Source organism: Arthrobacter sp. BI5 (assembly GCF_056680065.1).
The window spans coordinates 674,061-730,777 of record NZ_CM155264.1 but is presented as its reverse complement, the minus strand read 5'-3'; the positions used below and the strand labels follow the sequence as shown (position 1 = coordinate 730,777).

47 protein-coding genes, 4 tRNA genes, 2 pseudogenes and 1 riboswitch (2 of these 54 cut by a window edge) are annotated in these 56,717 nt (G+C 68.5%); of the genes and pseudogenes, 30 read left to right on the top strand and 23 right to left on the bottom strand.

The genetic code is table 11. From position 1 onward, the window contains the following. Window positions 1–402, bottom strand: partial view of a PadR family transcriptional regulator gene (locus AC1MED_RS03475; RefSeq protein ID WP_479785450.1) — the 5' portion only. 132 nt of this gene lie to the left of the window's left edge; 402 of the gene's 534 nt are visible here — the first part of the coding sequence; the start codon lies at window positions 400–402; its stop codon lies off the left edge, out of view. A gap of 141 nt (window positions 403–543) precedes the next feature. Further along, entirely contained in the window at window positions 544–1,527 is a 984-nt protein-coding gene (locus AC1MED_RS03470) for an NAD(P)H-quinone oxidoreductase (RefSeq protein WP_346960400.1), read from the bottom strand. A gap of 160 nt (window positions 1,528–1,687) precedes the next feature. Here AC1MED_RS03470 and AC1MED_RS03465 point away from each other — a divergent pair. Beyond that, window positions 1,688–1,775 (top strand) — tRNA-Ser (locus tag AC1MED_RS03465). A gap of 308 nt (window positions 1,776–2,083) precedes the next feature. Here AC1MED_RS03465 and AC1MED_RS03460 read toward each other — a convergent pair. After that, window positions 2,084–2,341: a hypothetical protein gene (locus tag AC1MED_RS03460; protein ID WP_346960401.1), complete on the bottom strand. Its 258-nt coding sequence runs from the start codon at window positions 2,339–2,341 to the stop codon at window positions 2,084–2,086. Window positions 2,342–2,571: 230 nt separating this feature from the next. Here AC1MED_RS03460 and AC1MED_RS03455 point away from each other — a divergent pair, with 230 nt between their 5' ends. The 7 genes from AC1MED_RS03455 to AC1MED_RS03425 all read left to right on the top strand — a co-directional run bounded on the left by AC1MED_RS03455 (window position 2,572) and on the right by AC1MED_RS03425 (window position 10,818). Beyond that, the gene (locus tag AC1MED_RS03455; RefSeq protein WP_479785449.1) at window positions 2,572–3,270 is read left to right on the top strand and encodes a TetR/AcrR family transcriptional regulator C-terminal domain-containing protein; all 699 of its coding nucleotides are present in this window, start codon (window positions 2,572–2,574) and stop codon (window positions 3,268–3,270) included. Window positions 3,271–3,292: 22 nt separating this feature from the next. Beyond that, complete coding sequence (locus AC1MED_RS03450; protein WP_479785447.1) at window positions 3,293–3,523, top strand: zinc-ribbon domain-containing protein; 231 nt, start codon at window positions 3,293–3,295, stop codon at window positions 3,521–3,523. A 105-nt stretch (window positions 3,524–3,628) separates the two neighbouring features. Further along, window positions 3,629–4,081 carry a universal stress protein gene (locus tag AC1MED_RS03445; RefSeq protein ID WP_479785445.1) on the top strand — a complete coding sequence of 151 codons (453 nt, stop codon included), beginning with the start codon at window positions 3,629–3,631 and terminating at the stop codon, window positions 4,079–4,081. A gap of 51 nt (window positions 4,082–4,132) precedes the next feature. Then, window positions 4,133–4,570: a helix-turn-helix transcriptional regulator gene (locus AC1MED_RS03440; RefSeq protein WP_346960405.1), complete on the top strand. Its 438-nt coding sequence runs from the start codon at window positions 4,133–4,135 to the stop codon at window positions 4,568–4,570. Between the two features lie 10 nt (window positions 4,571–4,580). Continuing rightward, a complete protein-coding gene (locus AC1MED_RS03435; protein ID WP_346960406.1) occupies window positions 4,581–4,982 on the top strand; it encodes a VOC family protein in 402 nt (133 codons plus the stop codon). Window positions 4,983–5,127: 145 nt separating this feature from the next. Further along, on the top strand, window positions 5,128–5,931 hold the full coding sequence (locus tag AC1MED_RS03430) for a VOC family protein (protein ID WP_479785443.1): 804 nt from the start codon (window positions 5,128–5,130) through the stop codon (window positions 5,929–5,931). Window positions 5,932–6,291: 360 nt separating this feature from the next. After that, window positions 6,292–10,818 carry an ExeM/NucH family extracellular endonuclease gene (locus tag AC1MED_RS03425; RefSeq protein ID WP_479785441.1) on the top strand — a complete coding sequence of 1,509 codons (4,527 nt, stop codon included), beginning with the start codon at window positions 6,292–6,294 and terminating at the stop codon, window positions 10,816–10,818. Between the two features lie 150 nt (window positions 10,819–10,968). On the opposite strand, the gene AC1MED_RS03420 is transcribed toward AC1MED_RS03425, so the two are convergent. Further along, window positions 10,969–12,948 carry an FAD/NAD(P)-binding protein gene (locus AC1MED_RS03420; RefSeq protein WP_479785439.1) on the bottom strand — a complete coding sequence of 660 codons (1,980 nt, stop codon included), beginning with the start codon at window positions 12,946–12,948 and terminating at the stop codon, window positions 10,969–10,971. Between the two features lie 74 nt (window positions 12,949–13,022). On the opposite strand from AC1MED_RS03420, the gene AC1MED_RS03415 reads away from it, so the two are divergent. From AC1MED_RS03415 to AC1MED_RS03405, 3 genes are all read left to right on the top strand, one after another. Beyond that, complete coding sequence (locus AC1MED_RS03415) at window positions 13,023–15,275, top strand: prolyl oligopeptidase family serine peptidase (protein ID WP_479785437.1); 2,253 nt, start codon at window positions 13,023–13,025, stop codon at window positions 15,273–15,275. Window positions 15,276–15,358: 83 nt separating this feature from the next. Continuing rightward, a tRNA-Ser gene (locus tag AC1MED_RS03410) sits at window positions 15,359–15,446 on the top strand. 141 nt (window positions 15,447–15,587) lie between these two features. Next, the gene (locus tag AC1MED_RS03405; protein WP_479785436.1) at window positions 15,588–17,207 is read left to right on the top strand and encodes a phytoene desaturase family protein; all 1,620 of its coding nucleotides are present in this window, start codon (window positions 15,588–15,590) and stop codon (window positions 17,205–17,207) included. A 104-nt stretch (window positions 17,208–17,311) separates the two neighbouring features. Here AC1MED_RS03405 and AC1MED_RS03400 read toward each other — a convergent pair whose 3' ends face one another. After that, on the bottom strand, window positions 17,312–19,501 hold the full coding sequence (locus tag AC1MED_RS03400; RefSeq protein ID WP_479785434.1) for a RecQ family ATP-dependent DNA helicase: 2,190 nt from the start codon (window positions 19,499–19,501) through the stop codon (window positions 17,312–17,314). 125 nt (window positions 19,502–19,626) lie between these two features. Here AC1MED_RS03400 and AC1MED_RS03395 point away from each other — a divergent pair, with 125 nt between their 5' ends. The 4 genes from AC1MED_RS03395 to AC1MED_RS03380 all read left to right on the top strand — a co-directional run bounded on the left by AC1MED_RS03395 (window position 19,627) and on the right by AC1MED_RS03380 (window position 23,368). Beyond that, complete coding sequence (locus AC1MED_RS03395; RefSeq protein ID WP_346960413.1) at window positions 19,627–21,045, top strand: phosphomannomutase/phosphoglucomutase; 1,419 nt, start codon at window positions 19,627–19,629, stop codon at window positions 21,043–21,045. Between the two features lie 5 nt (window positions 21,046–21,050). Continuing rightward, window positions 21,051–21,560, top strand: a complete 510-nt coding sequence (locus tag AC1MED_RS03390) for a hypothetical protein (protein ID WP_479785433.1) — start codon at window positions 21,051–21,053, stop codon at window positions 21,558–21,560. A gap of 14 nt (window positions 21,561–21,574) precedes the next feature. After that, complete coding sequence (locus tag AC1MED_RS03385) at window positions 21,575–22,024, top strand: RrF2 family transcriptional regulator (RefSeq protein ID WP_479785432.1); 450 nt, start codon at window positions 21,575–21,577, stop codon at window positions 22,022–22,024. Window positions 22,025–22,207: 183 nt separating this feature from the next. After that, entirely contained in the window at window positions 22,208–23,368 is a 1,161-nt protein-coding gene (locus AC1MED_RS03380; protein WP_346960416.1) for a globin domain-containing protein, read from the top strand. A gap of 127 nt (window positions 23,369–23,495) precedes the next feature. Here the strand turns inward: AC1MED_RS03380 and AC1MED_RS03375 are convergent, their stop codons facing one another. Both AC1MED_RS03375 and AC1MED_RS03370 read right to left on the bottom strand, forming a co-directional pair. Continuing rightward, window positions 23,496–24,875, bottom strand: a complete 1,380-nt coding sequence (locus AC1MED_RS03375) for an FAD-binding oxidoreductase (protein WP_479785430.1) — start codon at window positions 24,873–24,875, stop codon at window positions 23,496–23,498. Between the two features lie 247 nt (window positions 24,876–25,122). Further along, window positions 25,123–26,955, bottom strand: a complete 1,833-nt coding sequence (locus AC1MED_RS03370; protein ID WP_479785429.1) for a phosphoenolpyruvate carboxykinase (GTP) — start codon at window positions 26,953–26,955, stop codon at window positions 25,123–25,125. 279 nt (window positions 26,956–27,234) lie between these two features. On the opposite strand from AC1MED_RS03370, the gene AC1MED_RS03365 reads away from it, so the two are divergent. Continuing rightward, window positions 27,235–27,308 (top strand) — tRNA-Arg (locus AC1MED_RS03365). A 150-nt stretch (window positions 27,309–27,458) separates the two neighbouring features. Here AC1MED_RS03365 and AC1MED_RS03360 read toward each other — a convergent pair. Beyond that, the gene (locus AC1MED_RS03360; RefSeq protein ID WP_479785428.1) at window positions 27,459–28,190 is read right to left on the bottom strand and encodes a FadR/GntR family transcriptional regulator; all 732 of its coding nucleotides are present in this window, start codon (window positions 28,188–28,190) and stop codon (window positions 27,459–27,461) included. Between the two features lie 113 nt (window positions 28,191–28,303). Between AC1MED_RS03360 and AC1MED_RS03355 the strand changes: the two genes are divergently transcribed. From AC1MED_RS03355 to AC1MED_RS03340, 4 genes are all read left to right on the top strand, one after another. Further along, the gene (locus tag AC1MED_RS03355; protein WP_479785426.1) at window positions 28,304–29,761 is read left to right on the top strand and encodes a dihydrolipoyl dehydrogenase family protein; all 1,458 of its coding nucleotides are present in this window, start codon (window positions 28,304–28,306) and stop codon (window positions 29,759–29,761) included. 196 nt (window positions 29,762–29,957) lie between these two features. Then, complete coding sequence (locus AC1MED_RS03350) at window positions 29,958–30,635, top strand: ABC transporter ATP-binding protein (RefSeq protein ID WP_479785425.1); 678 nt, start codon at window positions 29,958–29,960, stop codon at window positions 30,633–30,635. Then, entirely contained in the window at window positions 30,632–32,677 is a 2,046-nt protein-coding gene (locus tag AC1MED_RS03345; protein WP_479785424.1) for a YhgE/Pip family protein, read from the top strand. Before AC1MED_RS03350 ends, AC1MED_RS03345 begins: the two co-directional genes overlap by 4 nt. After that, entirely contained in the window at window positions 32,674–33,315 is a 642-nt protein-coding gene (locus tag AC1MED_RS03340; protein WP_479785422.1) for a TetR/AcrR family transcriptional regulator, read from the top strand. Before AC1MED_RS03345 ends, AC1MED_RS03340 begins: the two co-directional genes overlap by 4 nt. 781 nt (window positions 33,316–34,096) lie before the next feature. Here the strand turns inward: AC1MED_RS03340 and AC1MED_RS03335 are convergent. The 6 genes and pseudogenes from AC1MED_RS03335 to AC1MED_RS03310 form a co-directional block, all read right to left on the bottom strand. After that, a pseudogene (locus AC1MED_RS03335) lies at window positions 34,097–34,955 on the bottom strand (EamA family transporter); the annotation flags it as partial. Between the two features lie 27 nt (window positions 34,956–34,982). After that, window positions 34,983–35,597: a hypothetical protein gene (locus tag AC1MED_RS03330; RefSeq protein WP_479785421.1), complete on the bottom strand. Its 615-nt coding sequence runs from the start codon at window positions 35,595–35,597 to the stop codon at window positions 34,983–34,985. A gap of 112 nt (window positions 35,598–35,709) precedes the next feature. Continuing rightward, entirely contained in the window at window positions 35,710–36,237 is a 528-nt protein-coding gene (locus AC1MED_RS03325) for a SixA phosphatase family protein (RefSeq protein WP_346960425.1), read from the bottom strand. A gap of 57 nt (window positions 36,238–36,294) precedes the next feature. After that, entirely contained in the window at window positions 36,295–36,498 is a 204-nt protein-coding gene (locus AC1MED_RS03320; protein ID WP_146335814.1) for a dodecin family protein, read from the bottom strand. 316 nt (window positions 36,499–36,814) lie between these two features. After that, the gene (locus AC1MED_RS03315) at window positions 36,815–37,684 is read right to left on the bottom strand and encodes a winged helix-turn-helix domain-containing protein (RefSeq protein WP_479785420.1); all 870 of its coding nucleotides are present in this window, start codon (window positions 37,682–37,684) and stop codon (window positions 36,815–36,817) included. Window positions 37,685–38,235: 551 nt separating this feature from the next. Beyond that, a complete protein-coding gene (locus AC1MED_RS03310) occupies window positions 38,236–39,051 on the bottom strand; it encodes a hypothetical protein (protein WP_479785419.1) in 816 nt (271 codons plus the stop codon). Between the two features lie 263 nt (window positions 39,052–39,314). On the opposite strand from AC1MED_RS03310, the gene AC1MED_RS03305 reads away from it, so the two are divergent. The 5 genes from AC1MED_RS03305 to AC1MED_RS03285 all read left to right on the top strand — a co-directional run bounded on the left by AC1MED_RS03305 (window position 39,315) and on the right by AC1MED_RS03285 (window position 46,528). Beyond that, on the top strand, window positions 39,315–40,055 hold the full coding sequence (locus AC1MED_RS03305) for a response regulator transcription factor (protein WP_346960428.1): 741 nt from the start codon (window positions 39,315–39,317) through the stop codon (window positions 40,053–40,055). A 3-nt stretch (window positions 40,056–40,058) separates the two neighbouring features. Further along, window positions 40,059–41,606 (top strand): HAMP domain-containing sensor histidine kinase, encoded by a 1,548-nt coding sequence (locus AC1MED_RS03300; protein ID WP_479785417.1) that lies wholly within the window; start codon window positions 40,059–40,061, stop codon window positions 41,604–41,606. A 126-nt stretch (window positions 41,607–41,732) separates the two neighbouring features. Beyond that, window positions 41,733–43,253 carry a bifunctional glycosyltransferase family 2/GtrA family protein gene (locus tag AC1MED_RS03295; protein ID WP_479785415.1) on the top strand — a complete coding sequence of 507 codons (1,521 nt, stop codon included), beginning with the start codon at window positions 41,733–41,735 and terminating at the stop codon, window positions 43,251–43,253. Beyond that, a complete protein-coding gene (locus tag AC1MED_RS03290) occupies window positions 43,254–45,296 on the top strand; it encodes a glycosyltransferase family 39 protein (RefSeq protein WP_479785413.1) in 2,043 nt (680 codons plus the stop codon). It abuts the gene before it with no gap. A 298-nt stretch (window positions 45,297–45,594) separates the two neighbouring features. Then, window positions 45,595–45,777: riboswitch (cyclic di-AMP (ydaO/yuaA leader) on the top strand. After that, a complete protein-coding gene (locus AC1MED_RS03285; protein WP_346960432.1) occupies window positions 45,776–46,528 on the top strand; it encodes an aggregation-promoting factor C-terminal-like domain-containing protein in 753 nt (250 codons plus the stop codon). Its footprint overlaps the riboswitch before it by 2 nt. A gap of 115 nt (window positions 46,529–46,643) precedes the next feature. On the opposite strand, the gene AC1MED_RS03280 is transcribed toward AC1MED_RS03285, so the two are convergent. From AC1MED_RS03280 to AC1MED_RS03270, 3 genes are all read right to left on the bottom strand, one after another. Continuing rightward, entirely contained in the window at window positions 46,644–47,021 is a 378-nt protein-coding gene (locus AC1MED_RS03280) for a glyoxalase superfamily protein (RefSeq protein ID WP_346960433.1), read from the bottom strand. Window positions 47,022–47,113: 92 nt separating this feature from the next. Next, on the bottom strand, window positions 47,114–47,749 hold the full coding sequence (gene upp, locus AC1MED_RS03275; RefSeq protein ID WP_346960434.1) for a uracil phosphoribosyltransferase: 636 nt from the start codon (window positions 47,747–47,749) through the stop codon (window positions 47,114–47,116). 12 nt (window positions 47,750–47,761) lie between these two features. Further along, window positions 47,762–48,577 carry a phosphatase PAP2 family protein gene (locus AC1MED_RS03270; RefSeq protein WP_346960444.1) on the bottom strand — a complete coding sequence of 272 codons (816 nt, stop codon included), beginning with the start codon at window positions 48,575–48,577 and terminating at the stop codon, window positions 47,762–47,764. 98 nt (window positions 48,578–48,675) lie between these two features. Here AC1MED_RS03270 and AC1MED_RS03265 point away from each other — a divergent pair, with 98 nt between their 5' ends. After that, window positions 48,676–49,179: a nucleoside deaminase gene (locus AC1MED_RS03265; protein WP_479778579.1), complete on the top strand. Its 504-nt coding sequence runs from the start codon at window positions 48,676–48,678 to the stop codon at window positions 49,177–49,179. A 56-nt stretch (window positions 49,180–49,235) separates the two neighbouring features. Here the strand turns inward: AC1MED_RS03265 and AC1MED_RS03260 are convergent, their stop codons facing one another. From AC1MED_RS03260 to AC1MED_RS03245, 4 genes are all read right to left on the bottom strand, one after another. Beyond that, complete coding sequence (locus AC1MED_RS03260) at window positions 49,236–50,477, bottom strand: DNA glycosylase AlkZ-like family protein (protein WP_479785412.1); 1,242 nt, start codon at window positions 50,475–50,477, stop codon at window positions 49,236–49,238. A 61-nt stretch (window positions 50,478–50,538) separates the two neighbouring features. Continuing rightward, complete coding sequence (locus tag AC1MED_RS03255; protein WP_479785411.1) at window positions 50,539–51,642, bottom strand: glycosyltransferase; 1,104 nt, start codon at window positions 51,640–51,642, stop codon at window positions 50,539–50,541. A 7-nt stretch (window positions 51,643–51,649) separates the two neighbouring features. Further along, window positions 51,650–52,048, bottom strand: a complete 399-nt coding sequence (locus AC1MED_RS03250; RefSeq protein WP_479785409.1) for a 6-pyruvoyl trahydropterin synthase family protein — start codon at window positions 52,046–52,048, stop codon at window positions 51,650–51,652. Between the two features lie 3 nt (window positions 52,049–52,051). Next, window positions 52,052–53,113 (bottom strand): zinc-dependent alcohol dehydrogenase, encoded by a 1,062-nt coding sequence (locus AC1MED_RS03245; protein WP_479785408.1) that lies wholly within the window; start codon window positions 53,111–53,113, stop codon window positions 52,052–52,054. 138 nt (window positions 53,114–53,251) lie between these two features. On the opposite strand from AC1MED_RS03245, the gene AC1MED_RS03240 reads away from it, so the two are divergent. Further along, window positions 53,252–53,341, top strand: a tRNA-Ser gene (locus AC1MED_RS03240). Further along, window positions 53,314–54,027: a hypothetical protein gene (locus AC1MED_RS03235; RefSeq protein ID WP_479785406.1), complete on the top strand. Its 714-nt coding sequence runs from the start codon at window positions 53,314–53,316 to the stop codon at window positions 54,025–54,027. Before AC1MED_RS03240 ends, AC1MED_RS03235 begins: the two co-directional genes overlap by 28 nt. Window positions 54,028–54,092: 65 nt before the next feature. On the opposite strand, the gene AC1MED_RS03230 is transcribed toward AC1MED_RS03235, so the two are convergent. Further along, window positions 54,093–55,430: an ApeA N-terminal domain 1-containing protein gene (locus AC1MED_RS03230; RefSeq protein WP_479785405.1), complete on the bottom strand. Its 1,338-nt coding sequence runs from the start codon at window positions 55,428–55,430 to the stop codon at window positions 54,093–54,095. Between the two features lie 149 nt (window positions 55,431–55,579). On the opposite strand from AC1MED_RS03230, the pseudogene AC1MED_RS03225 reads away from it, so the two are divergent. Then, window positions 55,580–55,723 (top strand): annotated as a pseudogene (locus AC1MED_RS03225) (type II toxin-antitoxin system Phd/YefM family antitoxin); the annotation flags it as partial. Window positions 55,724–55,728: 5 nt separating this feature from the next. On the opposite strand, the gene AC1MED_RS03220 reads toward AC1MED_RS03225, so the two are convergent. Beyond that, on the bottom strand, window positions 55,729–56,367 hold the full coding sequence (locus AC1MED_RS03220) for a hypothetical protein (RefSeq protein WP_479786756.1): 639 nt from the start codon (window positions 56,365–56,367) through the stop codon (window positions 55,729–55,731). A gap of 34 nt (window positions 56,368–56,401) precedes the next feature. Here AC1MED_RS03220 and AC1MED_RS03215 point away from each other — a divergent pair, with 34 nt between their 5' ends. Next, on the top strand, window positions 56,402–56,717 hold the 5' portion of the coding sequence (locus tag AC1MED_RS03215) for a hypothetical protein (protein WP_479785403.1). The gene runs 230 nt beyond the window's last position; 316 of the gene's 546 nt are visible here — the first part of the coding sequence; it begins with the start codon at window positions 56,402–56,404; its stop codon lies beyond the right edge, outside the window.

Here is a 56,717-nt window from a genome sequence, read left to right as displayed (position 1 = left end):
TGCCTCGCGCCGGGCTTTGGTGTACTCCTGCAGCGCCCGGATTGAGACGGCGCGCTGCGCCTGGATGAGGGCGCCGACGTCGACGGCGGGCAGCGTGAGAGCGAGAGCGAGCTTGATGGCGAGTTCGTTGCGCGGCGGGTTGGTGCGGCCGACGGGGGCGCGGAACCAGTCCCGGACCTCGTCCAGCCCCGCCGGGGTGATGCTGTAGATGACATGGCCTTCGCCGTCGGCGCCGTCCTTTTGGACCAGGCCGTCGCGTTCAAGGCGGTCGAGGGTGGTGTAAACCTGCCCGATGTTCAGCGGCCAGGACGCGCCGGTGCGGTCCTCGAACTCGGTCCTGAGCTGGTACCCGTAGCGGGGCCGCTCCTGCAGCAGCGCGAGGAGGCTGTGACGGATAGACATGGTGCCCCCGAGGCTAGCAGGACGACGGTATACACGCGCCCCAAGACGCGTGTATACCGCGTATGGAATTACATTATCGTTATTTGCCGCAGGCAGCGACCCGGCATATGCCACTTCGCGCATGCTTTGCGTCACGTCGGTCTAGGTGACGAGCAGGACCTTGCCGACGTGCTCGCCGGAATCGAAGTAGCGGTGCGCCGCCTGGACCTGGTCAAGCGGGAACGTCTTGGCCACCAGAGGCCGGATCCGCCCGTCGGCCACCAGTGGCCAGACGGCGTCGCGGACCGCGTTCATGATGACCGTCTTTTCCTCCACCGGCCGGGGCCGGAGCGAGGTGGCGATGATGGCAGCGCGCTTCCGGAGCAGCATATTGAGGTCAAGTTCAGCCTTGGTGCCGCCCTGCAAGCCGATGACGACGAGCCGTCCGTAGTCGGCCAGGGCGTCCACGTTCTGCCCGAGATACTTGGCGCCGACAACGTCGAGGATGACATCCGCCCCCTTGCCGCCGTTCTGGGCGCGCAGGCTCTCCGGGAAGCTCTCCTCCGCGTAGTTGATCGCGATGTCCGCGCCCAGGAACGCTTTCGCGGTGCCGACCTTCTCCGCGGTGCCCGCTGTGGTGGCCACGTGCGCGCCGAGGGCCTTGGCCAGCTGGATTGCCATGGTGCCGATACCGCCCGTGGCCCCATGGATCAGCACGGTCTCCCCCGCCTGCAACTGGGCCGTCATCACCAGGTTGGAGTAGACGGTCGCCGCGACCTCCGGCAACGAGGCGGCAGTCACGAGGTCCACGCCGTCGGGAATCCTCAGCACCTGACCGGCGGGCACCGCCACTTTTTCGGCGTAACCGCCACCGGCTAGCAGGGCGACAACCTTGTCCCCCACGGAGAACGGCTTGGTGACACCGGGGCCGAACCCGGCGATCCGTCCGGAAACTTCCAGGCCGGGAATGTCGGAGGCGCCCGGCGGCGGCGGGTAGAACCCCTTGCGCTGCTGGACGTCCGCCCGGTTGAGGCCGGCGGCGACGACGTCGATCAGCACCTCGCCCGGGCCCGGAACGGGCGCGGGGACCTCACGAAGCTCCAGGACCTCCGGACCACCGGGCGCGGAGATGTAGACAGCCTTCATGAAGTACTCCCAATTCCTAACTAATTGCGTGCAGGCAGGGCGCCCGCAGCACAGGGTGCGGGCAGCGCCTGCTTCCAGAGTATGTGGCCAACCCGGCGCCGCAAGCGAGCGCCGCCGCTTTTTTGTGGCTACTGACCGGCTATGAAACACTACTCGTTAGGGAAGGTTGTCCGAGCGGCCGATGGAGCTGGTCTTGAAAACCAGTGTGCGGTAACCCCGTACCAAGAGTTCGAATCTCTTACCTTCCGCGGGTGCGCAACGATTGCGCGGATTTGAGGCCGGTGGCGGCGATCGAAAGATTGCCGCCACCGGCCTCACCTGTTCCGTCGGCGGCTAATGGCCGCGGCAAAGGTCGCGGTGGTCGCCAGGACCCGGGAGAGACCGCAGCGAGTGCAGGTCACAGCCAGAGCCAGTGTTTCGTCGCGGGCATCAAGGACCGCGGCGGAACCTGCGAGGAGGTGCCGGTCACTGTGGCAGTCGGCGCACCAGGGCCGGCGGCCGCGGGGCTGGTGGGCGCTAACCGGCCGGTAGGTGCCCGAACTTGCAGCCATCCGCCTCACACCAGTCCGGGGAAGCTGGAGAGAATGTAGTCCGCCGCGGCGGGGCCCTTCATGCGCAGCGGAGTGCGCCCGGGACGGATCCTTTTCTCCTTCATGGCTGCCCAGAAGGCATCCTCGGGCCGGGGCACGCTCCGGGACAGGAAACACCAGCTGGTATAGACGCCGTAAAGGCAGTCCCGTCCTAGAACGGACCCGGATGCGGCGTCAGTGGTGGTGGCTTCTTGAAGGAACTGGTCGTATTGCGAATCTGCCATGATGGCTCGTTTCCGCTGGGTGCGTGTTAATGCCGCCGAGGGCTACAGCAGCAGCTACTTGAACGCCACGCACGGGCCGCCAAGCGGTTTGGGATCCCGCAGGGCGGGATCCGGAACTTCTCTACACTGTAGACAATAGGCGTAGACTTCATTGTAGGCAAGCTTGCTGACTCACCTCCGGGGACGGCCCCCTAAATCGGGCCGGCCCCGCACAACAGGATCGGAAACCCATGTCCCCCGCAGAGAAGCTGGCGCCCTCCCCGGCCTCCGGCCCGAAGACGCGACTCAGCCGGGAACTGGTGCTGTGCACGGCATTGACGCTGGTTGATTCCGAAGGCCTGGAGGCGCTCACCATGCGCCGGCTCGGCCAGGAACTCGGCCGGGACCCGATGAGCCTGTACCGCTACGCCGAAAACCGCGCCGCCCTGCTGGACGGCGTCTCCGAGCTCGTCCTGAACGAGTTGGCCATCTTCCCCGATGACCCGGACTGGCAGGCGCAACTGCGGCGCATCGCCCACGATCTCCGTGACCTCGCGCTCCGGCACCCCAATGTCGTTCCCCTGCTGGTGACCCGCCCCCTGTCGACACCGCTGGGCCTCCGACCGCTGGGCACCCTGCGTCCGCTGGAACAGATCCTCTCGCTGTTGATCGACGCCGGCTTCGCCCCGTCCGACGCGCTGCACGTTTACCGCGCCTACTACGGCTACTTGTACGGCCACATCCTCAACGAGCTGCAGGAATTCATAGTGGATCCGGAGGAGAACGAAGCACTCTTGCGCCTGGGCCTGCACCGGCTGCCGCCAAAGGACTTCCCCCGCCTCCGGGCCCTCGCGCCGGTCCTCGCCGACTACGACGGTAAAGCCGAACTGGACGAGGGCATCACCATCCTGCTCACGGGCCTCGCCGCCCGGCTCTCGCCGAAGGCCTGACCACCCGCGAAAGGTGCCACCCATGTTTCTACTCTTTGGCCTCAAGACCGTTCTACACGAGTTGCCCGGCCGGCCGGCCACCTGCCAGCGCTGCCGCCAGTTCGTGCAGCACCGCCTGCAGCAACGCGCGACCAAGTTCACGCTGTTCTTCATCCCCGTCTTCACCACGTCCAGGAGCTACCGGATCACCTGTTCGAACTGCGGCCAGACATCTGCGATCAAACCGCGCCAGGCAAAATCCTTGGCCTGGTAACTCCGGCTGGTGGCTTTAAAGGGGGCCCCTCCCGGTTCACCGCCGGCAGTGCCAAGATGGGGTATCCCTGCAGTTCCCGGGACCCATCGATGAAGCGGAGGTCTCATGGCCGGCAACGGGGTATTCAGGATCGTAGTCGGGGTCGATGGCTCGCCGCAGTCCCAAGCCGCCCTGGACTGGGCGGTTGACGAAGCCAAATTACGCGGCGGCCAGGTGCTGGCCCTGGCGGCCTGGAGCTTCCCCTACGTCAGCGACGCCCTTGGCCAGGCCTGGGATTACGGGATCTTCGAGTCGGACGCCCGGATAGTCCTCGAGGCGGAGCTGGCACGCGTCGGCAACCAGGGCGTGGAGATCACCGGACGCCTGGTGCAAGGCAACGCCGCCGCGGCGCTCGTGGACGCCTCACGGGAAGCCGAGCTGATTGCCGTGGGCTCGCGCGGCCACGGTGGATTCGCGGGCATGCTGCTTGGCTCCGTGTCGACCCAGACCGTCCACCATGCCCACTGCCCGGTGCTGGTCTTCCGCGAGCGCGCCGCGGAGCCGGGCCAGCCTTCGTAGGCTGAGCGGACCCCCTGACTATCCCTTCGTCGTCGGCGCTAAACTGGCGGTATGACCCCGCAGGAGCTGGCAAACCTGGCCCACCTGCGCCGGGCGCGGGACCTGATCGACCGCAACTACGCCCGGCCGCTGGACGTGCCCACCATGGCCGCTGGCGCCCTCATGTCCCCGGCGCACTTTTCCCGGCTGTTCAAGGCGGCCTACGGCGAAACACCCTACAACTACCTCATGACCCGGCGGATCGAGCGTGCCATGGCGCTGCTGCGGGCCGGTGCCAGCGTGACCAACGCCTGCATGGACGTCGGCTGTACGTCCCTGGGCTCGTTCAGTTCCCGGTTCACCGAGATCGTCGGCATGCCGCCCAGCGCATACCGGGCCAGGGAGCACCACGCGGTCAAGGCGATGCCGCCGTGCGTGGCACGGCAGCACACGCGGCCTCCGCGAAGGCCGAGCAGGATTGAAGAAGCATCATTTCCGCCGCTCCCCTAGCGTGTGAGTCATGAACATTTCATTGCAGTACGCACAAATCACCGTCAACGACGTCGACGAGTCGCTCGCCTTTTACCGCGATGCGCTTGGCCTGGAGGTGCGCAACGACGTCGGCTCGGACGGCCACCGCTGGGTCACCCTGGGCAGCACTGCCCAGCCCGATCTGGAGATCGTGCTTTCTCCCCCGCACGCCGGCCGTTCCCAGGACGACGGCGACGCACTCCAGCAGTTGCTCACCAAGGGGGTGCTGCCCGTGATCGTGTTCCGCACGGATGACCTCGATGCCACGTTCGAAGCTGTCCGCGCAGCCGGGGCGGAGGTGCTCCAGGAACCCATCGTGCAGCCGTGGGGGCCGCGGGACTGCGCCTTCCGCGACCCCTCCGGCAACATGGTCCGCTTCAACCAGGCCTGAGCGCAGGCGCAGCCGGGGCGTCCCGGGGGCGCACCATTGAAACTGTCTGCCTCCGGGAATAGTCTCTCCTTGCCCGGCCCATCCACCAGCAAGCTGCGGCCACCGGGGAAGCACGCACGGGGGCCGCGCAAGGCAGGAGAACGCTATGCCCACCCCTGACATCACCCCCGGCGCACCGTGCTGGATCGACCTCATGACCTCGGACACGGAGCAAGCCAAGTCCTTTTACGGCGATCTCTTCGGCTGGACCTTCGAAACCGGCGACGAAGTGAAATACGGCGGCTACATCACCGCTGCGAAGAACGGTAAGTCCGTGGCCGGGTTGATGCAGAAGATGGCGGAGCAGGCCGGCTCCCCTGATGTGTGGAGCACGTACCTGCGCGCCGACGACGCCGCCGCAACTGCCGAGGCCGTGAAGGCGCACGGCGGGCAGGTTTACCTGGAACCGATGGACGTGCCCGAACAAGGCAAAATGGCCATGTTCGCCGATGCGACCGGCGCCTCGATCGGAGTGTGGGAGCCGCGCGAAATGCAGGGGTTCGAACTAGCGGCCGAGCCCGGTGCCCCGGCCTGGCACGAACTGCACACCAAGGAGTACGCCGCGGCCGTGAAGTTCTACCAGGATGTGTTCGGCTGGGACACGGATGTTATGAGCGACACCCCGGACTTCCGCTACACCACGCTCGGCGCGGGCGCCGCCGCCAAAGCCGGCATCATGGACGCCTCCGGCTACCTGCCGGCCGAGGTTCCCTCCCACTGGCAGGTCTACTTCGCCGTCCAGGACGCAGACGCCACCGCTGCCAAGGCCGAGGCGCTGGGCGCAACGGTCGTCAACGCCCCCGAGGACACCCCGTTCGGCCGGATCGCCACCCTCAGCGATCCCTCCGGCGCCCTGTTCAAGATCGTGGCGGACACCGCCCGGGAAGGCTCCGGCACGGAAAACGCCTGAGTCCGGGCGCCAAGTAAATCCTTTGGAAAAATTGCTGTAAGAAATACCGGCCAACCGCTTCCCCTGCGGCTACTGGCCGGTATTCTTTTGAGTGCCCGGGCCGGGGGAAGGCCGGGCTGACAAAAATGCTCTACCAACACCGTCGCTGGGGCACCTTGTTGGGGTTCCGTGCCGGCTGTGAGGCGTTCCGCTGGGGGCCGTCTCGCCGAATGCACATGCAATCCATCTTGTGTTCATTCACCCCTGTTTTGCTGTGCCGGGTTCTGCTTGACCAGGAGCAGACCGGCCGGTCCGCGGGCCATTGACCCGGACACACTCCACCCAGCCCTTACCCGGGCACCCTCATGAGAGTTAGAGCGGATGAAAATCACACCTTGGAAAACAGCGCTGGGCACAGCCCTGTCCGCGGGGCTCATCGCAGCGCCGCTGACGGCTCTGCCAGCCGCCGCACTGGAGGTCTCACCGGCGGCCGCCGGAACTTCGCCAGTCGTCATCAACGAGGCCTACCTCAGCGGCGGCAGCGCCGGCGCGGCCTACAAGAACAAGTTCGTCGAGCTGTACAACACCTCGGATGCCCCGGTCACGCTGGACGGCTGGTCCGTCCAGTACCGCTCCGCCACGAGCAGCGTCGCGCCGAGCACCACGGTGCCCCTGTCCGGCACCGTCCCCGCCAAGGGGTATTACCTGCTCAAGGGCGGCAGCAACGGCACTGCCGGACTGGACCTGCCCGCCGCCGACGCCACCGCCACCGGGTTCAACCCGGCCATTGCGGGCGGAACGATCGTCCTGGCCAGGCAGGCAACGGCCCTGAACCCGCTGGCGACCGACTCCGTCGTCGAACCCGCGAACGTCGCCGACCTGCTGGGCTACGGGACCTCCACCACGTTCGAAACCCAGGCGGCAACGGCGCCGTCGGGCACGGGGGACGTCAAGAGCCTGAACCGCAGCAACGGCGTTGACAGCAACAACAACGCCGCGGACTTCGCCCTCAACGCCGCGATCACCCCCAAGGCCGTCAACGGCGAAGCCGCCCCGGTTGAGCCGGCACCGGTCACTCCCCCGGCCGCCAAGAGCATCGCGGAGATCCAGGGCACCGGCACGGCCAGCCCGCTGGCCGGCACTTCCGTCGCCACCCGCGGCAAGGTCACTGCCACCTTCCCGACCGGCGGATTTGCGGGCTTCTACCTGCAGACCCCAGGAACCGGCGGCGACCTGACCCCGGCCAACCACACCGCCTCGGACGCCATCTTCGTCTATGCACCGGCCGCGGTGGCTTCGGTGCAGATCGGCGACTACGTCGAGGTCACGGGCAGTGTTGCCGAGTACTACGGCATGACCCAGCTCAACGCCACGGTGGTCGCCAAGCTGACCGAGGCCGCCCCCGAGATCAAGGCCACCGGCTTCGCCCTCCCGGCCGACGAGGCGTTCCGCGAATCCCTGGAAGCCATGCTGCTGACGCCGCAGGGTCCGGTCACCGTCGCGGACAACTACTCGCTCAACCAGTACGGCGAAATCGGCTTGGCCGGCGGCACCACCCCGCTGGAGCAGCCCACCGCCGTCGCCCCCTATGGCTCCGCCGAGTACACCGCCACCGTCGCGGCCAACGCCGCCCGCGGCATTAAGCTCGACGACGGCGCCAGCACCAACTTCCTCAAGGACGCCGCCAACAAGGCGCTGACCCTGCCGTACCTGACCCCCGCGGATCACGTCCGGGTGGGCGCGCCGGTGACGTTCAAGACCAACGTGGTGCTCAGCTACGCCAACAACTCCTGGAAGTTCCAGCCGCTGACCCAGCTGACCGCCGAAAACGCGGACACGGTCCAGCCGGCCGGCTTCGGCGCCACCCGCGCGGAGGCCCCGACGGCGGTGGGCGGCAACCTGAAGCTTGCCTCCTTCAACGTGCTGAACTACTTCCCCACCACCGGCGACCAGGTCGCCGGCTGCACGTTCTACACGGACCGCGCGGGCAACCCCATCACCGTCAGGGGTGGTTGCGACGTCCGCGGCGCCGCCAACGCCGAGAACTTCAAGCGCCAGCAGGACAAGATCGTGGCCGCCATCTCCAAGTCCGGCGCCGACGTCGTCACCCTGATGGAGGTCGAGAACTCTGCCCAGTTCGGCAAGAACCGGGACGACGCCCTGGCCAAGCTGGTGGACGCCCTGAACATCGCCACGCCCGGTATCTGGGACTACGTCCGCACCCCCGCCAACGCGCCCCCGCTGTCCGACGAGGACATGATCCGCACCGCCTTCATCTACAAAAAGGCCGCGGCCGAACCGGTGGGCGAATCCATCATCCACAACGACACGGTGGCCTTCGCCAGCGCCCGCAAGCCGCTGGCCCAGGTATTCAAGCCCGTGGGCGCCGCCGATGACAAGAAGTTCATCGCGATCGCCAACCACTTCAAGTCCAAGGGCTCCGCAGCGACGCCGGATGACACCGACAAGGGCCAGGGCAATTCGAACCTCGCCCGCACCGCCCAGGCGCAGTCCCTGCTGGCCTTCGCCGACGAGCTGCAGAAATCCAAGGGCACCGACAAGGTCTTCCTGATCGGCGACTTCAACTCCTACGCCAAGGAGGACCCGATCAACGTCCTCACGGCGGCGGGGTACGTCAACCAGGACGACAAGGCCAAGAACGCCGACGGCACCGCCAAGCACTCCTACCTCTACGGCGGCCTGGTGGGCTCGCTGGACCACATCCTCGCCTCACCGGCGGCGAACGCCGTCGTGACCGGCGCGGACATCTGGAACATCAACTCGGTGGAATCCGTGGCGCTGGAATACAGCCGCTACAACAACAACGTCACCGACTACTATGCTCCGGACCAGTTCCGCGCCAGCGACCACGATCCGGTCGTCGTTGGGCTCAACCTGCCCGCAACCCCGGCCAGCGTTGACCTGAACTTCCTGGGCATCAACGACTTCCACGGCCGCATCGATTCCAACACCGTGCTGTTCGCGGGAACCATCGAGAAGCTCCGGGCGGCCGCGGCCCCCGGCGCCACCGCGTTCCTCTCCGCCGGAGACAACATCGGCGCTTCGCTGTTCGCCTCGGCCGTTGCCAAGGACCAGCCGACCATCGATGTGCTGAACGCCCTGGAGCTGCGCACCTCGGCCGTGGGCAACCACGAGTTCGACGGCGGCTGGGCCGACCTGCGCGACCGGGTGGTCGCCGGCGGCAGCAACGCCAAGTTCCCGTACCTGGGCGCCAACGTCTACAAGAAGGGCACCACCGAGCCGGCCTTGCCGGAGTACACCGTGCTGGACATGAACGGGATCAAGGTCGCCGTGATCGGCACCGTGACCCAGGAAGTACCGTCACTGGTCACCCCCGCCGGCATCGCGGACCTCGAATTCGGCGATCCCGTCGAGGCCATCAACCGCGTCGCCGCGAAGCTCAAGGCTGACAAGCTCGCCGACGTGATCATCGTGGAGAACCACGACGGCGCCGGTTCCGGCACGCCTGAAGGCGCCACCCTGGAGCAGGAAATCGCCGCCGGCGGCCCCTTCGCCAAGATGGTCCAGGAAGTCACCCCGGATGTTGCCGCGATCTTCAACGGCCACACCCACAAGCAGTACGCGTGGGACGCACCCGTGCTGGATGCAGCCGGCCAGCCGACGGGCAAGACCCGTCCGATCGTTCAGACCGGCAACTACGGCGAGTTCATCGGGCAGATCCAGCTCACCATCGACACGAACACCATGTCCGTCACCGGCTACAAGGCGGCCAACGTCAAGCGCACCACGGACCCGGCCGCCGACCTGGTCGCTGCCTACCCGCGGGTGGCCGCGGTCAAGGCCATTGTGGACAAAGCGGTCGCCGACGCAGCCGTGATCGGCAACCAGCCGGTCGGCAAGGTCACCGCGGACATCACGACGGCGTTCGGCGGAACCCCCGCCGTGCGTGACGACCGCGCCAGCGAATCCACCCTGGGCAACCTCGTGGCGGACTCCCTGGTCGACGCGCTCAAGGCACCGGAGCTCGGCGCCGCCGAGATCGGCGTCGTCAACCCCGGCGGCCTGCGCAACGAGCTGTACTACGCCCCGGACGGCACCATCACCTACGCCGAGGCCAACGCGGTGCTGCCGTTCGTGAACAACCTCTGGACCACCACGCTCACGGGTGCGCAGTTCAAGACGTTGCTGGAGCAGCAGTGGCAGACCAACCCGGACGGCACGGTCCCCAGCCGCGCCTACCAGCAGCTGGGCGTGTCCAAGAACGTCAACTACACCTACGACGCCGCCCGCGCCGCGGGCGACCGGATCACCGCGATCCGGGTCAACGGTGCGCTGATCGACCCGGCGAAGTCCTACCGGATCGGCACGTTCAGCTTCCTGGCCACCGGTGGCGACAACTTCCGCATCTTCAAATCCGGGACCGGCACCAAGGACTCCGGGCTGGTGGACCGTGACGCGTGGATCAAGTACCTGCAGACGCACAACCCCGTCTCGCCGGACTTCGCCCGCCGCTCCGTATCCGTGGTGAACACCACCGCGGCCGAGGTCAAGAGCGGGGACCCCATCACCCTGGCGGTCTCCAAGCTGGACCTCACCTCGCTGGGCAGCCCGGCCAACACCTCGCTGCGTATCGAGTTCACCGACGCCGCGGGCACCGTGACCGGGCTCGGCACCGTGCCGGTGACCGCCGGTGCGGCCACCGTGGATGTGAAGGTGCCTGCCGGCGCCGCCGCGGGCACGGGCACCCTGGTGCTCACCGCCGTCGAATCCGGCACCGTGGTGAAGGCGGACGTGCTGGTCGCGGCCAGCGTCCCGGTCCCGCCGCAGTGCACCGCGCCGGTCAAGCCGAAGCGGCCCGCGGACCTCGTGGGCCAGGCCAACTACGGCACGGCGATGGCCGCCTACCGGAAGTGCCTGAAGGGCTAGTTCCGTAGCCCTGCCTCAGTGAGCATGCCCCTCCCCTGGCCGGAGCGGCGGACATAGTGTGCAAGTGTCCACCGCCCGGCCCGGGGAGGGAGCATGCTCATTTTTTGTGCGCGGTTTTAACGGGGTCCGGCTGCGTGGCAGCCCGGTGCGCTACCGGCCCAGGATGTCCCGGGCGATCTCGTCCGCGTCGCGCAATGTCCGCTGGCCGCTGCGGTAGACCGGTCCCCGCTGCTGCCGCGCCTCGGCCGCGATGGCAGTGCCCCACTGCGACGCGGAGAGCTGCAGCCCCAGCACGTAAATCCCGTCCGTGACGGACCCGTTCGCGCCGACGGGCCGGTACGGGCGCGGAACAACGTCCAGCCCGGAACTCTGCACGGGCACCCCTTCCGCGCTCATCATCAGGCGCGGGCGGACCAGACCGTCCGCGAGCAACTGCTCCAGCAGCGGGGACGCGTTGATGGCCACCCGGTTGGCCGGGGCCAGCGCCTCGACCAGCACCGTGGCCTGCACCTTACCTCCGCCGTCCCCGTCCCGGCCGGCCACCCAGGGCGAGGCGGCCGTAAACACTTTCGTCTTCCGGTCGACGTCGAATTTGGGGTCGGGGCCCACAAAGCTGACGACGCCGGCCCGGGCCAGGGCCGCGAGCTGCTCGGCGCGCAGGGCCGGCGGGCCACTGGCGAGCCCCTCCACGAACGATTCGAACCAGCCGCGCAGGCCGGCGACCCATGACGCGTCGGTGATGCCGCCGTCGGCCACCGCCGTTTTCAGCACCGCCCGGCCGTGGTGCAGGGCACCGATCGCCATCTTGACCGGGTCGTCCTCGCCGAGCGCGGAGCGCCGCGCGTCGTCGAGCAGATAATCGACGACGGCAGCATCCAGGTCCGCCCGGGAGGCGAAGCTGCGGCCGGCGAGCGGCGCGGCGAGGCCCAACAGGTCCAGCCGGTAGGTCGGACGGACGTGCGCATCGATCACGGCGCCGGCGGCTTCCTCCCACTTGACCGTGGAGTGGGCATGCGGCTGCAGCGCTTCCTCCAGCGCGTCCAGGAAGCCCGCCGGATCCGCGCCGACCGCATCGGGCTGCGAGCGCGCCAGGGTGGAGTAGTACGCCCACACGACGTCGCGGTGCAGCAACGGCCAGAGGTCGTGGTCGAACGCGGGCAGGATCCCGGTGGCGGCAAACTTCGAGACCGCGTCCTCGGTGCAGTACCTGAGCGACACGGCCGCCGGGTAGTAGCCGGCCAGCGCCGCCTTCGCCCGGTACGGGGTTCCGCGGCGCGAGGCGGCGATGATGAACGGTTCCCGGCCGGACGGCAGGTAGGCCAGACCCGCCCCGTCCGGGGCGGGCAGGAATTTGCCGCCGCGACCTTCGGTCAACTGGCCCATCACGTCGAAGAAGTTCAGGCCCATGCCGCGCACCAGGACCGGCTGCACCGCCGGGATCCCGGACCAGTCGACGTCGGCGGGGGCGGCCGGCGGCAGGTACTTCAATCCCAGCTCGTCCGCCGCCGCCTGCAGCTCGCGCTGCTCGGGGCTGAGCCGCGACTCCAGGTGGCCGAGGGCCAGCACCACGGACCCGGCGCCCAGCACGGTCCCGTCGTCGAGCGTGACGTGGAACCCGGCGCTCCCCTGGCTGGCGCTCCCCTGGCCGGCGGCCGGCCGGACCGACGTCGCGCTGGCCTGATGGAATTCAACGGTGACGCCGGCGGGCAGCTTCGCCAGCAGTTCCTCGAGCGTGGACCTCAGGTAGCGCCCGTACAGCGCGCGGCTGGGGAAGTCCGCGGACCCGAGCCCGGCCAGCTCGGTGCGTTCCTCGGCGGACAGCGCCGGGTGCGGGTCCCTGCGCTGCTGGTCCCGCCACTGGTCGAAGGTGCCCCCGGCCAGCGGCGCCGCCAACTCCGGATCCTCCGGCACCACGGTGGGATAGAAGGACTGCGTGTTCATCAGGTAGAGCCGGGACTGTCCGGGCTGCCAGACGTGGCCCGGACCGGCCGGGTAGGGGTCGACCACATCAATGTGCAGGGTCGCATCCGGCGTCGCGGGGGCCCAGTTGGCGAGCAGCCGCTCCAGCACACTGGTGCCCCGGGGTCCGGCGCCGATCAGTGCCGTCCGGATGCTCTGCGATTTACCCACGGGATCCAGCGTATCCGCATCCGGGCTGCCGCCTTGACTTGCCTGCCCGGCACCGGTGTTGCTTGGATGGGCGCATGACCACCTCTTCAGCTGAGTACCCCACCGCGCCCGGCGAGCCCTCCGGCGCACTGCCCGGGACCGCCCCCGAGCCCGTCGACGAGAACATCTGGCTGGAGGAAATCTACGGCGAGGAGCAGCTGGCCTGGGTCCGGGAACAAAATGCCCGCACCGAGGAACTGCTGGAGGACGCCGAATACGGCGAGCTCGAAAACCGGATCCTGGAGGTCCTGGACTCCACCGACCGGATCGCCATGGTGGGCAAACACGGCCAGTGGTACTACAACTTCTGGAAGGACCGCGACAACCCCAAGGGCCTGTGGCGCCGCACGGACTGGGCGAGCTACCGGGACGGCACGCCGGCGTGGGAAATCCTGCTCGACGTCGACGCCCTGGCCGCCGCGGAGGGCGAGGAGTGGGTCTTCCACGGCGCCAGCTTCCTCCGCCCCGCCGCCGGGCAGCCGCACCGACTGGCCCTGCTGGCACTCTCCCCCGACGGCGGCGACGCGAACCGCTACCGCGAGTTCGACGTCGAGACCCGCAGCTTCGTTGACCCTGCGGAGGGCGGCTTTGACCTGCCGACGGCGAAGGGCAACGTCTCCTGGCTGGACGCCGACACCCTGCTGGTCGCAAGCACCGCCGAGGGGCTGCCAAAAACCAGCTCCTCCTATGCCCGGACCGGCGTGGTCCTGCGGCGCGGAGAGTCCCTGGCCGCGGCCGAGCAGCTGTTTGAAATCCCGGAAGACCACATGATGGCGCTCCTGGCGCACGACTCCACCCCCGGCTTCGAGCGGACCTTCGCCGTGGACTGGATCAGCTTCTTCGAAAAGCGCACCTCGGTGCTGCGCGACGGCGTCTGGGTCGAGCTGGAGGTGCCCGCGGACGTGAACCTGAGCTCGCACCGGGAATGGCTGCTCTTCCGGCCCCAGGGCGAGTGGACCGTCAACGGTACGAGCTACCCGGCCGGGTCGCTGCTGGCGGCGGACTTCGAGGACTTCCTGGCCGGCAGCCGGGAGCTTTTCGTGCTGTTCACCCCGGATGCGCACACCTCCCTGCAGTCCTGGAGCTGGACCCGGGACTTCCTGCTGCTGAACCTGCTCCGCGACGTGTCCTCCGAGATCCGGGTGCTGGATCCGCAGCGGCCGGGCACGGACGTCGCCTGGGCCTCCAGTGTGCTGGATGCCTGCCCGCCCCTGCATGACGTCAACGCCTACGGCGTCGACGACGAGGATGGCAGCGGGGACGACGGCGCCGCCGCCGGCACTGGCGCCGACGACGCCGGGAACGACTTCTGGCTGGTGGCGACGGGGTTTGCGACGCCGAGCACCCTGACCCGCGGCACCCTGACGCGCGCCGGCGTGGACGGCGTCGTCAGCACGCACGAGGTGGTCCGGACCGCGCCGTCGTTCTTCGACGAAGAAGCCTACGAGGTCCAGCAGCACTTTGCGGTGTCCAAGGACGGCACCCGGGTGCCCTACTTCCAGATCGCCGCGCGGGACCTGGTGCTGGACGGGCAGAACCCCACCCAGCTCTCCGGCTACGGCGGATTCGAGATTTCCCGCACCCCCGCCTACAGCGGCGCCGTCGGCCGGGCCTGGCTGGAGCGGCGCACCGAGGAATCCGCGGGCGCCGACGGGGAGGCCCCGCACAGCCGCGGCGGGGTCTACGTCGTGGCGAACATCCGCGGCGGCGGCGAGTACGGGCCGTCGTGGCACCGCGCTGCGCTGCAGGACAAGCGGCACCGGGCGTACGAGGACTTCGCCGCCGTCGCGCAGGACCTGATCTCGCGCGGCGTGACGTCCCGGCAGCGGCTCGGCTGCGTGGGCGGCTCCAACGGCGGCCTGCTGGTGGGGAACATGCTCACCCAATACCCGGAACTGTTCGGCGCCGTCTCCTGCGGGGTCCCGCTGCTGGACATGCGCCGGTACAGCAAGCTGTCCGCCGGGTACTCCTGGATTGCCGAGTACGGCGACCCCGACGTGCCCGAGCAGTGGGAGTTCATCCGGACCTTCTCGCCCTACCACCTGCTCCGCGACGGGGTGGAGTACCCCGAAACGTTCATCTGGACCGCCACCTCGGATGACCGGGTGGGTCCCGTGCAGGCCCGCAAGATGGCCGCCCGGATGCAGGCCATGGGCATCCCCAATGTCTGGTTCCACGAAGCGCTCGAGGGCGGCCACGCGGGAGCCTCAGACAACCGCCAGGCCGCGGCGCTGCAGAGCCGCAGCCAGCATTTCCTCTGGCGCGCCCTGGCGGGCCGGGCCGCCTGAGTCCCCGCGCCGGCGCCGTGCGCCGACCGTTTTGCACTGCATGGCCCCTTCTGCGTATCCTTGGTTGGCTAGTAATAGCAATTGGAGACGTGCCAGAGCGGCCGAATGGGCTTCACTGCTAATGAAGTGTGGGGCACAACTCCACCGGGGGTTCAAATCCCCCCGTCTCCGCGTTTGGCCCCGGTCTTGGACCGGGGCCTTTTGCGTTCCCGGCTCCAACGCTCCCTCACCTCCGGCGCCAACCAACCCAACGCTCCCTCACCTCCGGCGGGCTTCGGACGGGCCCGCGTGTCCGGGTGGCAGGATGGGCCCATGTCGATCAACCACGCGTTTGACGCGATCATCGTAGGCGGCGGCCACAACGGCCTGGCCGCGGCAGCGTACCTGTCCAAGGCCGGCCGGAGGGTCCTGCTGTTGGAAAAGCTCGACCACCCGGGCGGCGCCGCGGTGTCCGCGCAGGCGTTCGACGGCGTGGAGGCCCGGCTCTCGCGCTATTCCTACCTCGTCAGCCTGCTGCCGCAACAGGTCATCGACGACCTCGGCCTGCAGATCACGCTGGCGCGGCGACGGTACTCCTCCTACACCCCGGACCCGGCCAACCCGGGCCGGGCGCTACTGGTCGACAATGAGGACGCCGCCGCCACGGCCGCTTCGTTCACCGCGATCGGGGCGTCCGACGACGAGTTCCGCGCCTTCAACGAGTTCTATGAGAGCTGCGGGAAACTCACCCGGGCCCTCTGGCCCACCATGACGTCGCCGCTGCCCACCCGGTCCGCGGCCCGGGAGCTCGCCGTCCGGGCCGGGGCCGGCGACGCGTGGGAAGCCATGGTCGAGCAGCCGGTGGGGCACGCCATCGCCCGGGCGCTCCAACATGACCTGGTCCGCGGCGTGGTGCTGACCGACGCGCTGATCGGCACCTTTGCCCGCGCCGACGACGTCGACCTTCAGCAGAACATCTGCTTCCTGTACCACCTGATCGGCGGCGGCACCGGTGACTGGGACGTGCCCGTGGGCGGGATGGGCGCGGTGTCCGGGGAGCTGGAACGTGCCGCCCGGGATGCAGGCGCGACGATCCTGGCGTCGGCGGAGGTCACGTCAGTCCGTCCGGGCGGCATCGTCAGTTACCGGCACGACGGCGCCCTGCACACCGTTTCCGCGCCGTGGGTCCTGTCCAACGTGGCCCCGGTGGTACTGGACCGTTTGCGCACCGCGGAGCCGGCCGGCGCCCTGCACGCCACGCAGAACCCGAACCACCTCCGCGAGGGCGCCCAGGTCAAGGTGAATCTGCTGCTCAAGCGGCTGCCCCGGCTGCTGGACGACGCCGTCAGCCCTGAAGCAGCCTTCGGTGGTACCTTCCACATCAACGAGACGTGGCCACAGCTGGATGCGGCCTACCTCAGCGCCGCGGCCGGGAATGTTCCGGACCCCTTGCCGTGCGAAATCTACTGCCATTCGTTGACCGACCCCAGCATCCTCTCCCCGGAGCTACAGGCGGCCGGCGCGCAAACCCTCACGGTGTTCGGCCTGCACGTCCCGGACCGGCTGGTTACCGCGCAGAACAACGAGGACCGCCGGGCCGAACTGCAGGATGCCGTGCTGCGGTCGCTGAACAGCGTCCTTGCCGAACCGGTCGAGGAGCTGCTCCTGGCCGGTCCGGACGGCCGGCCGTGCATCGAAACCAAGACCACACTGGACATCGAACGTGCCGTCGGCATGCCGCGCGGCAACATTTTCCACGGCGGCCTCGACTGGCCTTTCGCGGACGACGATGCGTCCCTGGACACTCCGGCGCAGCGTTGGGGTGTGGCCACGGACGATCCGCAGCTCCTGCTCTGCGGCTCCGGCGCCCGCCGCGGCGGCGCGGTCAGCGCCATCGGTGGCCACAACGCCGCCATGGCCGTGCTTGAGTCCGAGCAGCCGCCCCGCGGCTAGGCGCGCCCCGGCCTCGCTGGTCCCCGCTTGGCCGGGCGGGGAGCCCAGCCGGACTGGGCCGGACTGGGCCGGACTCGGCCGGGCGCGGCCCGCCCGAGCGTGGATCAGCCGGCCTGGCCCAGCACGAGCGGCAGCACCGCGCCGGCGCCCGCGAGCCGGAGGGCACGTCCGGCCACGGTCACGGTCCAGCGGCTGTCCACCAGGTCATCCACCAGCATGACACTCTGGCCGTGGATCCCTGCCAGGGCAGTTGCGAGCTCCGGGCCCACCACGAGGCGGTCCCAGACGCCGGCGAGCCGGTAAGCGCTGTTTCCGCCGCGGCCGCCCGTGGGGCCGCCGTGCGCCAGCTGCAACTGGCCCAGATACGGGATCCGGCCGATCTCGGAGATCCCGCGGGCCAACGACTCCACCAGCTCGGGCTTGCCGCGGGACGGAATGCTGACGATCGCTGCCGGGCGGCCGGCACCGCTCCAGCCCGGATTGCGGGTGTCGCCGGTGCCCCACTCGCGCAGGACCTGCACGCAGGCCTGCAGCATGCCCGGATCCACCGAGCGGTCGGGGGCGCCGGCGGCGAAGGTTTCCCGCAGCGCCCCGCCCCAGCCCAGGTCCGTCAGCCGGGCCAGCACGCGGCCGTTGGCCAAGCTCTCCTCCGGTTTGATCTTGCCTTTGACGTTGACTCCCAGCCGGTCCATGCCGCTGGGCCACTGCAGCCGCGGTTCCAGCACCATCCCGGCCCGGTTCAGGGTCGCCCCCGCCGCTTCGGTCGCGTCGGCGGCAATGTCGGCAGGGAACCACCGGCCGGCGCAGTTGTCACAGCGTCCGCACGCCGTCGCCGTCTCGTCATCGAGGACCGAGGTGATGTATTCCATCCGGCAGCCTGCCGTGTCCTGGTAGATCACCATGGAATCCTGCTCGTCAACACGGGCCTCGGCGATCCGGCTGTACCGCTCGGCGTCGTAGGTCCACGGCTGGCCGGTGGAGCGCCACCCGCCCCCCACACGCTCAACCGCACCGTCCACGGCCAGCACCTTCAGCAGCAGTTCCAGCGGCGTCCGGCGCAGGTCGACGCGGGCCTCGAGCGCCACCGTGGACACCGCCGTGCCGGCCTCAGCCAGGGCGGTCAAGACGGCCGAGGCTTTTTCCTCCGACGGCATCGACGCGGTGGCGAAATACTGCCAGATGTCACGGTCCTCGGAACCGGGCAGCAGCAGCACGTCGGCATTCGCGGCGCCGCGGCCGGCGCGGCCGACCTGCTGGTAGTAGGCCACCGGGGACGACGGCGCGCCGAGGTGCACCACGAAGCCGAGGTCAGGTTTGTCGAAGCCCATCCCGAGCGCGGAGGTTGCCACCAAAGCTTTCACCTGGTTGTCCTTGAGCAGCTGCTCGGCGCGCTCCCGGTCCGCGGGGTCGGTCCGGCCGGTGTAGGCGAGCACTTCATGGCCGGCCTCCGCCAGCAGGCGGGCGGTGTCCTCCGCAGCGGACACCGTAAGGGTGTAAATGATGCCGCTGCCGGGCAGGTCCTTCAGGTGCGTGAGCAGCCAGCCCAGCCGTTCCCTGGAATCGGGCAGCCGCAGCACGCCCAGGCGCAGGGATTCACGGCCCAGGGCGCCGCGAATGGTCAGCACGCCCTCGCCGAGCTGTTCCTCGATGTCGTGGACCACCCTGGAGTTGGCGGTGGCGGTGGTGGCCAGGACCGGGACACTGTCCGGCAGCTGGGTGATCAGGTCCGCGATCCGGCGGTAGTCGGGGCGGAAGTCATGGCCCCAGTCCGAGATGCAGTGCGCCTCATCAATCACCAGCAGCCCGGTCCGGCGGACCAGCTCAGGCAGCTGGTTCTCGCGGAACGACGGGTTAGTGAGCCGCTCCGGGGAGACCAGGAGCACGTCCACTTCGTCGGCCGCCAGCTGTTCGCGGACGGTGTTCCAGTCCAACTGGTTGGCAGAGTTGATCGCCACCGCGCGGACTCCGGCCCGCGCCGCGGCAGCGACCTGGTCGCGCATCAGCGCGAGGAGCGGGGACACGATCAGGGTGGGACCGGCACCGCGGCGGCGCAGCAGCAGGGACGCGACGAAGTAGACGGCCGATTTACCCCAACCGGTGCGCTGCACCACCAAAGCCCGGCGGCCGCCGTCGACCAGGGCCTCGATGGCCTCGAACTGTCCGTCATGGAACTCCGCGCCGGGGTGCCCCACGAGTTCACGCAGCACGGCCTGGGCCTGGTCACGGGTCCCGGTACCCCCGGCGGGGACGGGCTGGGGAGCGGACAGGACTGCAGCGTTCTGGTTATTGGCCATTGATTCAGTATCCCAGCCCCCTCCGACAGCCGCGAAGCCGGGCGGAGCCGTATGTGGATAAGCTGCGTCCACATACGCCGCCAGCCCCGGACAGCCTGCAGAGGCTTCCACGTAAGATAGGAGCCGTGACTAGCGACCAGACGAAAACTTTTGACCTCTCGGCTTCCTTCAAGGCCTACGACGTGCGCGGGATTGTGGGCGACTCCATCACCGCGGAGATTGTCGAGGCCGTGGGAGCCGCTTTCGTGGACGTCCTGGATCTGGCGGGGCAGACCGTGCTGGTCGGCGGCGACATGCGCCCCTCTTCCCCCGAGTTCAGCCGGGCCTTCGCCAACGGCGCGGCAACCCGCGGCGCCAATGTCCAGCTCCTAGACCTGATCTCCACCGACGAGCTGTACTACGCCTGCGGCGCCCTGAACGCGGCCGGCGCCACTTTCACCGCCAGCCACAACCCGGCCGAATACAACGGCATCAAGATGGCCAAGGCGGGCGCCGTGCCGATCTCCTCCGAGACCGGGCTCAAGGAGATCCAGGCCCTCGCCGAGGAATACCTCAACACCGGCACCATCCCCGCCAACGGCCCCCGCGGCGTGATCAGCGTCCGCGACGTGCTCAAGGACTACGCCGAGTACCTGCGCAGCCTGGTTGACCTGAGCGGATCCCGGCCGCTCAAGGTCGTCGTGGACGCCGGCAACGGGATGGCCGGCATGACCACGCCGGCGGTGCTGGGCGACACGCTGCTGCCCAAGCTTCCGCTTGAGATCATCCCGCTCTACTTCGAGCTGGACGGGTCCTTCCCGAACCACCCGGCCAACCCGCTGGAGCCGGAAAACCTCCGCGACCTGCAGGCCGCCGTCGTCGAGCATGGCGCCGATCTCGGCCTGGCATTCGACGGCGACGCCGACCGCTGCTTCGTGATCGACGAAAAGGGCGAGCCCGTCTCGCCGTCGGCCGTCACCGGCATGGTGGCGCGCCGGGAAATCGCCCGCGCCAAGGCCAACGGCGAGGAAACACCCACGATCATCCACAACCTCCTGACGTCCAGGGCGGTGCCCGAACTGGTGGTCAAAGACGGCGGCCGCGCCTTCCGCACCCGCGTGGGACACTCCTTCATCAAGGCCGTCATGGCCGCCGAAGGGGCGATCTTCGGCGGCGAGCACTCCGCCCACTTCTACTTCCGCGATTTCTGGAATGCGGACACCGGCATGCTGGCCGCCATGCACGTCCTGGCTGCCCTCGGCGAGCAGGACGGCCCGCTGTCCGACCTCGGCCGCGAATACGAGCCCTACCAGTCCTCCGGCGAGATCAACTCGGAAATCGAGGACAAGGCAGCCGCCGTGGAGCGGGTCCGGCTGGACTTCCACAACGAAGACGTTGAGGTGGACTACCTCGACGGCAGCACCTTCATCGCGGCGGACGGAAGCTACTGGTTCAACCTGCGTCCATCCAACACCGAGCCCTTCCTCCGCCTGAACGTCGAGGCCACGGACCTGGCCACCATGGAACGGGTCCGCGACCGGGTCCTGGCCCTGGTCCGGGGCTGAACGCCATGACCGACTCATCCGAAGCCCAGGGCCCAGTCCTGCAGCCGGCTGACCCCGCCGAGGACTCCTGGCGCGGCTCGGTGCCGGATGCCAGCGCCACCGACCTGGAGAACCTGCTCGGCACCGGCGTGGGAGCAGCCCAGGAACAGCTAGAACGCAACGGCGGTTTCCTGCCCTTCGCCCTGGTCGTGGAAAACGACGGCGAGGTCCGCCTCGTTGCGGTTACCCCCGCGGACGCGGCCGGGGACAGCGACGCCGACTTCGACGCCGACGGCATGATCAATGACCTCACCGAGCTGCTCCGGCAGCACCGGGACGAGTTCCGCGCCGCCGCGGTTGTCTGCGACATCACCTTGCTGGAAGAAGAGTCGGACGCGATCCACGTCGCCGCCGAGCACAGGGACGGCTCCGTATTCGCGGCCGTGCTGCCCTACGGCGCCAACCCGGAGACGCACGAGCTGGTGTTTGGCGAACTCTCCGCCGATAGCAACGACCCCGCTGTCTGGGTGGACTAGACCAGGCCGGTGCCATGAAGATCAACGCCTTCGCGGACGTGAGCCTGCGCGCCATGATGGTGCTCGCGGCCGCCGCCGACGGCGAACTGCTTACCACCCAGAGCATCGCGGACGCCGTCGGCACGCCCTACAACCACGTCAGCAAGGCGATGGCGAAGCTGCGCGAACTGGGCCTGATCGACGTCGAACGCGGCCGGAACGGCGGGTCCCGACTCAGTAGCGCAGGGCGCCTGGCGACCGTCGGGCAGCTGCTGCGCGCACTGGACACCCGGGCCGACCCGGCCGACTGCGTCGCCGCCGCGGGCACCTGCCCCCTGATCAACGAGTGCCGGCTCCGCGGCGCCCTGGGCCGCGCCCGCGAGGCCTTCTACCGTGAGCTTGACGACATTGTCGTCGCTTCGCTACCCACCTCGCGGCAGATGAATCCCGTCTTCCAGGCGATCGGCCTGCGCCCCGGCCTGTAGCGGCCCCTGCCCACGGTGGCGGCCGCCGAGGAGCGCGACAGCGGGCGCCACGCCCGGGCGGCGCTCCGATTTGAAACTGTTTTCTACGACGTGTAGAACTGAGGCATAAATACTCGTATTTCAAATGCAGGTATTCAGCACGGTCCGGTTGAAGACCCCGGGCCACTACCTCAGGAGTCAGCAATGCTCTCGGACAAGTCCTTCCCCGTCATCGAGGCCACCCTGCCGCTGGTCGGCTCCCGGATCGGCGAAATTACCCCCAAGTTTTACGCCCGGCTCTTCGGCGCGCACCCCGAACTGCTGGACGGACTGTTCAGCCGTTCCAACCAGCGCTCCGGCAACCAGCAGCAGGCCCTGGCCGGAAGCATCGCCGCTTTCGCCAGCCACCTGGTGAGCAACCCGGGCACCCTGCCGGAGACCGTGCTGTCCCGCATCGCGCACCGCCACGCCTCGCTCGGCATCACCGAACCGCAGTACCAGGTGGTTTACGAGCACCTCTTCGCCGCCATCGCCGAGGATCTGGCGGAAGTCATCACCCCGGAAATCGCCGAAGCCTGGACCGAGGTCTACTGGCTGATGGCCGACGCGCTGATCAAACTCGAGAAGGGCCTTTACGCCAGCCAGGCCAACGGCAAAATGTGGACCCCGTGGAAGGTCGCTGCGAAGACCCCCGCCGGCACCGGCTCCATGACGTTCACCCTGGAACCGGCCGACGACACACCCATCACGCCGGCGCTTCCGGGCCAGTACGTCAGCGTCAAGGTCACCCTCCCGGACGGCCTGCGCCAGGTCCGCCAGTACTCGCTCTCCGGCGACGCCGGCACCAGCCGCAGCTTCACCACCAAGCTCGACGACGGCGGCGAGGTCTCCCCCGTGCTGCACCACCACGTCGAGGTCGGCGACGTCCTGGAAATCTCCAACCCGTACGGCGAAATCACGCTCAAGGAAAGTGACGGCCCCGTGGTCCTGGCCTCCGCCGGCATCGGCTGCACGCCGTCCGCCTCGATCCTGCGCTCCCTCGCCGAGTCCGGCTCGGACCGCCAGGTCCTGGTCCTGCACGCGGAAAGCACCCTGGACAGCTGGGCGTTGCGCTCCCAGATGACGGACGACGTCGAGCGCCTCGACGGTGCCGAGCTGCAGCTCTGGCTTGAGCGGCCGGAAGCCGGGGCGAGGGAAGGGTTTATGTCGCTGCGCGACGTGGACCTGCCGGCCAACGCCTCGCTGTACCTGTGCGGTCCGCTGCCGTTCATGAAGAACATCCGCAACGAGGCCATCAACGCCGGCATCCCCGCCACGAAGATCCACTACGAGGTCTTCGGCCCGGACATCTGGCTCGCCAACTGAAGCAAGCATCGGCTGCTCCGTAACCGATGAGATCACGACGGCGGCCCGCACCTTTCGCAGCAAGGGTGCGGGCCGCCGTCGTGGTTAACCGGACCAGGCTCCCCGGCCCGGGCCGCGCCGCGTCAGGTCACGACGGCACAGCGGTGATCGCGTGGCCGAACCGCAGGAGGTTGCCGGGGTCGTAGCTGGATTTCGCGGCCCTCATCCGTTCGTAGACGGCGGGCGACCAGGCCCTGGCCCGGTCAGCCTCATCGCCGGGTTCTCCGTGGAAGTTCACCAGGGTAAATCCGGTGGAGTGCGGGGCCATCGCGGCCAGGACCGTGCGGATGGCTGCCGAGACGGCCTCGGCAACCGGCGGCATCTTGAACCCGACGAGGAAGAGCAGGAACGCCGCGTCCCGCCCGGACACGGCATTCGGAAGCGCCCCGGCGCGGGCCAGGGCTCCTCCCAGCGGCCGGATTTCGACCAGCAGCAGCGGACAGTCCGAGCCTTCGCCGGTGTGTTTCAGCAACTCGGCCAGGGTCTCGTCGCCGAGGTCTTTCAGCATCGCCCCGCCGGCCGTGAAAGGGAGCGGATCCGCCGGATCCATGTGGATCTGGTCCACGTCGAGGTAGCTCATGGGCCCGGCCGTGTCCATCAACGGGGTCGAGACGGCGCGCATCGGGGCAAGCAGCGCGTCACCGGCGTCCCGGTTCCCCATCAGGGCGAAGCGGAGGTGCACCACGAACTGGCCCCGCAGCGGCCCGGGGACGAACTCCATGTCCGGAAGCCGCAGCAGCGAGATCGAGGGCGAGGCGTGATCCGGCAGCGTGGGAACCCACTCCCGGAAGGCAGCCATGATGAGGGCCGCATCGGCGCCCGGATAGATGATGCCGCCGCCGTAGAACTCGCCCAGACGAAAGAGGCTGAACTCGAGTTCGGTAACAATCGCGAAGTTGCCCTTGCCGCCGAGCATCAACGCGAACAGCTCGGCTTCGGCCTCGGCGTCGATCCGGCGCAGCGCACCGTCCGCCGTGACCACCTCCATGCTGCGGACATGGTCCGCCGCAAAGCCGTGGGCGCGGCCCAGCACCGGAAGCCCGCCGCCCACCGTGTACCCCACGACGCCGACGTCGGTGCTGGAGCCGTGCAGTCCGACCAGCCCGAGCGGGACACTCGCTTCCAGGACGCTGCGCCACTTCACCCCGGCGCCCACCCTCGCGGTGCGTTCCACCGGGTCAATGTGCAGCCCCTGCAGCCGCCTGGTGTTGATCAGCAGGCCGCCCTCCACCACTGAGTCGGCGCCGTGCCCGGTGGCCTGGACGGCCACCGGGAGCCGGCGTTCTGCCGCCCATGTGACCCCGGCGGCGACATCCTGGGCGGTGCTGGCGCCCAGCACGACGTCGGGCCGGTGGACGGTGGCGGCGTTGAACGCGAACGTCTCGGCCGCGTATTCGGGGCTGTCCGGCAAAGCTACCGGGCCGCTGACAGCTGCGGACAGGGCCTGGATATCGTCAGTGACAAGCATGATGTGCTCCTGGGGTCTCGCCTGCCGCGGCAGGCGGAGGGCGCGTCACCGTGCGCCCGGAATGTTCCCCGCATCCCCGACAGGCAGCGGCCGGCCCGGCTGATGAATGCGATGAGCCTAAGGGCCCCTCCCGGCTGCGGGCTAGGGGCCTAAGTCCCTGCAGCCGCTGCCTCCCGCCCATGGGAAAACGACGGCGGCCCCGCACCTTGCGCAAGGTGCGGGGCCGCCGTCGGTGGATCAGCGCCTGCTAGTGCGCCGCCATCCGTTCCTTGAGGAAATCGAGCTCCGAGCGCAGCGCTTCCGGGAGCGAGTCGCCGAACTTGGCGTACCACTCCTCGATGGAGGCCAGCTCGGCGTCCCATTCCTCGCGGTCAACACGCACGGCGTCTTCCACGTGGGCGTGGGTCAGGTCCAGGCCGGTCAGGTCCAGCGAGTGGCCGGTCGGAACGAATCCGATGGGCGTTTCGACCGCGTCGGCCTTGCCCTCGATGCGCTCGATGGCCCACTTGAGGACACGGGCGTTGTCGCCGAAGCCGGGCCAGGCGAAGTCGCCGTCGGCCGTGCGGCGGAACCAGTTGACCAGGAAGATGTGCGGCAGCCGCTCCGGGTTGGCCTTGCCGGAGACGCTGATCCAGTGCTTCAGGTAGTCGCCAGCGTCGTAGCCGATGAACGGCAGCATGGCCATCGGGTCGCGGCGGAGCACGCCGACCTGTCCCGCGGCGGCAGCCGTGGTCTCCGAGGAGAGCGTGGAGCCCATGAAAATGCCGTTGGTCCAGTTGCGGGCCTGGGTCACCAGCGGAACCGTGGTCTTGCGCCGGCCGCCGAAGAGGATCGCGGAGATTTCCACACCCTCGGGGTTGTAGTACTCCTCGGCCAGCATGTCGACCTGGGAGATCGGGGTGCAGAAGCGGGAGTTGGGGTGCGCGGCGGGCTGGTCCGACTCCGGGGTCCAGTCGTTGCCCTGCCAGTCGGTCAGGTGCGCCGGAACCTCGTCGGTCATGCCCTCCCACCACACGCCGCCGTCGTCCGTGAGGGCGACGTTGGTGAAGATGCTGTGGCCCTTGGCGATGGCGCGCATGGCGTTGGGGTTGGTGCCCCAGCCGGTGCCGGGGGCGACGCCGAACAGGCCCGCTTCCGGGTTGGTGGCGCGCAGTTCGCCTTCCTTGCCGATCCGCATCCACGTGATGTCGTCACCCAGGGTTTCGACGTCCCAGCCTTCGATGGTCGGATCGAGCAGCGCCAGGTTGGTCTTGCCGCAGGCCGACGGGAAGGCCGCGGAGATGTAGTAGTTCTTCTTCTCCGGGGAGGTCAGCTTGAGGATGAGCATGTGCTCCGCCAGCCAGCCTTCGTCCCGGGCCATGACCGAGGCGATGCGCAGGGCGTAGCACTTCTTGCCCAGCAGGGCGTTGCCGCCGTAGCCGGAACCGAAGGACCAGATGGAGCGCTCTTCCGGGAAGTGCACGATCCACTTGTCCGGGTTGCAGGGCCAGGCGACGTCGGCCTGGCCGGGGGCCAGCGGCGCGCCCAGGGAGTGCAGCGCCGGGACGAAGAAGGCGTTGGTGGCGGTGATCTTGTCCAGGACATTGGTGCCGATCGTGGCCATGATGCGCATCGAGGCGACAACGTAGGCGCTGTCCGTGATCTCCACGCCGAACTTGGGGTCCTCGGCGTCGAGGTGCCCCATGACGAAGGGGATGACGTACATGGTGCGGCCGCGCATGGAGCCGCTGAACAGGCCGCGCAGCTTCTCCTTCATCTCTGCCGGTGCCATCCAGTTGTTGGTGAAGCCGGCATCGCGTTCGTTCTCGGAGCAGATGAACGTCTGTTCTTCGACGCGGGCGACGTCGGCGGGGTCGGAGAACGCTGCGAAGGAGTTCGGGAACAGCTTCTCGTTCAGCCGGGTCAGGGTGCCGGCGGCCACGAGCTCGTCCGTGAGCCGGGTGTTCTCCTCCTCCGAACCATCAACCCAGTGGATCCGGTCCGGCTGGGTCAGTTCAGCAACCTCTTCAACCCATGCCAGCAGCCCGGCATGTGTGGTGGGTGCTTTCTCAAGCAGCGGCAGTCGCGCCAGATCGCCCATTACGGTTCCCTTCCTCGGGTTCAGTGGTGTGTCCTAAATGCTAGGTCTCGCCGAGGCCTCAGCTTCAGGGCCGAATATGAGTTGACGATGAGCCGTCGATCCAAAATCCGCGGAAAATCAAGGTTTGTCCTCGAAGCGCGGCTTCGTTTTTGTGACTAAGGTCACGTAGACCGGTCTAGTCGGGCAGATTACAGGGCCTTCAATTTGGAACTACGGGCCCATCTCGCGTAAAGTAATTCGAGGTTCGGGGGAGCGAGAAGTTCCCGAAGAGCCGAGAATGCGCCCATAGCTCAGCTGGATAGAGCGTCTGTCTACGGAACAGAAGGTCAGGGGTTCGAATCCCTTTGGGCGCACAGAGAAAAGATCCGCACCGGTCCGCCGGTGCGGATCTTTTGTTTTCCGGCCCGGCCCGGGAATCCGCGGCGGTTTCGGACCAGGGCAGGCCGGATCCGGGCCGCACCGGTCCTGAACGGTAGCGGAAACCCGGGCAGCGGCCCGGCACCCTAGTCCCCCACGGCGGCCGCGACCTGGCGGCGCATCGCGTCAAAGTGGCTGCCCAGCCGTTCCGCGGCGAGAACCGCGTCGCCCGCGGCCACGGCTTCGTAGATGCCCCGATGCAGCGCAGCCCCCGCGGCAGGGTCGACAGTGCCCCCGCCGCCGAGTTCCAGCTGGATCCGGCGGTAGACGGTCCGGACCGCATCCACCAGGCCCAGCAGCAGCCCATTGCCCAGCGGCTCGAACAGGATGCGGTGGAAGTCGGCGCCGGCCTCGACAAAGTGTTCCCTGGCCGCGGCGAGGGTCTCCATCCTCAGCACGGCGGCCTCGAGTTCCCCCAACCGGTCCGCCGTCATCAGCGCCATGGACGCACCGATCAGCCCGGATTCAAGCAGCCGCCGGGCGTCGATCAGCTCCAGCGCCTCCTGCCCGCGGTGCCGCAGCGACATCCGCGCACGGAAGGTCAGCCCGTCGGCAAGGGCATCGAAGTTGCTCGCGGCCACGAACATGCCGAAGCCGTGCCGGATCTCAATCACCCCTACGGCCTGGAGTACTTTCAGTGCCTCCCGCAGCGTGTTCCGGCCGATGTCCAGCACGCCGGCCAGCTCGATTTCGGTGGGCAAAGGATCGCCCGGCTCCAGCTCGCGCTCGAGGATCAGCTCGATGATGTCATCCTGCAGGGCGCGCAGCCGGGCCTGCGCGCCGAACCGGCTGCGCGGCCCGGTGCTGCCTGCATTCAACCTGCCTGCACACACGGCTGGCTCCTCCCCAAGATGATCCTCAGGGTAGCGGACGTCCCACCTCCTGCACAGGCTGCCGTCAAAGCGGTTTCCGCCGGGGTTAGGCTGTTGCCATGACGGCACATTTTGAGCGTGAATTCGATGTCATCGTGATCGGGGCCGGCGCGGTGGGCGAGAACGTGGCCGAGCGTGTGGTCCGCGGCGGATTGACGGCCGTCCTGATCGAGGCGGAGCTGGTGGGCGGCGAATGTTCGTACTGGGCCTGTATGCCCTCCAAAGCCCTGCTCCGGCCCGGCACCGCGCTCCATGCCGCCCAGACTGTGCCCGGAGCCGAGCAGGCAGTCACCCGGGTGCTCGACGCCGAAGCCGTGCTGAAACGACGGGACTACTTCACCTCCAACTGGCAGGACGACAGCCAGGTCAAATGGGTCGAAGACACCGGAATTGACCTGATCCGCGGCCACGGCTGGATCACGGGCCCGCGCCGGGCGGAGGTGGCGGGGCTGGACGGCAACAACTACGCGCTGGTGGCTCGCCACGCCGTCGTGCTGGCCACCGGATCGCGCCCCAGCATCCCGCCGATCGAGGGCCTTGACGACGTCGACTACTGGACCACCCGGGAGGCCACGTCCGCCCGGGAGATCCCGCCGCGGCTCGGTGTGCTCGGCGGCGGCGTGGCCGGCACAGAACTCGCCCAGGCCTTTGCCCGGCTGGGGTCCGCCGTGACGGTGGTAGCCCGCGGCGGCCTGCTGGGCGCGTTTCCGGACCCGGCGTCCGAGCTGGTCCAGGCGGGACTGCGCGCCGACGGCGTCAAACTCCACCTCCGCACCGGCACCCGAAGCGTCCACGAGAACGACGACGGTTCGCTGACGCTCGCCCTGGACGGCAGCGGCAGCGTCACAGTGGACAAGCTCCTGGTCGCCACCGGCAGGCAGCCCGCACTGGAAGGGCTTGGCCTGGAAAACGCCGGTCTGTCCGCCGACGACGGGAAGCCCCTGCGGCTCGAAACCGACGCCAGCGGGCTGGTTGTGGGAGCAGACGACAACGACGCCACCCCCTGGCTCTACGCCGTCGGGGACGCCGCAGGCAAGGTCCTGCTGACCCACCAGGGTAAATACGAGGCCCGCGCCACCGGCGATGCGATCGCCGCCCGCGCCAAGGGCACACTCTCCGGCGAGCCGGCCCCGTGGAGCCCGTACGCCCACACGGCCGACGAGCACGCCGTCCCCAATGCGGTCTTCACCGATCCGGAGCTGGCCAATGTGGGCCGCAGCCTGGCGCAGGCCCAGAAGGACGGCTACCGGGCAAAGTCAGTCCAACTCCCCATCCAGGTGGCCGGCTCCTCGCTGCACTCCGAGCACTACAAGGGCTGGGCCCAGCTGGTGGTCGACGAGGACCGCAAGGTGCTCCTGGGGGCGACCTTCGCCGGACCGGATGTGGCAGAGCTGCTGCATGCGGCGACGATCGCCGTCGTTGGCGAAGTCCCGCTGGACCGGCTCTGGCACGCAGTCCCCTCCTACCCGACCATCAGCGAGGTCTGGTTGCGGCTGCTGGAGGACTACGGCCTTTAGGCGCGAACGGACACTTGGGGCCCCGGAATCCTTGGATTGCGGGGCCCCAAATGTACGTTCGCGCTTAATCACGGGCCGCAAGTGTACGTTCGCGCCTCTAAGTGGGGGCCGCAAGTGTCCGTTCGCTCACATCTATTTGAACTGACCGGTCAGTTTAGTTAGCCTTGAAGCAGATCATCTCTGCGAAAGGCTTACCTTGCTCTGCGCTCAACAGCTCCATGTGAAGGGCCGGCGGGACTCCCTGCTCCCGCCCACCTCGCTGCGGGCGTCCCGGGGTGAGCTCCTGCTCGTCACCGGCAAGCGCCAGGACCAGCGCACCGCCCTGGCGCTGACGCTGAGCGGCCGGATGAAGCCGACCGACGGCACCCTCGAATGGGACGGCGGCACCCGGATCAAGCAGCTGCGGCAGGCGAGCGCCGTCGTGGACGCCCCCGGCGTGAACGAGCCGGAGCAGCACCTGAGCGTCCGCGACCTGGTCACCGAGGACCTCGCCCTGATCCCCCGCCGCTACCGCGGCGCGCTGCTCAGCACGCCCTGGCTCAAGGTCAACCGCTTCGAGGACATCGCCGGGCGCTGGGCCGAGGAGCTGCCCGCGGGCCGCCGGCTGGAGCTGCTGACTGCGTTGGCCCTGGCCAATCCGCTCACCGACCTGCTGGTGGTCGACTCCCCGGACCGTCACAGCGGCGATCCGGCCGACTGGCTGCCGCGGCTTCAGGAGCTGGCGTACGACGCCGGCCGGCCGCTCGCCGTCGTCGCCACCGTCGGCAGCCTCCCGCCGGGCTGGACCGGTCCAGTCGCGGAGATCGGCAACGCCGGCCCCGCGCCGGAACCGGCCGACGCTCACCAAGACCCCGAAAGCGAGGACCCCCGATGACCGTGCTGCGGCTGGCCCGTTCCGAACTGAAGCGCATGACCGGCGGCCTGATGCCGAAGCTGACCATCGTGGCCCTGACCCTGGTGCCGCTGCTCTATGGGGCCGTGTACCTGTACGCCAACTGGGATCCCTACGGCAAGCTGGACCAGATCGACGCGGCCCTTGTGGTGGAGGACACCGGTGCCACGTCCGCCGACGGCACCCGGCTGGAGGCCGGCCGGAAGGTCGCCGACAGCCTCGTCGACGGCCACGTCTTCAACTGGCAGACCGTCTCCAGCGCGGAGGCCGCGGACCAGGGCGTGAGCAGCGGCCAGTACGCGTTCGCACTGAAGATCCCCCGGGATTTCTCCGCCAACCTCGCCTCACCGGGAAGCTTCGACGCCGCCAACCAGGCCATGCTGAACGTCACGACCAACGACGCCAACAACTACCTGCTCGGCACGATCGTGGACAAGCTCACCACCGCCGTCCACACCACCGTGGCCAAGGAGGTGGGCGAGGAGACCGCCAACCAGCTCCTCACCGGCTTCGGCACCATCCACTCCCAGATGCTGAAGGCGTCCGACGGCGCCCGGGACCTCGCGGGCGGGGTGTCATCGCTGCACAACGGCGCGGCCAGCCTGCACCAGGGTACGTCGTCGCTCAGCAGCGGCGCCGGCGAACTCGTGGCCGGGCAGCGTAAACTCCTGGACGGCGCCAACACCCTGAACGCCGGGGCAGGGCAGCTCGCCGCCGGCCTGGGCCAGCTCCAGGACAAGACCGCCGCACTGCCGGCGGATTCGCAGCGGCTGGCCGACGGCGCCGCCCAGGTGGCCGCCGGAAACGCCGCGCTCAACACCAAGCTGCAGGGCATGGCGGGCCAGCTCGCATCCGCGGAACAGGCCGCGGCGAAGGCACAGCGCAGCCGGGTCGTGGCCTCCAATGACCGCCTGGTCGCGGCCAGCGTTATCACCCAGGCCCAGGCGGACGCCATCCTCGCCGACTACGATGCCACCGCCGCGCCCGCGCCTTCCGGAGCGGGAGCCGCCCTCCAAGGCGCGGCGGCCCAGGTGCAGCAGCTCGCGGACGGCTCCGCCGCCGTCAGCGCGGGTGCCGCGCAGCTGGCCGGCGCTGCCCCGGCCCTGAGCGACGCCGTCGGGAAGGCCTCCGGCGGGGCGGACCAGCTGGCGGGCGGCACCGCGGACCTCGCCGCCGGAGAGCAGAACGCCCTGGCCGGCACGGAAAAACTCGCCCAGGGCGTCCGGCAGCTCGACGACGGCGCCGCCCGGCTTGAGAGCGGCTCGGCCAAGGCGTCCGACGGCGCCGGCACCCTCGCGGGCGAACTGGCCAAGGGCGCCGGCAAGGTTCCGAACCCGGACGGCGCGCAGAAGGACAGCCTCGCCAAGGTCATGGCGGACCCCGTCGCCGTCAGCAACGTCTCGCAGGCCAAGGCGGGCTCCTACGGGGCCGGACTGGCACCGTTCTTCCTCACCCTCGCCCTGTGGATCGGCATCTTTATGCTGGTCCAGGCGATGCGGCCGGTCACCCAGCGCGCCCTGGCCTCCAACGCGCCGTCGTGGAAGATCGCCGTCGGCGGCTGGCTGCCGTTCCTGGCGGTGTCCGCCGTCCAGGCCAGCCTGCTGACCCTGGTGGTGGACGTGGGGCTGGGCCTTGACCCCGCCCATCCTGTGCTCATGTGGGTCCTGATGCTCGCCGCCGCCATGGCTTTCAGCGCGATCATCCAGGGTGTGGTGGCGCTGCTCGGTTCGCCCGGCAAGCTGGTGGTGCTGATCCTGCTGGTTCTCCAGCTGGTCTCCTCCGGCGGCACGTTCCCCTGGCAGACCACCCCGCAGCCGCTGCACGTGGTGCACCAGCTGCTGCCGATGGGCTACGTGGTCAACGGCATGCGCCACCTGATCTACGGCGCCGACCTGGCCAGCATCCTGCCCACCATGCTGGGTCTGGTTGGCTACACTTTGCTGGGACTGGCGATGTCCGCCGTCGCCGTCCGGAAGCACAAGTTCTGGACCCTGAAGTCCCTGAAGCCGGAGATCGCCGTATGAGCACCCAGCCCCGCGAGGCCGCGGCGCCCGACGCCGAGGGCGGCAAAAAGCTGCGGCCCGGGCGCACCAACGCCACCAAACAGAAATTGTTCGAGGCGTCGATGGAGCTGATCGGCGAGCGCGGGGCCGCGGGCGTGACGGTGGACGAGATCGCCGCAGCCGCCGGGGTTTCCAAGGGCACGGTGTATTACAACTTCGGCAGCAAATCGGATCTGATCGCGCAGCTGCTGCGGCACGGGGTGGACATCCTGATGGCGCGGCTGCTCAGTGTCAAAGACGGCTCGGCGGACCCGCTCGAAGCCATGGACGAAATGATCGGCCAGGCCATGGACTTCATGGCTGATTACCCGTCCTTCGCCCGGCTGTGGGTCAGCGAGAACTGGCGGACCCCCAGCGAGTGGCAGGACACCTTCGCCGAACTCCGCGGCCGGTTGCTGGGGGTGATCGGCGCCGCGATCGAGGCCGTGGCCGCCAAGTACCCGGTGGACCCCGCGCTGTCCCGCGGCAGTCTGGAGACGGCGATTTTCGGCGCCTGCTTCGTGGTGGGGCTCGACCGCCAGACCTACAATCCGGAGCGCACCCGGGCGCAAAGTGTCGCCGCAATCATGGCGATCATGCGTGGCTACGTTGTGAAGTAGCCGCACTCGGGGATGATTGTTCACATGCGCCACATGGGTAACAACGGAAAGACCGCCATCGGAGCGTCCGTCGCCGCTGTGGCCCTGCTGGTCCTCGCCGGCGCCACGCTGCACGAGACGGTGGGACTGTGGTTCCTGGCCGCGGCCGCCGTCGCCTACATCGCCTGCGTGGCCGAGGTGCTGGTCCGGCGGCGGTACAAGACGCTGCTGGCGAGCGGGATCGGCAGCATCCTCTTCATCGCCTTCGGCATCGCGTTCCTGCGGCAGTGGGGGCTGGCCTTCAATCCGGACCCGGACGCGTTGTCCACCAACGTGGACACCGAGCATCCGGACCTGTACTTCTACCTCGCGGCTGCCGCGGGGGCGGTGACGCTGCTCCTGCTGCTCGCGGGTACCGTCTTGCCCGGCCGCCGCCCCGCACCGCGGCCCGGCTACGCGTCCCGGCGCCCGGCGTCCGCGGCCAGGGGCCCGGCCCCCCGCAGGCCCGCCGCTCGCGGGGCAGCACCATCAACCGCACGCGCGGCAGCACCGCGTCCCCCGGCAGCACGTTCCGCCACGCCGTCCGCCGCGGCAGCACGGTCCGCCACGCCGCGGTCGTCGACGCCGCGGAACCCGGCTGCGCGGACGTCGGCACCGGCCGCAAAGCGCCCGGCGTCTCCGTCGTCCAAGCCGACCGCCACGTTGCCACTCAAACCGGCGGCCAAGGCCCCAGCGCGTCCGGCAGCCAAGTCCCCCACCCGCCGCTGACCGGCCGCGGCCGCGCCGCCGCGCGGACCGCGTCCCCGCAGCACGGCGGTCGCCACCCCGGCCAGCAGCAGCAGCCCGCCGGCCACTTCCGCCGCCGAGGGCACCTCGGACAGGACCAGCCACGCCGTCGTCATGCCCACCACCGGGACGAGCAGTGTGAAGGGAACAACGGCGGAGGACGGATACAGCCCCAGCAGGCGGTTCCAGATGCCGTAGCCGATGAGTGAACCGAAAACGGCGGTGTAGAGCGCACTGAGCATCGTCACCGGTTGCAGCCCCACCAGCGCATCCGAGACGGCAGCAGGCCCGTCCACCAGCAGCGAGAGTCCGGCAAGCGGCAGCGGCACGACGGCGCCGGACCACACCACGAGACCCAGACCGGACGCGGCCTTCGCCTTCCGCGCCACAATGTTGCCCCCGGCCCAGGACAGCGCAGCGGCCAGCACAATGATCAGCGGCAGGACGGGGGCCACGAGGCTGCGGCCCACGGCCACGACGGCGAGCCCGGCAATCCCCAGCACGACGCCGGCGAGCTGGCGGCGGGTGGGCCGCTCGGCCAGGATCCCGGCCGCCAGCAGGACGGTCAGCAGGACCTGGGCCTGCAGCACGAGCGAGGCCAGGCCCGCGGGCATGCCGAGCGCCATGGCCAGGTAGAGCAGGCCGAACTGGCCCGCGCTCATCAGGAGCCCGACGCCGATGATCGCCTTCCAGCTGACGTCCGGTTTGCGGATGAAGAAGATGCAGGGGAACACCACGAGGGTGAAGCGCATGGCCACGAACAGCAACGGGGGCATCTGCGCCCCCACCGGGTGTAGGCCAAGGTCAATGGCGACGAAGTTGACGCCCCACAGGATGGCGACGAGCAGGGCCAGCCCGGAATGACGAGGGGTCACCGCGCCGGCCGCTGCCGCTGCAGGGCCTCAGAGATTGCGCGGCCGTTCGCCGTGCGGGCCGTCGGTGTCGCGGCGCTCCGTGACCGTCTCCTCGCGGATCCCGGCGGTGTCACCCGCGCCTGCCGTGTCTGCCGCCTCTCCGGCGCCAGCCGTGTCTGCCGGGCGGGTGCGGTCGCCCCGGTCCCGGCGGAGTTCCTCATGCGGGTGCAGTTCCTCGTGTGTCTGGGCGTCGTGGATCCCGGCGTTGCGGGCCTCCGTGTTGCGGGTCTGCGCGTCGCGGCCGGCGGTGTCAGCGGCGCCACGTTCGGTGGTCACGACGTCCGGATCGACGTCGTCGGCCCGGCGGAGCTGCTCCTCGGCGCCGGCTCGGACAGTCTGCGCCTCCTGCTGCGTGCCGCGGGCCTGCATGCGCAGCCGTTCGGCCTCGACTTCGGCCGCCTTCGCGTCGGCTTCCGCCCGCGCCGCCTTGGCCTCGTGTTCCCGCGCGGCCAGCTGGTCGGCCTGGGCCTTTTCACGCATTTCCGCGGCCCGGTTCCGGTCCGCGTCCGTCTTGCGTTTGCGGCCCAGATAGATTGCCACTGCGATGATCGCGAGCACCACCACGATGCCGACGATGATCCCTACGAGTTGTCCTGAATCCACGCTGATCCACCTTTTCCCTCGGTCGTTAAGAAAACACCGGCAGTAAAAGCAATAACAGCATCAGTAAACAACACAATCATCGTGCTGACCATCAAGCTGCCGCCGGCAGCACCTACTTCGCCCGGGGAACCTTGAAGTGCGTGAGCCGTGCATCCTGGCCGTCCAGCTCGGCCCAGGACTTCTCCGTCTCGAAGACCGTCAGGCCGCTGGTGGGATAGCGGGTGGCCGCGTCCATGTAGGCGTCATGGTTGGAGTCCCGGGAGGCCAGATGCATGGCGAGGTCCTGCACGCCGGGCATGTGCGAGATCACCATCAAAGTCGTGACGGTGTCCGGGACGTGGTTGATGACCGCCAGCATGCGCAGCGCCGAGGCGCCGTAGAGGCCGTCCTCGAGTTTTGGCGTCGGGGCCTTGTCCCCCAGCGCACTGCACACCCAGGTGCAGGTCTGCCGGGTCCGCAGGGCACTGGAGCAGAGAATGAAGTCCGGGACCACGCCGTGCTTGAGAAGCCATTTCCCGGCCAGCGGCGCCTCCCGGTGCCCGCGCTCTTCCAGCGGCCGCTCGTGGTCCGCCACGCCGCCGGGCCAGTCCGCCTTGGCGTGCCGCATGAGCACCAGCCGTTTCATGTGATGCGCGCTCATGGCTCAATCCTAGTGCGGGCGGCCTTCGCCACGGGCGCGCTCCACCGCGGGCGCCCCTCAGTCGTCCAGGACGAACGTCACCTCCAGCACCACATGCCAGGCCACGACGGCGCCGTCGCTGATTTCGACCTTCTGCTCCTTCACCCACGCGCCGGTGACGTTCCGCAACGTCTTGTTGGCCCGGTCGACGCCTTCCTTGATCGCGGCATCAAACGAGGTCTTGGAGTTGGAGCTCAGGGTAGTAATTCGTGCAACAGACATGATTCCTCCCGATAGTCGGATCGACGGGACCGAGACTACGCCGACGGCAGGAAACACAACAGAGTCCAAAGCCGTGGAGGCACATGCTCCGTCAGCTGGACCACTCAAGGCGACCAATGCCTGTTGCAAGGGCGCTGCAGCGCAGCGGCACATCCCGCGCGGAGGGCGGCGTTTTGCGTAGTGCCGCATCGCCGACCGAGGAACGAGGGAGGTGTCTAAGGCACGGCAAAATGCCGTCAGGCGCGCGACCCGCGTGCCGCGAAAGCGAAAGCGCCCGCCCCACAAGAAGGGACGGACGCTTTGCGAGAAGCCAGAGCTAGATGGAGTATTCCGGAGCAGCCCAGACAACAACCTCGGGGTGCTCGTAGAACCGGTAACCCTGGCCGCGGACAGTGCGCACGGTATTGGCGAGCCGGCCAAGCTTGGAGCGCAACCGGCGGATGTGCACGTCGATGGTGCGCTCGTTGGGCACCTCTTCGGCGTTGCGCCACAAGCCCTCGAGGAGCTCGTCGCGGCCCACGGTGCGGGTGCCGTTCTCCACGAGGTAGTTGAGGAGCTCGAATTCCTTGAACGTGAGGTTCAGCGATTCGCCGTCGAGCGCCACTTCACGGCGGGCGAGGTCGATCAGCACGCCGGACGGGCGCGGGTCCTGCGGCTGCTGCAGGCGTGCGTTCTCGACACGCTGGCGGGCACCGGCGGTCGGGTCGCCGAAGGTGGACCGGACGACGTCGAGCGCGGAACCCGGCGCCGAGGCCGGGGCGACGGCGACGGCGGCGTAGCTTTCGGCGCCGGACACCAGGGACTGGGCGTAAGCGCGGATCTCCTGGGCCAGCTTGGCAATGGAGGTTCCGGCGGCGGCTGCGGTCTCCTCATCGATGCCCATGTAGAGCACGAAGCCGCGGGCCACGTTGTCGTTGGGCACGGGGCGGACCGCACTGCCGTTGCCAGGTGCAATCACCGGGGTCGGGGCGGTGGACGGGGCCGGTTCGGCCGCGGGGACGGCGCGAAGCTGGCCGTAGGAGTTGGGGTTGTAGCCCTGCGCCGCGTAACCGGGAGCGGGGAAGCTGTTGCCGGAGCCGGCGGGGCCGAAGCTCGGCCGGCCGCCGAAGCCCTGGCGGAGACCGGTCTGGCCGGCCTTGTTGGCGTTACGGACGGAGATGTGGACGTATCCGGATGCAACTGACATGGAATGCTTACCTCAATGTGAATGGCCGTCATCGCGGCTCGAATGCTGGTTCCCCGCAATGAGAACTGGGGAGGGGCGCCCGACGCTGGGCTGGGGGCGAATGCCTAGAAACGTTCTGGGGTGTAGAAGTTAGGCGTGCATTCGACAACAGGGCATCTCAGTACCAGCTGGTGCGCTGATCCAGGAAGCTGCGGCTGCAGGTGCTGTTGAGTTCTTGTTCACAATTGAAGTGTGCAACGTAACAATAAGAACTAGCAAGTAACAATGGACTCCAAAGTCCGCATCGTGAGACGAAAACGCCGATTGTAGCGCAAATCACAATTTTGGTAAGCCTACGAAACAATACGCGTTCTGCCGAACGAGTGGCCTTTTGGGACTCCTGGCCGAAGATTCTTCGCCACTTCTCACCTCAGGTCGGAAATCGTTCACTGTGGGGATAGATGGAGGAATTCTCCAGGAGGAGTTCCGCCGCCGTCACCAGTCCACGGAGTGGGCATGCTGCCGGGCCCGCTTGGCCCGGCAGCCCCACCCGCTACGGAAGTTCGCGCAGGTCAGTTGGTCTGGCCGGTGCCGGTGGCCGCCACGATCTGGACCGACGACGCCGTGTAGCCGGTTCCGGCCTTGGCGGCGACCACCCGCACGGTCCCGCCGGCGACGATATCCGCGACGCTCAGCTGGGTGCCGGTGCCGCCGGCCTGCTGACGCCGCTGTTGCGCGTGGCTCAACACCACATCGCTGCCCAGGGCGTAACTGCGCGTGAAACCGTCGCTGCTCTTGACAGTGACCGAGGACGAACTCACCGCGCTGACGGTCCCCAACTGCTCGGCCGTGGTGGTGTACTCGCTTCCGTTCAGGACGACATATTCGGCGTGCACCGCGGAGGAGAGTCCGCCGGACATTCCGCCCACGCCTCCGGCGTCGAAGTCGTCATGACCGCCCGGCCCGGACAGCCCGCCGTCGTCGAATCCGCCCTGCTGCGCGCCGGGCATCCCCGGAACGGACCCCTGGCTGCCGCCCGGTCCGCCGGCCGCCCCCGCGGCAGTATTGCTGGCCGCCGCCGAACTGGACGTGAGGGCATAGACCCCCACCCCGGTGCCGGCTGCCAGGACAACTGCTGCGCCGGCGACGGCGAGCCCCCGTTTGAGGGTCCACGGCTTGTCCGCGGAGGTCCGCGGGGCTGTCCCCGACGGCGCGCCCCACCCCGGGGCGGCCGGAGCGCCCCAGCCCGGTGCCGCGCCGACGTCGGGCTGACCGGCTGCCGCCGGCTGTCCCGCAGGGGGCGTGGTCACGGGAGCCGGTCCCTTTTGCAGGCCGGTGCCGGGGTCGGGCGTTGGCCGGGAGCCGGCTCCGGGGTTCTGATCGCTCATCATGTCTCTCCTGTCGGGGTGCGGATTCGTGTCCACCCCAGAGTCGTAAGCGATCCTGTGCCCGGGCTGTGCGTGCCGACAGCCGTGGCTGTGACCTTCCCCGGGGCCCTGCGGGACCCTACGGGAGCGGGGTTGCGGGCGGGAACCGGGGCGAATGGGTCCGCTCGCTCCCCGGGCGGCATCCAGCTCGGTAGTCTGGGATTCACAGGTGCCGCACAGGGTCCCCAAAGCCGCGCCTCAACGGCAGATCGGAGAGTCTTTCCATGGCCACTTCGCACTCCATGACCAACAACCTGCCCCAGCTGACGCACCCGGACGGCTCCCCCATTCGCGCCCTGGTGGTGGACGACGAGCCCAGCCTGTCCGAGCTTATGAGCATGGGGCTGCGGATGGCCGGCTGGTCCGTGGCCGTGGCGGCGGACGGCCCGGCCGCGGTCAAACTCGCCAAGGATTTCCGCCCCGACGTGCTGGTCCTGGACGTGATGCTCCCCGGGTTCGACGGCGTCGAACTCCTCAGCCGCATCCGCGCGTTCGCGCCGGAAGTCCCGGCCCTGTTCCTCACCGCGAAGGACGCCGTCCAGGACCGCATCGCCGGCCTGGCAGCCGGCGGCGATGACTACGTCACCAAGCCGTTCAGCATGGAAGAGGTCCTGCTTCGCCTGCACCGGCTGGTGCAGCGTTCCGGGGTGGCCGCCATGGACACCGCCGAGCTGGTGGTGGGTGACTTGGTGCTCAATGTGGACACCCGGGACGTCACCAGGGCCGGGGAAGAGCTGCATCTGACTGCCACGCAGTTCGAGCTGCTGCGCTACCTCATGGAAAACCCCAAGCGGGTCATCAGCAAGGCCCAGATCCTGGACCGCGTCTGGGACTACGACTTCGGCGGACAGGCAAACATCGTGGAGCTCTACATTTCCTACCTCCGCAAGAAGATCGACGCCAAGCACGCACCCATGATTCACACGGTGCGCGGCGCCGGCTATGTGCTGAAACCGGCGGACTGATCCGTGCCCACACTTTCCGGCGTGACACCCGTATCCGGGCACGACTGGCGCAACCCGTCCACGTGGCACCTACGCACCCGGCTGGTCCTCGTCGCCATGGGACTGCTCGTGGCCATCTGCGGCGCGGTGGGAGTGTTCAGCTACGCCTCGATGGACGTTTTCCTCACCCAGCAGCTCGATAAGCAGCTCGCCAGCGCAGCGCACCGTTCCAGCGAGTTCGGCCGGCCGGAATCCGACAACCCCGGCGGCCGGCCGGACCCCCTCGAAGCCCGGGGGCAAGGCATCGGCACGCTCAACGCACGCGTGCTGAACGGCACCGTGGCCAGCGCCGGTTTCCTGGCCGGGGACGCCAGCCGCGAGAGCCTCTCCTCCGCGGACAATGCCGTCCTCCTGGCGCTCACCCCGAACGGTGCGCCCGTGGACCGCACCCTTTCGGCCGGCGACTACCGGCTGACCGCGGTGCGGGCGCCCTACGGGGACGTCATTGTCACCGGGCTCCCGCTGGCGGAAAAACAAAATACGCTGGCCTCGCTCGTGTGGACCCTGGGCGTGGTATCCGCGGGCGGCCTGGTCCTGATCGGCCTAGCGGGCACCGCCGTCATCCGCCGCACCATGAAGCCGCTGGAACAGCTCTCCGAAGTGGCCACCAAGGTCTCCCGCCTCCCGCTGGACGCCGGCGAGGTGGCGCTGGGAGTGCGCGTCCCAGAGTCGGCAGCCCATCCGGGAACCGAGGTGGGCAGCGTGGGCTACGCGCTGAACCAGATGCTGGAGAACGTCTCCAACGCCCTTGAAGCGCGGCAGGAGAGCGAAATGAAGGTGCGGCAGTTCGTCGCCGACGCCTCGCACGAGCTGCGCACGCCGCTCACGGCCATCCGCGGCTACACGGAGCTGATGCGGATGACCGAGCACTTCACGCCCGACGGGGAGAAATCCCTGGCCCGGGTCCAAAGCCAGTCCGAGCGGATGACCACCCTGGTGGAGGACCTGCTGCTGCTGGCACGCCTGGACGAGGGGCAGCCGCTCAAGGTCACCGACGTCGACCTCACCCAGCTGGCCATCGAGAGCGTGAGCGACGAGAAAGTCATGGCCCCTGACCGCCTCTGGCAGCTGGAACTCTCGGACGAGCCCGTGCTGGTGCGCGGCGACGCGGCCCAGCTCCACCGGGTCCTCGCCAACCTCCTCTCCAATGCCCGCAAGCACACGGCGCCCGGAACGAAGGTTGTCACGGGCGTCACGCGGTCGGCGGACGGCAGCGCCGTGGTCACCGTGACGGACAACGGCAGCGGCATCGCCCCTGAATTCCTCGGCCGGGTCTTCGCCCGCTTCGCGCGGGCGGACGCCGCACGCACTAACCCGGTCACCGAAGCCGGGACCTCGACGACGGCGGTCGCGACGGCGGTGGCGGCCGGGGCCTCCGAGGGCACCAGCGGACTGGGCTTGTCCATTGTGCAGTCGATCGTGGAGGCCCACGGAGGAGCCGTCGAGGTGACTTCCCGGCCGGGCCGGACGGAATTCGCCGTCCGGCTGCCCGCGGTACCCCCGGCGGCGTAGCCGGCTCAGCCGGCCAGCCGGCCGCGAGGCTTCCGGATCTCGACGTCAACGCAGGTGGTGGACTTCCACAGGCCCCGCACAGCTTGGCCCTAAAGCCCTCATATGGGCCGCCGGGAAAGTTGAGCCATGACGTTCACAGACCAGGCTCCAGGAACCCCGCCCCACCCTGCGGCGGCGACGCCGGCCGGACCGGCAATAGCCGGTGCGACCGAACCGCCCGAAGCGGCCGAAGCGGCCGCCGGAGTTGCGGCCGCCGGCCCCGCCCCCGGCGGAGTCGCCCTGGCCGACGCGCCCTGCCCGGACCCGCTCGCCGCAGCGTTCACCGGCACTGCCGGCAGGCGGTTCCCGGTCGATACGCGCACCACCGCACCGCTGCTGGATGTCACCATCCCGGTCTTCAACGAGGAACGGGACCTTGAGGCCTGCCTGCGCCGGCTCCACGCTTATCTTGTCGGTCTCTTCCCGCACTCCTTCCGAATCACGGTGGCGGACAACGCCAGCACCGACGGAACGCTCCAGACGGCCGAACGCGTGGCCCGGGAGCTCCGCGAGGTCAACGTGGTCCACATGGCCGAAAAGGGCCGCGGGAACGCGCTGCGCAAGGTGTGGCTCGCCTCGCCGTCGCCGGTCCTGGCGTACATGGACGTGGACCTGTCCACCGATCTGGCGGCGCTCGGCCCCCTGCTGGCCCCGCTGATTTCCGGCCATTCCGACCTCGCGATCGGGACCCGGCTGACCCGCAACTCGCGCGTGGTCCGCGGGCCCAAACGGGAATTCATCTCGCGCAGCTACAACCTCCTCCTGCAGTCCTGCTTGGGCGCCCACTTCAGCGACGCCCAATGCGGCTTCAAGGCCATCCGGGCGGACGTGGCCCGGCAGCTGCTCCCCCACACCCTGGACAACGCCTGGTTCTTCGACACCGAGCTGCTGGTTCTGGCCGAAAAATGCGGCCTGCGCGTCCACGAAGTCCCGGTGGACTGGACCGACGACCCGAACTCCAGCGTGGACATCGTCCAGACCGCCCTCGCGGACCTGCGCGGCATGGCCCGGCTGAGCCGGGACCTGGTCTCGGGCCTGATCCCGGTTCCCGAGCTCCGGGCCGCCCTGGCCCGCGGACCGCTGCCGGCCACCTCGCGCGGCCAGGAACAAAGCCCGGGCGGAGGCCTCTTCGGCCAGCTCGTGCGTTTCGGCAGCATCGGGGTGGCCTCCACCCTCGCGTACCTGCTGATCTTCCTGCTCTGCCGCGTAATCATGGACCCGCAGCTGGCCAACTTCCTCGCGTTGCTCAGCACGGCCGTGGCCAACACCGCGGCCAACCGGCGGTTCACCTTCGGCATCCAGGGCAGCAGCCAGGCGGCACGCCACCACTTTGAGGGCCTGCTGGTGTTCGGGATCGGGCTGGCCCTGACCTCCGGCGCACTTGCCCTGGTCCACGGCGTGTCCGGCGGCACCCCGGACCGCTGGCTCGAGCTGGTAACCGTCACCGCCGCCAACCTGACCGCCACCGCGGTCAAATTCCTGCTCTTCCGGCTGGTGGTCTTCCGCCACCGGCCCGACCCGGCGGCTCCGAAGCCCGGCGCCCTCGCCGCGGCTTCGTCGCACGGCTCTACCGACTCCGCCCTCCCCCACACAGAAACGGCCAAGTAAATGACCGCAACCATCAACCCCGCCACCGGAGCCCCGGCCGGCAGCCCGCACGCGTCGGCGGGCGGGCCCACAACGACGCCGGCTAACCCGGCAGCTCCCTTGCCGCCCGCCGTGCAGGGCCGCCGCGCACGCCTGCTGTTCGGGCCGCAGCCGCGGTGGGTGCGGCCCTCGGCGGCCCTGTTGCTGGTCCTCACCGCAGTGTTGTACCTGTGGAACCTGGAAGCCACCGGCTACGCCAACTCCTTCTACGCCGCGGCGATCCAGGCCGGCACCAAGGACTGGACCGCGCTGCTCTTCGGCTCGCTCGACGCCGGCAACGCCATCACGGTGGACAAGCCGCCGGCCGCGCTCTGGATCCCGGCCCTTGCCGGGCGGATCTTCGGCTTCTCGGCGCTGAGCATGCTCATTCCCCAGGCGCTGATGGGGGTGGCCGCCGTCGGGCTTCTGTACCTGACGGTCAAACGGGTGTCCGGTCCGGCGGCTGGCCTGCTGGCCGGCGGCGCCCTGGCGCTGACGCCGGTGGCCGCCCTGATGTTCCGGTTCAACAACCCGGACGCCCTGCTCACCCTGTGCCTGGTGCTGGCCGCCTACCTCACCACCCGGGCCATCGAGAAGGCTGGCTGGAAGTGGCTGGCCGCCGCCGGCGCCGTGATCGGCCTGGCCTTCCTGGCCAAGATGCTGCAGGGTTTCCTGATTGTGCCCGGACTGACCCTGGCCTACCTGTGGGCGGCGCCCGCCACCCTGGGCCGGCGGCTCCTGCACCTGCTCGCCGCCGCGGCGGGGATCGCCGTCGTGGCCGGAAGCTACCTTGCACTGTTCCAGCTGACGCCCGCCTCCACCCGGCCCTATATGGCGGGATCGGAGACCAACAGTTTCCTGGAACTCACGTTCGGCTATAACGGGCTGGGCCGGATCACCGGATCCGGCGGCGGGATGCCCGGCGGCGGCTTGGGTGGTAACGCCGGCGGGCCGGGCGGCAGCGGCAACGTGGGCTTCGGCGGCGCGGCCGGGATCACCCGGATGTTCGGCGCCAGCTTCGGCGGCGAGGTGTCCTGGCTGCTGCCCGCGGCCCTGATCCTGCTGGCCGCCGGGTTGTGGTTCACCCGCCGCCAGGCCCGGACCTCGGCCACCCGCGCGGCGCTGTTGCTCTGGGGCGGCTGGCTGCTGGTCACTGCCGGCATCTTCAGCTTCATGAGCGGCACCGTGCACCCGTACTATGCCGTGGCGCTGGCACCGGCCATCGCGGCGTTGGTTGGCATCGGTTCCGTGGAACTGTGGCGGGGCCGTTCCTACTGGCCGGCGCGGATGGTGCTGGCCGTGACGGTGCTGGCCACCTCGGCGTGGTCCGCCGTGCTCCTTGGCCGCGACCCCGCCTGGCTGCCAGGGCTCCGGGTGATCGCCGTGGTCCTGGGCGTCCTGGCCGCCGCGGCGCTGCTGCTCCGGGTGGACAGCCTGGCGGCGCTCCCGGCCCGGTTCCGCAAGGCTGCCACGGCCGGCGTCGTGGTCCTCTCACTGCTGGCGGGCGGCCTGGGCACCACGGCCTGGACGCTGGCGACGGCGGCCCAGCCGCACTCCGGGTCGATCCCGACGTCGGGGCCCACCGCCTCCGCGATGGGCGGCGGCTTCGGGGCGGCCGGCAGGCCGGAGGGCGACGGCGGAAGCGCCGGCACCAGCGGTGCGGGCGCCGACGCCCCCGGCGGACCCGGCGGGGAAACGTCTTCGGCGGAGCTGACCGCCCTGCTGAAGTCCTCCGGCGCCAAGTGGTCCGCGATTGTCTCCGGCGCCACCCAGGCCGCCAGCCTGGAACTCGCCACCGGCACCAGCGTGATCGCGCTGGGCGGCTGGAACGGCGGTGACCCCTACCCCACGCTCGCGCAGTTCCAGGCGATGGTGGGCCGCGGCGAAATCGGCTACTTCATCTCCGGCGGTATGGGCGGAATGGGCGGGGGCCGCGGCGGCAACTCCGAGGTCGCCAACTGGGTCGCGGCCAACTATCAGGCGCAGACCGTCGGCAACACCACCGTCTACAAGCTGGGGGCCTAGCCGCCGTGAAGGACACCCTGAACCTCCGCACCGGACCGACGCCGCACCGTCCCCGCTCGCGGACTAGGCAGGCCGCTGGGCGGCGCACGCGTTAGCCCCGCCGTTTCGACGGTTCCCCGCGCACCCGATGCTTCCCATCAGCTGGTGGGCAGGGAACCGTCGAAACGGGCCTGCCCGCCGCGGACCTGAAAGCAAGACGCCACTCCGCGGCAGCCATGTGCCGTTACCTAAATGTGACATCTGAGTGGAAGTCCGGTACCGTTTTAGGGTGCGGTCATCGATCTAGCCGCATATCCGGGCTGACGCCAAACTCTGCCGCTTCCCGGATTCCCATGGACCAGGCAGAGACGGGGAACCCAGAGTTCCCGGGCATTCTGCATCCATGCACCCTTGGGGTTAAGCCGCCACGTCGAGATTCCGTGCGGCCGGATTTCGCATCCGAACCCGACAGCTAACTCCGTAGGCGTTGAGAGGCGAACATGACTGAATTCAAGGTACCCGCACGCCCAGAAGGCGCTAAACGCACGTCCGACGCCGAGAGCGCGCGCCACCGCGCCGAGCCGGCGAAGCGCGTTTCGGCCCTGTCCCGCGCCGGGCTCAGGACCAACGGCAAACGCGCCGCCGTCGTAGTGTCCGCTTTTGCGGTCCTGCTGGGGGCAGGCGCGGCGGGCCAGGCGTCCGGCACGGCCGCGCACACCGCCGACGCGGCCAAGGACACGGCAGCGTCCCTGCAGACCCTGGACTTTGAACGCGTCGGCAGTAACGCTCCTGCATCCCCCGCCGCCGCGAACGTGGAGGCCCAGGCGGCCAAGGTCGCGCCCGCCAAGGCGAAAGCCCCGGCCAAACCAGCTGCCAAGGCCCCGGCAGCGAAGGCCAAGCCCGTAAAAGCCCCGGCGCCCGCTCCGGCGAAGCCGGTGGCCGTCGACGATCCCGCCGGCGCGCAGGCCTATGCCGCCGCCCAGCTGCCCGCGCACGGCTGGGCAGCGAGCGAGATGCAGTGCCTGCTGAAGCTGTGGACCAAGGAATCCGACTGGAAGACCACGGCCACGAACCCCAGCAGCGGCGCCTACGGCGTGGTGCAGTCCCTGCCGGCCGAGAAGATGGCCAGCGCCGGCGCAGATTACCGGACCAACTACCGGACCCAGATCAACTGGGGCCTGCAGTACGTGCAGGACCGCTACGGTTCGCCGTGCGGCGCCCTGAACTTCCACTACGCGAACAACTGGTACTAAGCCACACGCACCGCGGGCCTTGCGCCCGGCTGGAGGAGGCCCCGGATCCACAGGATCCGGGGCCTCACGTGCGCCTGCCGCCGCGCGGCCCGCGGAATACGGGGCCAGTGGACGGCTAGCCGCCTGAACGGCTGGGGATGTATTGCACCGCCCATTTGTTGCCATCCGGATCGGCGAAGTAGACGAAATGCCCCCAGTCCTGAACGTCGATGTCGCTGACGTCGACACCGTTGTCCTTGAGCTGCCGGTGCGCCGCCTGGATGTCGTTGACCACCAATTGCAGGCTGGGGGCGGTGCCGGGCGGGGCATCGTTGAGGCCCTCGCCGATCGCGATAGAGCAACCGGAACCCGGCGGCGTCAGCTGGACGAAGCGGATGTTCTCCGCGGGGCGTTCGTCGTAGTCGGCGTTGAAACCGACCTTGTTCACATAGAAGTCCTTGGCCCGGTCCACATCCGAGACGGGGACAAACACCAGTTCAAGTTTCCAGTCCATGGGCACAGGCTAGTCCCGGACGCGTGCCGCCGGAACCCTTGACCGCAGGACCTGTTAACCGCACCTCGAGGGGCGGCACTGAACCCCGGTTGCTAGACCGCGATGCCGTACAGGCGGTCTCCGGCGTCGCCCAGGCCGGGCACAATGTAGGACTTCTCGTTCAGCTTTTCGTCGATGGAGGCCAGGACAATGGTCACGTTGGCGTCCGAGAGCTCTTCTTCCAGCTTGGCCAGGCCCTCCGGGGCGGCCAGCAGGCAGATGCAGGTGACGTCCGAGGCGCCGCGCTTGAAGAGGAACTTGATCGCCTCGCGGAGCGTGCCGCCGGTGGCCAGCATGGGGTCCAGGACGAAGATCTGGCGGTCCGTCAGGTCCTCGGGCAGGCGCTCGGCGTAGGTGATGATGTCCAGCGTCTCTTCGTCGCGGGCCATGCCCAGGAAGCCCACCTCGGCGGTGGGGACCAGCTTGGTCATGCCTTCCAGCATGCCGAGCCCGGCGCGCAGGATCGGGACCACCAGCGGGGTGGGCTTGGTGAACGCGGTGCCGATGGTGGTGCTGACCGGCGTCTCGATGGTCACCGGTTCGGTGCGGACGTCCCGCGTAGCCTCATAGGCGAGGAGCGTGACGAGCTCCTCGGTCAGCTGGCGGAAGACCGGGGACGGGGTGTTCTTGTCCCGCAGAACGGTGAGCTTATGGGCGACCAGCGGGTGGTCCACAACGAGAGTGCGCATGGGTCAAAACTATCACCCGGACGCTGAGGACCGTCCCCCGGAGCCGGGGGTATCGGCGTCGGCGGCGGCACCAGCGGCGGCGTCGTCCGGGGCGGGGTCGCGCAGGTGCGCCTCGTTGTCGAACGTCGGCGCGGGGCCGGTGTGCTCCCGGTGCCGCAGCACATGGAACAGCCGGTGGGCCAGGATCACGATCCCCACCCAGCCCAGTCCCAGCGCCCAGCCGAAGATCACATCGGTCATCCAGTGGTGGCCCAGAAAGACGCGGCTCATGCCCATCAGGAAGATGAACACCGCGCCGGCCGTGATGAAAGCCACGCGGGCCACGGTTCGCTGCACCTGCAGGCAGGCAAGGTAGACCACCAGCCCGATCACCACCGTGGTGTTCAGCGTGTGGCCGCTGGGGAACGACGGCGAATCCTCGTAGGGCGGCACCGCGTCGGCGTGGTCGGGGCGGGTCCGGCCGATCAGCTTCTTGCCGACGGTGGTCGCGGTGATGGAAGCGGCGGCGGCGCCCCCGATCAGGATCAGCGGCCGCCAGGTCCGGGAGACCCAGATCAGCCATGCCGTCAGGATGCTGGCCAGGATCGGCATGCCGATCCCGCCGCCAATATTGGTGAAGCCGGTGACGAACGCGTCCAGGCCAGGGCTGCGCAGCTGTTGCATGAACGACAGCGTCGGCTTGTCCAGGCTGGCCAGGCCGGCGTCGTCCACGACGTCGTCGTAGACTTCCGCGCTTGTCAGCGCCAGGGCGACGACGACGACGCCGCCGATCAGCATCGTGATCCACAGCGCGGCGTACGGGACCACCCACCTGCCCCAGCGCCGCATCAGCCAGCTCTCAGTCTTGGTGCTCAATGCCGTCTCCCGACTTCCCGGTGCACCGGCCAGGTGCACAGCTTGCTTAGTGTCGAAACTATCATTGAGCCATGACTACCCCCGAGCCCCGCCATGCCGAATGGATGGGCCTGGCCCTGGCCGAGGCTCGCCGGGCGCTGGCTACCGCGGACGTGCCGATCGGCGCCGTCGTGATCGGGCCGGACGGTTCGGTGCTGGGCGCCGGCCGCAATGAACGGGAGGCGCTCGGGGACCCGACGGCGCACGCCGAGATGGTGGCGATCCGGGAGGCCGCGGCCCGGCTGCGTTCGCGCCGCGCCCTGGCGGGCCTGCACGACGACGGCTGGCGGCTGGAGGACTGCACCCTGGTGGTGACGCTGGAGCCGTGCGCCATGTGCGCCGGCGCCGTGGTGCTGGCCCGGATTCCGCGGGTGGTCTTTGGCGCCTGGGACGAGAAGGCCGGGGCTGCCGGCTCCGTCTTCGACATTCTCCGCGAGCGCCGGCTCAACCATTGGGTGGAGGTCTACGCCGGGGTCCGGGAGCAGGAGTGCGGCTCGTTGCTGCGGGATTTCTTCGCCGGCCACCGCGGGGCCTGATACTCCCGTTCGGACGGCGCCGCACGTAATGCGTCACGTGTAGCGCACCGGCCCGGCTACCGCTCGGCGGTGGCCGTGGTGGACGCCCGCAGCGCGTCGATCCGCTTCTGCCGTGACGCCGGTGAGTCGAGGCTGAAGGCGCGGAAATCGCCCAGGTTCTCCCTGATCCAGGCCTCCACCTCGGCGATCCGCTGAGTCACCGCCGCGGTCGGTGTGCCAAACACCCAGGCGGCGATCTCCTCCCGGCCCGGATCGTACTGCCACAACCCGATGATCCGGCCGCGGTCCATAATCGGATGGTCCGGCAGGTCGGCCTGCAGCGCCAGCGAACCCAGCGCCTTCTTGTCCTGGTCCTCCGCGGCCAGCAGCTCCGCCGCGTTCCGGCGCAGCAGCACCAGGGAATCGGTTCCGGCGAGCAGCTGGATTTGCTCCTCCCCCGGTTCCTCGAAGGCGGCGAGGCGTTCGACGTCGTCGGGCAGTACCCAGAGCGGGTCTTCGCCGGCGGCAGTGGGGACCTGGACGGCGCCGACGGCGGCGAGCGCGGCCTTGCTCTGCGCCACCGTGAAGCCGGTGAACCACTGCGACTGCTTGAAGGTGGCTCCTCCGGTCCAGCCGAGGTACCGCCGGACCAGCTCGTCGCGAACTTCATCGTCACTGAGCATGCTGGGCTGCAGCCCCCACGGCTCGTAGGCGTAGCGTTGCTGGTCCAGCCGGCCATTGGCGGGGACGCGGCGGATCCGCCCGTCCGCCTGCAGGATGCCCAGCGCGGTGGGCAGCGTGGTGGTGGCACCCTTTTTCTTGCCCTCCTCGCCGAGGTTGCGCACCGAGTCGCCGAGTTCGTCCTTGAGTTGCCGAGGGTCCAGCGGCACTCCCGCTTCGGCGAGGGCATGCAGCACCTGTTCCTCCAGCAGCGCAATTTCTCCGCGATCCACCCCGAGCCGGCCGGCGACCTTGAAGCTTGCCTCGGCGGCGTCCCGTCCCAGCCGCAGCGCCCAGGCGAAGTCGTCGGCGCCCAGCACGTAGGTGCAGCCGCGCGCCGCCGGGAGTTCCAGGATCCGGTGCGCCAGGACGTCCCGGTCCACCTGCGCGCGCCGGATGCCGGCCCGGGCGAAGAGCGTCAGGTACGGGTTGGCGCCGCCCACGGACCGCGCCCAGCCGGCCCGGGCAAACACCTGTTCCGCCGTGCACCCGGCCAGCGAGCCGTCCAGGCCCTGCCGGTGCCACGACCACGCCCGGAGCCGTTCGGGGGTGAGGCTCTCCGCGGGCGGCAGTTGCACGGTCATGGGCTCGGTGGTCATGGGGTCATTCTGCACCAGCTTCCCCGGCGGCGGTATCGATCCCGGGGTCCATTTTCCGCCGCTATTCCGTGGGGCGCGCGCCAAGGACGGCCAGCACGGCCCGCGCCGTGGCGTCCCAGCCGGGTAGGTGATCCCTTGCGGCCCGGGCGGCGGCCCGCCATTGGGCGCGGAGTTCCGGGTCGGTAAGCCAGCGGCGGAGCAGCGCTGCCAGCGGCGCGGGGTCCGCGTTGAGTTCGACGGCGGCGCCCGGCAGCGCCGTTGCTTCGGCTGCGGGGGTCCCGGCGGCGGCGAGGGCCGTGACCGCGGCGTCTGCGCCCGGGGTGCCGGCGGCGAGGGCCTCGACGGCACCCGTGCCTTGCCGGACGATCACCGAAATACCGCGGGCCAGGGATTCGGTGACCACCAGCCCGTAGGTCTCGGCCCGGGAAATCAGCAGGCTGAGGTCGGCGGCAGCCCACTGGGCCTCCAGTGCGCTTCCGCGCAGCTCGCCGGGCAGGCGGACCCGTCTGCTCAGGCCGAGGCGTTCCGTTTCCTGCCGGAGCAGGGTGGCGTAGGCGGGATCTGCGGTGTCCGAACCGGCGAGGGATGCCGTCCAGGGAAGGTCGGTGAGCTGCGAGAGGGCGCGGAGCAGCAGCAGCTGGTCCTTGTTGGGCAGCAGCGCGGCCAGTGCGAGGAGGTGCGGTGGCTCGGAACCGGCCGCGGACGGTGCCGGCTCGGACCCGGGGAGCGCCACGCTGATTCGGGGCAAGCCGGGCGACCCGTGCCGCTCCCGCAGGGCCGCCGCGGCGGAAGTGCTGGTGCAGATGACGCCGGCCGCGGCCTGCAGGGCGCGGTGTTCCAGTTCCGGATGCGTGCCCAACGGCATGTGCAGCAGGACCCAGGCCGGCACCCCGGCAGCCGCCGCGGCTTCGAGCTCGTCCGGGGCCCCGCAGGCCACCAGCCCGTCCACCAGGGTGATCCGGCCGCCGTCGGATTCCAAGAGCAGGCGGCCGAACCGCTGCCGGTCCGCCGCGCTGCCCACCGGCCAGTCGCCGTCGACCTCGCAGGACACCGCTGCCACCCCTAGGTCGGCGAGGGCGCGGAGCAGCGCCGCGTTGTAGGCGTTGCCGCCGGAGTTGTGGCGCACGTTGCCGGGCACCAGGAGGCGGAGGCCGGGCGCTTCCACGTGGCTGCTAGCCGGCGTCGAATTCGAGCGAGTAACTGGCCCAGGCGTCGGGGGTTTCGCGCAGGGTGACGTCGATGCCGGCGAGGGCCTTCCCGTCCTGGCCGCCGCGGATCCGGCCGGCCACCGCGTCGGCGATGTACTGGGACAGGGCTTCGGTGGTGCTGAGTTTGCCGGTGAAGTCCGGGTGCTCGTCGAGGTTCTTGTAGTTCAGGCCCGCCAGGACGTCGTCCAGCACGTCGCCGGCTTCGCCGATGTCCAGCACGATGGCATCCTCGTTCAGGGCCCGACGGCGGAAGGTCACCTCGGTGACGAAGGTGGCTCCGTGCAGGCCCTGCGCGGGGCCGAAGGCCGGGCGCGGCAGGCTGTGGGCGATCATGAAATTGCGGCGGACGGTCAGGCTGAACACGGATTACCTCGTGGTTTCTGTTGCGGGGGCGTCGGTGGTGGAATCTTCTGTGGCCGGAGTGCCGGCAGGGTATTCGATGACGTGGCAGAGCGCGTCCAGGCTGCCTTCGGAGAGGCGCTGGACGACGTCGGGCAGCTCGCTGAAGCTGGACGTGCCGGTGAGGAAGGCGTCAAAGACCGGGTCGGCCAGCAGCGAGACGGCGAGGTCCAGCCGGTCGGCGTTGCTGCGGCGGTGGCGCCGGGCGCGGGCCACCACGCCCACCTGGCTGGCGCGGATGGAGAGCCGGCGTGCGTGGAAGTCCTCCCCCAGCGGCAGCGTGACCAGGCGGTCCGCGTACCAGGACATCTCGATGATCTCGCCCTCGTCGCCCACCAGTTGCAGGGCGCGTTGCAGCCCGGCCTGCGAGGCGGAGCAGTGGATCACGATGTCGCAGTCCGGCAGCGCGTCGTCGGGGTGGCAGAAATCGACGCCGAGGGTGTCGGCGAAGGCGCGCTTGGCCGGGTCGACGTCGATCAGTTGCAGCCGGCCCAGCGGGAAGGTGCCGAGGAGCTTGGCGACCATGCCGCCGACCAGTCCGGCGCCGATCACGGCAACGCGGTCGCCGAGGCGGGGACCGGCCTCCCAAAGGGCGTTGACCGCGGTCTCCACGGTCCCCGAGAGCACCGCGCGGCGGGCGGGAACGCCGTCTGGGACCCGGGTGAGCGACTCGACCGGGACAATGTAGCGGTCCTGGTGCGGGTAGAGACAGAAGACCGTCTTGCCCTTCCAGTCCGCGGGGCCCTCCTCGACGACGCCGACGGAGAGGTAGCCGAACTTCACCGGCGACGGGAAGCTGCCTTCCTGATGGGGGGCTGCCATTTCCGAGGCAACACACTCCGGCACGCGGGCGTTGTGCACGACCATTTCGGTGCCCTTGCTGATGCCGGAGTAGAGCGAGCGCACCAGGGCTTCACCGGGGCCGGGCGCGGGCAGTTCCTCACGCCGGAGCTCGCCCTGCTCCGGGCCGACGGTCCAGTATGCGGTTGCGGTGGTTGGGGCTGGGGTTGTCTGGTTCGGGTTGCTCATCTTGCTTATGAATCTAGTGCCGCGGCCGGACGTGGGAAAGCTTCGGGGCGGCGGGGCGGGGTGCGTCGGGGCATTTTCTACGGCTGTGTGGGCGCCGTTTTGGGGTTGGGCGCCTTGCTCCGGTACCCTATTCAGGTTGGTGACGTGTCCGAGCGGCCGAAGGTGCAACACTCGAAATGTTGTTTGGTGTAAAAGCCAACGTGGGTTCAAATCCCACCGTCACCGCCACTGAAAACCCCCGTGAAACCGGGGGTTTTCTGCATTCCGGAGTCGTCGTGGTGCATCCGTGGTGCATGTTCCAGCGATCTCAGGTGATGGACGACCGATTCGACGGAGTCATGGTTCCCTGGACATCGATGAACGCCGCCTATGCTGGGGCCATGGAAGCGACCACCGAAGCCACGGAATTGCCTGACCACCGGGACGGCACAGCGATGGACACGGAGGGGGAGGCCGCCGTGGGCCGAATCGCACTTTGGTGCGCGTGGCTAGAGCAAGCGCTCGTAGATCTTTGCGCGAAACTGATCAATGATGACAATGCCCGGATCGGCTATGCGGTGACGGCGAACATGAGCGCTTCAGGCATGGTCCAGCTCGCAAAAACCCTAATCAGTGGAACCGACTCCCTCAGTGAGCAAAGCAAGGCCGAGGCCCTAGCAATCCTGACGGATGCAAAGGTGGCACTGGAGAGACGCAATGGCGTCCTGCACTCTGTCGTTGGAGGTTCGTTCGTAGAGGGAAAGGCGGCCTTCTCGAACGGCAAGCGCAAAACGTTTAAAGTAGGTCATCCGCAAGCCGGAAATCAGATGTACGTCCTCCTCGGCTTTGAAGAACTTGATGAAATTGGAGCGAGCATATACAAGACGATGAACGATCTCTATTCACTGGACCTCCAGATAAACAGCCTTCCGTAGGACTGCCCCGATTTTTGACGCCTTGCCTCGCGGCAAAACGGACTCGAAGTGCACCTGGGTCTAATTCACTCCGCGAGGATGAACTCGTGCGCCAGTGCGTCCCTCGCCAAGGCGTCCACGAGGGACTCGGGTTTCACTCCAAGCTGGAGACCGATCCAGAAGCGTAGAATCAACAAGTTCTCGCGGAGTGTATTGAGCATTACCAAAGAGTCCGGTTCCGAGCGATCCGGGTGCTTCGCTCCCATGTAGGCGGCGTCCGCCCGTTTGATCCATCCTTCGATATCGGCGAAGGGAGTGACTTGCATGTCGTCGAGGATCACCCGCAGCCCTGGCTTGAAGTTCATCTGCCCACGGCCGTTCAGGCTGGCGCCGTTGTTCTTCTCGACGTCGATCAGGTAACCCAGAGCCTCCAGAGCGATCCCGCTCTGCACGACGCTCGGATGGCCCCAGGGGTTGTCGGAACGAAGGACATTCAGCAGTGGACCTACCGCCCTTCCGTATGTCTTCCGTAAGCGTAGCCAGCGCGACACCCCACGGCTTCCGACCTCTTCATACGGGAAGAGAAAATGGGGGTCTTTGGCCCATCCCTCGTGCTTTGGGAAGCGGTGAGTTGCAACTGTCAGCCAACGCTCACCCCTGTCGCCCCCGGCTAGGCTCCTATGAGGATCATCGCGGCGCCTCACTTTGGTGGCTGAGATTCCGAATGGTCTCCAAGCCGCGATGGACACAAGATCTAGGACCGCGCTGTGGACCTGTAGATGCTCACCCCAGGTCCGCGCCTTGTCGACCGAGGTTTCCAACTCGACTCCTTCATCGACATGGAATCCGCCACTCGGTCTTTTTGTTCTCCAGCTCGACCGCATAACAAGGTTCATTGGGCGGGCCAGGGAAATCGGCTCCGCGTTCGTCAGTGTCATCTGGACTGACTGAACGCGGTTTTCTTCGTTGGGCTCAATTTTGATCTTCATGCTACTGAGGCGAGTCCAGACGGCCATGGCGGGAATTTCCGTTCGCAGACCATTGACCTTTTCATATCGAAGGTGGCTCCCACCAAGGACGGCATAATTTGCGACGATGTGCCCCTGGCCGACAGAAAAGTTGGAAGTCGAGCCGGTGGAACGACATCCAACCAGCACAACGGATCCTGCAGAATCCTGCAAAAGAAGGACTCGAGGCGGCTTGTAGCTGTGTTTTGCGCGGTCGGGGTCGTCGCCGAAGTGGACATCTGGAGACCACCACCGTCCGTACGGGTCGCTCTTGTCGTATATCCCCTTGAGGGGCACAGTAAGGTCGATTGCGGTCCCAGTGTCTCGGAGCATGACCGCAATATGGTCGGTGCCTGGATTTCCGTCAACGAGCCACCCTAGCCTCGGCTCACCCAGCGTCAGCTCATTGTTTGCCACGTCGCCCCTCCAATACGTCCGGTAAATACAAACACGTAACGGTAAGCCAGGTTCCTGTCTTCATGCGTGATTGACAGACGTCTTTTCTCACTACGAGTCATCATTTATGTAAAGGGGTAACCACTATCATTTACAGCCAGGAGGTAGTTATGGCCATAACCGTTAGCGAGGCACGCCGTGACCTATCCCGCCTTATCGAACGGGTGAACCTCGACCACACCGAGATTGAGATCGTGTCCAAGCGCGGATCCGCCGTCTTGATGTCGAAGGACGAGTACGACGCGCTGGTGGAGACAAGCTACCTGCTGAGCTCCCCAGCGAACGCTCTCCGCCTGTTGTCCGCTCTGCAGTCTGCCCGTGAGATCGCTACCCATCTAAACGAGCGTTCAAGCGCACCGTTGCGGCGGACTGATTCTTCCTGAATGGCCTGGTCAAACACCTCTCTTATCGTGCTGAGCACTTCAGGGGCCACGGTGTTCAGTGACCTCATAGCGAACTCCCGCACCTCGGAAAGCTTCTTGATCCGCACCTTCGGAAGCATCAATGCCAGTTCTGCAGGCAGCTCTGCGTTATCACTGAGCAAATACTCCGAGTCAACGTTGAACACCTGCGCGACCGCCCGCAGACAGTCATCTGGGACCACCTGGACCTTGCCTTCCTTGAGCTGAGACCATCTCGTGCCCGAAAGGGAGAAACCCGCTTTCATGGCTCGGGCGCGGATCATCGGGAAGGTGTACGGCTTCCCTGACGCATCCGATCTAATCGTTAGGAGCAGGTTGATCTTCACCGCAAGCGTTTTCGCCCGATGCAGGGCCTCGCCTGGAGTGGGTTTCCGTTGAACGACGGGCCGAGGTAAACGATCACTTTTCTCCCCTGCGGCCAATGCCTCTTCCTCTATTTCCTCGTTGCCCAGCTGACGGAGGTCGACGGCGTCCACGTAAGTTGTGAAAACCAAACGGAGGGGGCCAGCAGTGGCAGCGAATAGTTTTGAGACATTAAAGAAGGTCATCGAGGATAATTCTGTCGCCTCGAATTTTTATGATGCCGTTCATGAGTGGAGTGTCGTAGCAGTTGAGGAGCATCCGCAGAGCGAGGGTGAATGCGTCTGCGGCCAGCAGAACCTTCTCTACATGTACACCATCCACAACAAGAAGAATCAGAACAAGCTCTCCTACATCGGCAGCCAGTGTGTGCACCACTTCGAGCGTGAGGACCTGAATGTACAGGTCTCTGTGTTCAGCCTGCTTCTGGCCCTCAAGAAGGCAATAGAGGAAGGAACCAAGATAA

What these genes read in the sequence shown, in the direction of transcription:
- AC1MED_RS03445 (WP_479785445.1), top strand. Translation starts at nt 3,629, where the DNA reads ATGGCCGGCAACGGGGTATTCAGGATCGTAGTCGGGGTCGATGGCTCG.
- AC1MED_RS03400 (WP_479785434.1), bottom strand. Translation starts at nt 19,501, where the DNA reads ATGGCCAATAACCAGAACGCTGCAGTCCTGTCCGCTCCCCAGCCCGTC.
- AC1MED_RS03435 (WP_346960406.1), top strand. Translation starts at nt 4,581, where the DNA reads ATGAACATTTCATTGCAGTACGCACAAATCACCGTCAACGACGTCGAC.
- AC1MED_RS03265 (WP_479778579.1), top strand. Translation starts at nt 48,676, where the DNA reads ATGACTACCCCCGAGCCCCGCCATGCCGAATGGATGGGCCTGGCCCTG.
- AC1MED_RS03345 (WP_479785424.1), top strand. Translation starts at nt 30,632, where the DNA reads ATGACCGTGCTGCGGCTGGCCCGTTCCGAACTGAAGCGCATGACCGGC.
- AC1MED_RS03460 (WP_346960401.1), bottom strand. Translation starts at nt 2,341, where the DNA reads ATGGCAGATTCGCAATACGACCAGTTCCTTCAAGAAGCCACCACCACT.
- AC1MED_RS03260 (WP_479785412.1), bottom strand. Translation starts at nt 50,477, where the DNA reads ATGACCACCGAGCCCATGACCGTGCAACTGCCGCCCGCGGAGAGCCTC.
- AC1MED_RS03340 (WP_479785422.1), top strand. Translation starts at nt 32,674, where the DNA reads ATGAGCACCCAGCCCCGCGAGGCCGCGGCGCCCGACGCCGAGGGCGGC.
- AC1MED_RS03450 (WP_479785447.1), top strand. Translation starts at nt 3,293, where the DNA reads ATGTTTCTACTCTTTGGCCTCAAGACCGTTCTACACGAGTTGCCCGGC.
- AC1MED_RS03380 (WP_346960416.1), top strand. Translation starts at nt 22,208, where the DNA reads ATGCTCTCGGACAAGTCCTTCCCCGTCATCGAGGCCACCCTGCCGCTG.
- AC1MED_RS03415 (WP_479785437.1), top strand. Translation starts at nt 13,023, where the DNA reads ATGACCACCTCTTCAGCTGAGTACCCCACCGCGCCCGGCGAGCCCTCC.
- AC1MED_RS03285 (WP_346960432.1), top strand. Translation starts at nt 45,776, where the DNA reads ATGACTGAATTCAAGGTACCCGCACGCCCAGAAGGCGCTAAACGCACG.
- AC1MED_RS03295 (WP_479785415.1), top strand. Translation starts at nt 41,733, where the DNA reads ATGACGTTCACAGACCAGGCTCCAGGAACCCCGCCCCACCCTGCGGCG.
- AC1MED_RS03315 (WP_479785420.1), bottom strand. Translation starts at nt 37,684, where the DNA reads ATGTCAGTTGCATCCGGATACGTCCACATCTCCGTCCGTAACGCCAAC.
- AC1MED_RS03390 (WP_479785433.1), top strand. Translation starts at nt 21,051, where the DNA reads ATGACCGACTCATCCGAAGCCCAGGGCCCAGTCCTGCAGCCGGCTGAC.
- AC1MED_RS03280 (WP_346960433.1), bottom strand. Translation starts at nt 47,021, where the DNA reads ATGGACTGGAAACTTGAACTGGTGTTTGTCCCCGTCTCGGATGTGGAC.
- AC1MED_RS03375 (WP_479785430.1), bottom strand. Translation starts at nt 24,875, where the DNA reads ATGCTTGTCACTGACGATATCCAGGCCCTGTCCGCAGCTGTCAGCGGC.
- AC1MED_RS03440 (WP_346960405.1), top strand. Translation starts at nt 4,133, where the DNA reads ATGACCCCGCAGGAGCTGGCAAACCTGGCCCACCTGCGCCGGGCGCGG.
- AC1MED_RS03385 (WP_479785432.1), top strand. Translation starts at nt 21,575, where the DNA reads ATGAAGATCAACGCCTTCGCGGACGTGAGCCTGCGCGCCATGATGGTG.
- AC1MED_RS03245 (WP_479785408.1), bottom strand. Translation starts at nt 53,113, where the DNA reads ATGAGCAACCCGAACCAGACAACCCCAGCCCCAACCACCGCAACCGCA.
- AC1MED_RS03310 (WP_479785419.1), bottom strand. Translation starts at nt 39,051, where the DNA reads ATGAGCGATCAGAACCCCGGAGCCGGCTCCCGGCCAACGCCCGACCCC.
- AC1MED_RS03305 (WP_346960428.1), top strand. Translation starts at nt 39,315, where the DNA reads ATGGCCACTTCGCACTCCATGACCAACAACCTGCCCCAGCTGACGCAC.
- AC1MED_RS03325 (WP_346960425.1), bottom strand. Translation starts at nt 36,237, where the DNA reads ATGAGCGCGCATCACATGAAACGGCTGGTGCTCATGCGGCACGCCAAG.
- AC1MED_RS03425 (WP_479785441.1), top strand. Translation starts at nt 6,292, where the DNA reads ATGAAAATCACACCTTGGAAAACAGCGCTGGGCACAGCCCTGTCCGCG.
- upp (WP_346960434.1), bottom strand. Translation starts at nt 47,749, where the DNA reads ATGCGCACTCTCGTTGTGGACCACCCGCTGGTCGCCCATAAGCTCACC.
- AC1MED_RS03320 (WP_146335814.1), bottom strand. Translation starts at nt 36,498, where the DNA reads ATGTCTGTTGCACGAATTACTACCCTGAGCTCCAACTCCAAGACCTCG.
- AC1MED_RS03370 (WP_479785429.1), bottom strand. Translation starts at nt 26,955, where the DNA reads ATGGGCGATCTGGCGCGACTGCCGCTGCTTGAGAAAGCACCCACCACA.
- AC1MED_RS03270 (WP_346960444.1), bottom strand. Translation starts at nt 48,577, where the DNA reads ATGCGGCGCTGGGGCAGGTGGGTGGTCCCGTACGCCGCGCTGTGGATC.
- AC1MED_RS03355 (WP_479785426.1), top strand. Translation starts at nt 28,304, where the DNA reads ATGACGGCACATTTTGAGCGTGAATTCGATGTCATCGTGATCGGGGCC.
- AC1MED_RS03470 (WP_346960400.1), bottom strand. Translation starts at nt 1,527, where the DNA reads ATGAAGGCTGTCTACATCTCCGCGCCCGGTGGTCCGGAGGTCCTGGAG.
- AC1MED_RS03405 (WP_479785436.1), top strand. Translation starts at nt 15,588, where the DNA reads ATGTCGATCAACCACGCGTTTGACGCGATCATCGTAGGCGGCGGCCAC.
- AC1MED_RS03455 (WP_479785449.1), top strand. Translation starts at nt 2,572, where the DNA reads ATGTCCCCCGCAGAGAAGCTGGCGCCCTCCCCGGCCTCCGGCCCGAAG.
- AC1MED_RS03430 (WP_479785443.1), top strand. Translation starts at nt 5,128, where the DNA reads ATGCCCACCCCTGACATCACCCCCGGCGCACCGTGCTGGATCGACCTC.
- AC1MED_RS03290 (WP_479785413.1), top strand. Translation starts at nt 43,254, where the DNA reads ATGACCGCAACCATCAACCCCGCCACCGGAGCCCCGGCCGGCAGCCCG.